Annotated in this window: 43 protein-coding genes and 2 pseudogenes; 12 read left to right on the top strand and 33 right to left on the bottom strand. The window is 71.6% G+C overall.

Going from position 1 to position 48053, the window contains the following annotated elements:
* Nucleotides 1-51: 51 nt before the first annotated feature.
* From ACFXAE_RS29930 to sigE, 5 genes are all read right to left on the bottom strand, one after another.
* Nucleotides 52-726 (bottom strand): hypothetical protein, encoded by a 675-nt coding sequence (locus tag ACFXAE_RS29930; RefSeq protein ID WP_384720604.1) that lies wholly within the window; start codon nt 724-726, stop codon nt 52-54.
* 225 nt (nt 727-951) lie between these two features.
* Nucleotides 952-1392 (bottom strand): sec-independent translocase, encoded by a 441-nt coding sequence (locus tag ACFXAE_RS29925; protein WP_384720601.1) that lies wholly within the window; start codon nt 1390-1392, stop codon nt 952-954.
* A 126-nt stretch (nt 1393-1518) separates the two neighbouring features.
* Nucleotides 1519-3468 carry a trypsin-like peptidase domain-containing protein gene (locus ACFXAE_RS29920; RefSeq protein ID WP_384720598.1) on the bottom strand — a complete coding sequence of 650 codons (1950 nt, stop codon included), beginning with the start codon at nt 3466-3468 and terminating at the stop codon, nt 1519-1521.
* A gap of 130 nt (nt 3469-3598) precedes the next feature.
* Nucleotides 3599-4555 carry an anti-sigma factor family protein gene (locus ACFXAE_RS29915; RefSeq protein ID WP_384720596.1) on the bottom strand — a complete coding sequence of 319 codons (957 nt, stop codon included), beginning with the start codon at nt 4553-4555 and terminating at the stop codon, nt 3599-3601.
* Nucleotides 4552-5211, bottom strand: coding sequence for an RNA polymerase sigma factor SigE (gene sigE, locus ACFXAE_RS29910; protein ID WP_384720593.1), 660 nt, complete (start codon nt 5209-5211; stop codon nt 4552-4554). The genes ACFXAE_RS29915 and sigE overlap by 4 nt, the downstream gene beginning before the upstream one ends.
* A gap of 276 nt (nt 5212-5487) precedes the next feature.
* Between sigE and ACFXAE_RS29905 the strand changes: the two genes are divergently transcribed.
* On the top strand, nt 5488-6186 hold the full coding sequence (locus ACFXAE_RS29905) for an O-methyltransferase (protein ID WP_384720610.1): 699 nt from the start codon (nt 5488-5490) through the stop codon (nt 6184-6186).
* Nucleotides 6187-6285: 99 nt separating this feature from the next.
* Here ACFXAE_RS29905 and ACFXAE_RS29900 read toward each other — a convergent pair whose 3' ends face one another.
* Nucleotides 6286-6453: a DUF3117 domain-containing protein gene (locus ACFXAE_RS29900; protein ID WP_003966491.1), complete on the bottom strand. Its 168-nt coding sequence runs from the start codon at nt 6451-6453 to the stop codon at nt 6286-6288.
* A 379-nt stretch (nt 6454-6832) separates the two neighbouring features.
* On the opposite strand from ACFXAE_RS29900, the gene ACFXAE_RS29895 reads away from it, so the two are divergent.
* Nucleotides 6833-7636: an enoyl-CoA hydratase/isomerase family protein gene (locus ACFXAE_RS29895; protein WP_384720590.1), complete on the top strand. Its 804-nt coding sequence runs from the start codon at nt 6833-6835 to the stop codon at nt 7634-7636.
* Between the two features lie 19 nt (nt 7637-7655).
* On the opposite strand, the gene ACFXAE_RS29890 is transcribed toward ACFXAE_RS29895, so the two are convergent.
* Both ACFXAE_RS29890 and ACFXAE_RS29885 read right to left on the bottom strand, forming a co-directional pair.
* Nucleotides 7656-8324 (bottom strand): DNA-3-methyladenine glycosylase I, encoded by a 669-nt coding sequence (locus tag ACFXAE_RS29890; protein WP_384720587.1) that lies wholly within the window; start codon nt 8322-8324, stop codon nt 7656-7658.
* Nucleotides 8325-8338: 14 nt separating this feature from the next.
* Nucleotides 8339-8701, bottom strand: coding sequence for a DivIVA domain-containing protein (locus ACFXAE_RS29885; RefSeq protein WP_384720584.1), 363 nt, complete (start codon nt 8699-8701; stop codon nt 8339-8341).
* A 135-nt stretch (nt 8702-8836) separates the two neighbouring features.
* On the opposite strand from ACFXAE_RS29885, the gene folP reads away from it, so the two are divergent.
* A complete protein-coding gene (folP, locus tag ACFXAE_RS29880; RefSeq protein ID WP_384720581.1) occupies nt 8837-9697 on the top strand; it encodes a dihydropteroate synthase in 861 nt (286 codons plus the stop codon).
* A 122-nt stretch (nt 9698-9819) separates the two neighbouring features.
* Here the strand turns inward: folP and ACFXAE_RS29875 are convergent, their stop codons facing one another.
* Both ACFXAE_RS29875 and dapE read right to left on the bottom strand, forming a co-directional pair.
* On the bottom strand, nt 9820-10578 hold the full coding sequence (locus tag ACFXAE_RS29875) for a TIGR00730 family Rossman fold protein (RefSeq protein ID WP_384720578.1): 759 nt from the start codon (nt 10576-10578) through the stop codon (nt 9820-9822).
* Between the two features lie 108 nt (nt 10579-10686).
* Entirely contained in the window at nt 10687-11766 is a 1080-nt protein-coding gene (gene dapE, locus ACFXAE_RS29870) for a succinyl-diaminopimelate desuccinylase (protein WP_384720576.1), read from the bottom strand.
* Between the two features lie 83 nt (nt 11767-11849).
* Here dapE and ACFXAE_RS29865 point away from each other — a divergent pair, with 83 nt between their 5' ends.
* Both ACFXAE_RS29865 and ACFXAE_RS29860 read left to right on the top strand, forming a co-directional pair.
* On the top strand, nt 11850-12839 hold the full coding sequence (locus ACFXAE_RS29865; protein ID WP_384720573.1) for a heavy metal transporter: 990 nt from the start codon (nt 11850-11852) through the stop codon (nt 12837-12839).
* Between the two features lie 162 nt (nt 12840-13001).
* A complete protein-coding gene (locus tag ACFXAE_RS29860) occupies nt 13002-13304 on the top strand; it encodes an ATP-binding protein (RefSeq protein WP_384720570.1) in 303 nt (100 codons plus the stop codon).
* Nucleotides 13305-13583: 279 nt separating this feature from the next.
* Here the strand turns inward: ACFXAE_RS29860 and ACFXAE_RS29855 are convergent, their stop codons facing one another.
* Entirely contained in the window at nt 13584-14681 is a 1098-nt protein-coding gene (locus ACFXAE_RS29855; RefSeq protein WP_384720567.1) for a bifunctional succinyldiaminopimelate transaminase/glutamate-prephenate aminotransferase, read from the bottom strand.
* 115 nt (nt 14682-14796) lie between these two features.
* Entirely contained in the window at nt 14797-15114 is a 318-nt protein-coding gene (fdxA, locus tag ACFXAE_RS29850; RefSeq protein ID WP_004926152.1) for a ferredoxin, read from the bottom strand.
* Between the two features lie 140 nt (nt 15115-15254).
* Here fdxA and ACFXAE_RS29845 point away from each other — a divergent pair, with 140 nt between their 5' ends.
* Nucleotides 15255-16373 (top strand): GNAT family N-acetyltransferase, encoded by a 1119-nt coding sequence (locus ACFXAE_RS29845; RefSeq protein ID WP_384720564.1) that lies wholly within the window; start codon nt 15255-15257, stop codon nt 16371-16373.
* Between the two features lie 17 nt (nt 16374-16390).
* The gene (locus ACFXAE_RS29840) at nt 16391-17251 is read left to right on the top strand and encodes a tetratricopeptide repeat protein (RefSeq protein ID WP_384720561.1); all 861 of its coding nucleotides are present in this window, start codon (nt 16391-16393) and stop codon (nt 17249-17251) included.
* Nucleotides 17252-17337: 86 nt separating this feature from the next.
* Here the strand turns inward: ACFXAE_RS29840 and ACFXAE_RS29835 are convergent, their stop codons facing one another.
* The 3 genes from ACFXAE_RS29835 to mshB form a co-directional block, all read right to left on the bottom strand.
* Nucleotides 17338-19605 carry a hypothetical protein gene (locus tag ACFXAE_RS29835; protein ID WP_384720558.1) on the bottom strand — a complete coding sequence of 756 codons (2268 nt, stop codon included), beginning with the start codon at nt 19603-19605 and terminating at the stop codon, nt 17338-17340.
* A gap of 194 nt (nt 19606-19799) precedes the next feature.
* Complete coding sequence (locus ACFXAE_RS29830; RefSeq protein WP_384720555.1) at nt 19800-20213, bottom strand: DUF6113 family protein; 414 nt, start codon at nt 20211-20213, stop codon at nt 19800-19802.
* Nucleotides 20210-21106, bottom strand: a complete 897-nt coding sequence (gene mshB, locus ACFXAE_RS29825; protein WP_384720552.1) for an N-acetyl-1-D-myo-inositol-2-amino-2-deoxy-alpha-D-glucopyranoside deacetylase — start codon at nt 21104-21106, stop codon at nt 20210-20212. The genes ACFXAE_RS29830 and mshB overlap by 4 nt, the downstream gene beginning before the upstream one ends.
* Nucleotides 21107-21419: 313 nt before the next feature.
* On the opposite strand from mshB, the gene ACFXAE_RS29820 reads away from it, so the two are divergent.
* Nucleotides 21420-22430 (top strand): intradiol ring-cleavage dioxygenase, encoded by a 1011-nt coding sequence (locus ACFXAE_RS29820; RefSeq protein ID WP_384720549.1) that lies wholly within the window; start codon nt 21420-21422, stop codon nt 22428-22430.
* A 31-nt stretch (nt 22431-22461) separates the two neighbouring features.
* Here the strand turns inward: ACFXAE_RS29820 and ACFXAE_RS29815 are convergent, their stop codons facing one another.
* From ACFXAE_RS29815 to ACFXAE_RS29800, 4 genes and pseudogenes are all read right to left on the bottom strand, one after another.
* Nucleotides 22462-22953: an SRPBCC family protein gene (locus tag ACFXAE_RS29815; RefSeq protein ID WP_384720546.1), complete on the bottom strand. Its 492-nt coding sequence runs from the start codon at nt 22951-22953 to the stop codon at nt 22462-22464.
* The gene (locus ACFXAE_RS29810; RefSeq protein WP_384720543.1) at nt 22950-23342 is read right to left on the bottom strand and encodes a metalloregulator ArsR/SmtB family transcription factor; all 393 of its coding nucleotides are present in this window, start codon (nt 23340-23342) and stop codon (nt 22950-22952) included. Before ACFXAE_RS29810 ends, ACFXAE_RS29815 begins: the two co-directional genes overlap by 4 nt.
* Before the next feature lie 148 nt (nt 23343-23490).
* Nucleotides 23491-24417: a helix-turn-helix domain-containing protein gene (locus ACFXAE_RS29805; protein ID WP_384720607.1), complete on the bottom strand. Its 927-nt coding sequence runs from the start codon at nt 24415-24417 to the stop codon at nt 23491-23493.
* A gap of 225 nt (nt 24418-24642) precedes the next feature.
* Nucleotides 24643-24828, bottom strand: a pseudogene (locus ACFXAE_RS29800) (ATP-binding protein); the annotation flags it as partial.
* On the opposite strand from ACFXAE_RS29800, the pseudogene ACFXAE_RS29795 reads away from it, so the two are divergent.
* A pseudogene (locus ACFXAE_RS29795) lies at nt 24824-24928 on the top strand (transcriptional regulator); the annotation flags it as partial. The pseudogenes ACFXAE_RS29800 and ACFXAE_RS29795 overlap by 5 nt on opposite strands.
* Complete coding sequence (locus tag ACFXAE_RS29790) at nt 24925-25197, top strand: DUF397 domain-containing protein (RefSeq protein WP_384720540.1); 273 nt, start codon at nt 24925-24927, stop codon at nt 25195-25197. The pseudogene ACFXAE_RS29795 and the gene ACFXAE_RS29790, both read left to right, overlap by 4 nt.
* A gap of 11 nt (nt 25198-25208) precedes the next feature.
* Here the strand turns inward: ACFXAE_RS29790 and ACFXAE_RS29785 are convergent, their stop codons facing one another.
* The 4 genes from ACFXAE_RS29785 to ACFXAE_RS29770 form a co-directional block, all read right to left on the bottom strand.
* Nucleotides 25209-25523, bottom strand: a complete 315-nt coding sequence (locus ACFXAE_RS29785; RefSeq protein ID WP_384720538.1) for a methyltransferase — start codon at nt 25521-25523, stop codon at nt 25209-25211.
* A gap of 138 nt (nt 25524-25661) precedes the next feature.
* Nucleotides 25662-27089: an amidase gene (locus ACFXAE_RS29780; protein WP_384720535.1), complete on the bottom strand. Its 1428-nt coding sequence runs from the start codon at nt 27087-27089 to the stop codon at nt 25662-25664.
* Nucleotides 27090-27242: 153 nt separating this feature from the next.
* Complete coding sequence (locus tag ACFXAE_RS29775) at nt 27243-30731, bottom strand: WD40 repeat domain-containing serine/threonine protein kinase (protein WP_384720532.1); 3489 nt, start codon at nt 30729-30731, stop codon at nt 27243-27245.
* 224 nt (nt 30732-30955) lie between these two features.
* A complete protein-coding gene (locus ACFXAE_RS29770; RefSeq protein WP_030145837.1) occupies nt 30956-31150 on the bottom strand; it encodes a hypothetical protein in 195 nt (64 codons plus the stop codon).
* 184 nt (nt 31151-31334) lie between these two features.
* Between ACFXAE_RS29770 and ACFXAE_RS29765 the strand changes: the two genes are divergently transcribed.
* A complete protein-coding gene (locus ACFXAE_RS29765; RefSeq protein ID WP_384720529.1) occupies nt 31335-33473 on the top strand; it encodes a prolyl oligopeptidase family serine peptidase in 2139 nt (712 codons plus the stop codon).
* Between the two features lie 100 nt (nt 33474-33573).
* Here the strand turns inward: ACFXAE_RS29765 and ACFXAE_RS29760 are convergent, their stop codons facing one another.
* The 10 genes from ACFXAE_RS29760 to ACFXAE_RS29715 form a co-directional block, all read right to left on the bottom strand.
* Nucleotides 33574-34623 carry an ABC transporter ATP-binding protein gene (locus ACFXAE_RS29760; RefSeq protein ID WP_384720526.1) on the bottom strand — a complete coding sequence of 350 codons (1050 nt, stop codon included), beginning with the start codon at nt 34621-34623 and terminating at the stop codon, nt 33574-33576.
* Complete coding sequence (locus ACFXAE_RS29755; RefSeq protein ID WP_384720523.1) at nt 34616-35590, bottom strand: ABC transporter ATP-binding protein; 975 nt, start codon at nt 35588-35590, stop codon at nt 34616-34618. Before ACFXAE_RS29755 ends, ACFXAE_RS29760 begins: the two co-directional genes overlap by 8 nt.
* 6 nt (nt 35591-35596) lie before the next feature.
* Nucleotides 35597-36577: an ABC transporter permease gene (locus ACFXAE_RS29750; RefSeq protein WP_384720520.1), complete on the bottom strand. Its 981-nt coding sequence runs from the start codon at nt 36575-36577 to the stop codon at nt 35597-35599.
* The gene (locus tag ACFXAE_RS29745; RefSeq protein ID WP_384720517.1) at nt 36570-37493 is read right to left on the bottom strand and encodes an ABC transporter permease; all 924 of its coding nucleotides are present in this window, start codon (nt 37491-37493) and stop codon (nt 36570-36572) included. Before ACFXAE_RS29745 ends, ACFXAE_RS29750 begins: the two co-directional genes overlap by 8 nt.
* 6 nt (nt 37494-37499) lie before the next feature.
* A complete protein-coding gene (locus ACFXAE_RS29740) occupies nt 37500-39128 on the bottom strand; it encodes an ABC transporter substrate-binding protein (RefSeq protein WP_384720514.1) in 1629 nt (542 codons plus the stop codon).
* Nucleotides 39129-39375: 247 nt separating this feature from the next.
* A complete protein-coding gene (locus ACFXAE_RS29735; protein WP_384720511.1) occupies nt 39376-40506 on the bottom strand; it encodes an ABC transporter ATP-binding protein in 1131 nt (376 codons plus the stop codon).
* A gap of 27 nt (nt 40507-40533) precedes the next feature.
* The gene (locus ACFXAE_RS29730) at nt 40534-41595 is read right to left on the bottom strand and encodes an ABC transporter ATP-binding protein (RefSeq protein ID WP_384720508.1); all 1062 of its coding nucleotides are present in this window, start codon (nt 41593-41595) and stop codon (nt 40534-40536) included.
* Nucleotides 41596-41605: 10 nt separating this feature from the next.
* Nucleotides 41606-42583 (bottom strand): ABC transporter permease, encoded by a 978-nt coding sequence (locus ACFXAE_RS29725; RefSeq protein WP_384720505.1) that lies wholly within the window; start codon nt 42581-42583, stop codon nt 41606-41608.
* Between the two features lie 113 nt (nt 42584-42696).
* Nucleotides 42697-44496: an ABC transporter substrate-binding protein gene (locus ACFXAE_RS29720; RefSeq protein WP_384720502.1), complete on the bottom strand. Its 1800-nt coding sequence runs from the start codon at nt 44494-44496 to the stop codon at nt 42697-42699.
* A 113-nt stretch (nt 44497-44609) separates the two neighbouring features.
* A complete protein-coding gene (locus ACFXAE_RS29715) occupies nt 44610-45650 on the bottom strand; it encodes an ABC transporter permease (protein WP_384720499.1) in 1041 nt (346 codons plus the stop codon).
* Between the two features lie 441 nt (nt 45651-46091).
* Between ACFXAE_RS29715 and typA the strand changes: the two genes are divergently transcribed.
* Nucleotides 46092-47999 carry a translational GTPase TypA gene (gene typA, locus ACFXAE_RS29710; protein ID WP_384720496.1) on the top strand — a complete coding sequence of 636 codons (1908 nt, stop codon included), beginning with the start codon at nt 46092-46094 and terminating at the stop codon, nt 47997-47999.
* Nucleotides 48000-48053 lie beyond the last annotated feature (54 nt).

Raw genomic sequence — 48053 nt, 5'->3', positions numbered from 1 at the left:
GCCGTCCGGTGCGGACGGCGCCCTCGCGCGTACCTGCTCGGGCGCCTCCGCTCAGGCGTCGTACGCGGCGATGTTCTTCACCACGGCGAAGCCGAGGCCGTACGCGCTCATGCCCCTGCCGTACGCGCCCACGTGCACGCCCTCCTGCGTGGAGCCCGCGAGCACCCAGCCGAACTCGGACTCCCGGTAGTGGAACGGCGTCGGCACCCCGTCCACGGGCAGGGACAGCGTCGACCAGTCCTCACCCTCCAGATCGTCCGCGAGGACCCAGGCGGTCTCCGTCTGCTGGTCCAGCCAGTCGTCGCGCAGGGAGTGGTCCATCTGGCCGGGCCAGGTGAAGGACAGCAGCCCCACTCCGGCGAGCCAGGCGGCGGAGGAGACCGAGGTGGCCTCCAGCAGACCGGTGCCGTCGGCGCTGCGGCGCACCGGGTTGGCGGCCACGGTCACCACGACCGCGAACCTCTCCTTGGTCTCCTGGTCGGTCCCGGCCGTGTACTCGCTGCGCACCGAGGGCTCGTCGCCGTGCCCGACCGATCCGTGCGCGACGGCTCCGTCGGCCGCCAGTCCGACCTGCATCAGCCAGCGCGGTCCCGTGAAGGCCTCGTCGAGCCCGTACCAGGGGAAGGGCGCACGCAGGTAGCCGTCGACCGTACGCCGGGCGGAGGGGACATGTTGTCCGTCCTCCGCGGCCGGCGCCTGCGCGACTGCCCGACTCGTCGTCTCCATTGCCCGGACGCCTCCTCGCTCTCGTCGGACCGGACGGCCCGCCCCCCTTCGGGCGTACTCGTCCGTTCCGCACAACAACTCGGCAGCATAGCCACCTTGACGCCACAGGCTGGGAAACCGCCCGGCGAGTGGGCCGCGCGGACGCCCTGATCAGGCCGCGCGCGGCCCGGGTGGGGTATGAAACGCGTCACGTACGCGGGGGCGTACGCCCCGGTGCCGGACGGCTCAGGTGGCGTCCGCGTCGAAGGGCGGGCGGTTGTCGGCCGCCGGTGTCTCGGGCTTCTTCGTCATGTCCACGCGGCCGCCGGAGGAGCCGGAGGAGGACGACGTGGAGGAGTCGGTGTCGCGGCCGTGGACGGCGTCCGTGACCTCGGCCATCTCCTTCTTCAGGTCGAAGCCGTTACGGATCTCCTTGAGCCCCAGGTCGTCGTTGTCCAGCTGCTTGCGGATGAACGTCTTGGGGTTGAGGTCCTCGAACTCGAATTCCTTGAACTCGGGGCCGAGCTCCTGCCGGATGTCCTGCTTGGCGCTCTCCGAGAAGTCACGGATCTTCCGGATCGTGCGCGTCACGTCCTGGATGACCTTGGGGAGCTTGTCCGGACCGAAGACGAGCACGGCGAGGACGATGAGCGTCACCAGCTCGAGCGGTCCTATGTCATTGAACACCTGAAGCTCCTCGCGATGCCTTCGGTCCTCGGTCCTCGGGGCGGCCTGCGGTCTTCCGTGGTCCGGGCCGGGTCCACGGTACCCGGCCGCCCCGTGCCTCCGGTACCGTCCCGGGGCTCATCCGCCTCAGTCGCCCTCCGAGGAACCGAGCGTCAGGGTGACCGTCCGTTCGGCGCCGTCCCGCTCCAGGGTGAGCTCGAGGCGGTCGCCGGGACGGTGGGCACGGGTCTTGACGATGAGTTCCTCGCCGGAGTGGACGCGCCGGCCGTCGACCTCGGTGATGACGTCGCCGGCCTTGATCCCGGCCCGGTCGCCGGGGCCGCCGGTGCTGACCGGAGGCCCGCCGTCACCGCTCTTGGCGGCGACGCGGGCGCCGTCGCCGCCGTACTGCATGTCGAGGGTGATGCCGATCACCGGGTGGGTGGCCTTCCCGGTGTTGATCAGTTCCTCGGCGACGCGCTTGCCCTGGTTGATGGGGATGGCGAAGCCGAGTCCTATGGAGCCGGCCTGGCCGGCGTCCGGGTCGGCACCGCTGCCGGCGGAGCGAATGGCCGAGTTGATGCCGATCACGCGGGCCTTGGCGTCGAGCAGGGGGCCGCCGGAGTTTCCGGGGTTGATCGGCGCGTCGGTCTGCAGGGCGTCGACGTACGACACGTCGCTGCCGTCGCCCTTCTCGCCGCCGGCGGTGATGGGCCGTTCCCTGGCGCTGATGATGCCGGAGGTGACGGTGCCGGCCAGGTCGAAGGGGGCGCCGATGGCGACGACGGGGTCGCCGACCCGCACGTTGTCGGAGTTGCCGAGCGGCAGGGGGGTGAGTCCACTGACGCCCTTCACCTTCACCACGGCGAGGTCGTAGCCGCTGTCCCGGCCCACGACGGTGGCTTCGGCGGTGTCGCCGCTGTGGAAGGTGACGGTGATCTCGCCGTCGTTCCCGGCGGGTCCGACGACGTGGTCGTTGGTGAGGATGTGGCCGCGCCCGTCGAGCACGAAGCCGGTGCCGGTGCCGGCCTCGCCGGCGCCGCTGACGTGCAGGGTGACGACGCTGGGGAGTGCCTGTGCGGCGATTCCGGCGACGCTGCCGGGGTCGCGTCCCGCCGCCTCCTTGCCGGCCTGCGGCAGCTCCACGCTGCCCATGCCGCCGTTGCGCTCCAGATACGTGCCGACGATCCCGCCGATGCCACCGGACACGAGCGCGAGCAGCAGGGCGGCCCCGAGGAGCGCCCGGCCGCGCCGCCGCTTCCGGTCGACCACGACGTGTCCGGCCTGCTGCAACGGAGCTGCCGCGGCAGCCACCGCCCAGGGGTCGTAACGGCCCCAGGGGTCGGCGGCCGGGGTGTCCTGGGCCGGGGGCGCCTGGGTGTCCGGGTGCGATTGCGCGGGGATGGCGGACGCCGTGGGAGCCCCGTGCGGCACCGCCTCCGTCACGGTGGGGGCACCGTGCGGCGCGGGGGTGGTGTGCGGCGCGGGGGTGGTGTGCGGCGCGGGGGTGGTGTGCGGCGCGGGGGTGGTGTGCGGCGCGGGGGTGGTGTGGGGTGCCGCGTCCGGGACCGCGGGAGGGGCCGCGAGCGCCATGCCGTGCGCGGGTGTCGTCGCCGGGTGCTGTACGGGCGGGGCGGGTGCCCAGGGGCCCGGTTCGCCGTACGGCGGGGTGCTGTAGGGGTCGGGGTCGTGCAGGGGCCTCTGCCGCCCGGGAGCGGGGGGTTCGAGAGCCACCGGCGGCGGGTCGGAGACCGCGGGTGCGGGGACGGCCGGGGGCGGAGACCCGACGGAGGTGGCGGACGCGCCGGGGGCCGAAGCGGCCGTGGACGCCGACCCGACGGGCTCGTCGGCAGGGGCACCGGATGCCGCGGGCTCCGCGGCTTCGGGGGCGGACGTGGAGGCGCCGGAGCCGGGCTCGACGGGTTGGTTCCCGAAGCCCTCGGACCGCAGGGGGCGGTCCAGTTCGTAGTCGCCCCGGTGGTCGTCGCCGGCGGTGGCCGGTTCGCGGTCCGGGCGGGCCAGCTCGAAGTCGCCGTCGTGTCCCTCGGGACGCGTGGTCGGCTCCTCCCCCGGTGGGCCCGGCTTGCCCTCGTTCATGCTCTCCCCACGGCTGGACACGGCACCGCGCGACGGCGGTGGCCGCGAAACTACTGGCTCGGCACCCGGCTGGGCCTGGGCGCGCCCCCTGGATTCAATCAGGTTCGCGCGCCCCTGCGCACTGGACGGTTCAGCGGGATGTCGGCGTGGGGACCGGTGTCGTGCCGGCGGTGACGAGGCCGGGGGCCTTGAGCCCGGTGGAGACGGCCCATGTGGTCAGGGTGAGCGGCGGGGTCGAGGTGAGCGGTCGTATCAGCGGGGACACGGTCGTCGCACCGCCCGTCATCGGCGTGCCCGGTGCGGGGTGGTGCTCCGTCGGCGTCGGGATCCCGGGCAGCAGCGGCGCGGAGACCGCGGTCGGGGCGACCGGGGTGGCCGCGGGCGCGCTCTGGCCCGTCATCTGGCCCAGCAGCGGTCCCACGCCGCGGCGCCGCTGGGACTCGGGCATCGCCGCGCCCGTGCCCTGCGTGCGCATCGGCGTGACGTTGCTGCCCTTGCCCGCACCGCGCGTCTCCGTGTCGGTGGGCGTGCTCGTGGTGACCCCGCCGAGCGCGATCGCGGCCAGCGACACCGCCCCGGCGGCGACGAACGCGAACCGCAGCCCGCGGGAGGACGGCCGGTCGGTCTCGTGGCGGCTGACGTCATGGAGGGCGAAGTCCCGGCCGCCCGCGACAGCCGGCAGCGCGGACTCGTGCCGCCGGACGGGCGCGTAGGTGAACTCGAAGCGCTCGCCCCGCCTGGTCCCGAAGACCCCGGGGCCTCCGCCGAACCGTCCCGGCGTACCGCCCGGCAGTCCTCCGCCGCCCAGCGGCGAGCCGCCGTCGCCGAGGTCGCCCCCGGCCGGGAGCCCCTGGAGGCGGGCCAGGAAGCTCTCGGAGGGCGGCGGGGGGGCCGCCTGGGCGAACACGTTCTTCAGACGGCGCTGCGCGTCCACCTCCACCCTGCACTTCGCGCAGGTGGCGACATGCGCCAGTACGCGCTCGCGCGCGTCATGACCGAGCTCTCCGTCCACCAGGGCGGAAAGTCGGTCTCCCAGGTGCTGCTCTGCGAGGTGTCCCTCGGAGGACTTCGGCTGTGAACCGCTCACGTGCTCGCGCCCCCTCCTCCCAGTGCGGGAACACGCGGCACGAAGGAGCGGCGCTCCGCGCGCGCCTCGGGCGAGCGGTGTGCGAGGGCCTTGCGCAGCTGGGAACGGCCGCGGTGGATCCGGGACCGGACGGTACCGAGCTTGACGCCCAGGGTGGCCGCGATCTCCTCGTACGACAGTCCCTCGATGTCGCACAGGACGACGGCGGCGCGGAACTCGGGGGCGAGGGTGTCGAGGGCCTGCTGGACGTCCGCGTCGAAGTGGGCGTCGTTGAACACCTGCTGCGGCGTGGGCTCCTTGCTGGGCAGCCGCTCGGCCGCGTCCTCGCCCAGCGCGTCGAAGCGGATGCGCTGCTTGCGGCGGACCATGTCCAGGAAGAGGTTGGTGGTGATGCGGTGCAGCCAGCCCTCGAAGGTGCCCGGCGTGTACGTCGACAGGGAACGGAAGACGCGGACGAAGACCTCCTGGGTGAGGTCCTCGGCGTCGTGCTGGTTGCCGGTGAGACGGTAGGCGAGCCGGTAGACCCGGCCGCTGTGCATGCTGACGATCTCCTCCCAGGTGGGCGGAGTCCACGCCTGCCCGTCCGCGTCGGTGGAGAAAGTCGCGGTCTGGGCCGGGGCGCCGGCGCGGTCGTGGTCAGCAGCGGTGTCGTTCACGGATTTCGGCCTGCCCGCCGATCCGAGGAAGCGCCGCAGCACTCCTCCGCGATCCATAGGCGCAGCCGCACCTCCCCTATCGGCTCTGGTGGTGTCCAGTGGAGCCCCTACCATAGCCACCTCGCCCGTTAGCTCCGGATAAGCGGTTTTACGAGAATTTGATCTGGGCTGCCACGCCTCGTACGGCTGCGTCAGCACTTGCTCGGCGTCCTCGTCCACTGCCTGCCCCCCGTCACGGCACACGCCACTTGCTCCTCCCTTTAAACGACCGGTCCCATCTGCGGGTTCCCGACGCCAACGGATACAGTCACGCCCAGGCATCCACGGGGACAGGAGAGGGTCATTACCGCCAACCGGCAGACGAGCTGGGCGTTCGCCGACGCCTATGTCGCCGAGGACGAGGCGCTGTACTGGGCCCGGGACCGGGCCCGTGACGCAGGGCTGCGCTCGGTGTCGCCCGGCACGGGCGCGGCGCTGCGGTTGCTCGCCGCCAGCGTGGACGCCAAGGCGGTCGCGGAGATCGGCACCGGCTGCGGGGTCTCCGGAATCCACCTGCTGCACGGGATGCGTCCGGACGGGGTGCTGACCACGGTCGATCAGGAGCCGGAGCACCAGCAGTCCGCCCGCCAGGCCTTCCGCGACGCCGGCTTCGCCGGGAACCGGGCCCGCTTCATCCCGGGCCGCGCGCTGGACGTCCTGCCCCGTCTCGCGGACTCCGGTTACGATCTGGTCTTCTGCGACGGCGACCGGCAGGAGTACCAGGACTATCTCGCCGAATCGTTGCGCCTGCTGCGCCCGGGAGGCCTGGTCGCCTTCGAAGGGGTCTTCGCGAACGGACGCACGGTGGACTCCGGACCGCAGCCCACGGAGGTGCTGCGGCTGCGGGAGCTGGTGCGGACCGTGCGCGAGAGCACGGAACTGGTGTCGTCGCTGCTGCCGGTGGGGGACGGGCTCCTCTGCGTCGTCAAGCGGTGACCGGCGGACCCGGCCCGCTCTCTCCGCCCGTACGCGAAACAGTCGCCCCGGCACCGCGTGCGGTGCCGGGGCGACTGAAAGGGTATGGTCGCTTGCGCGTCAGCCGACGACCTTCTTGAGGGCGTCGCCGAGCGCGTCGGCCTCGTCCGGGGTCAGCTCGACGACGAGCCGACCGCCGCCTTCGAGCGGAACGCGCATGACGATGCCCCGCCCCTCCTTGGTCACCTCGAGCGGGCCATCACCCGTCCGCGGCTTCATGGCCGCCATGCTCGTTCCCCTTCCTGAAACCCGGCTAAACCGTCTGAGCCGACGGCCCACTGAAGGGCACCTGCGGTCCTCGAAGCAGGACACACGCCACCGGCATCGAACACATTGCTTCCAGGCCATTATCCCGCATGGCGGGACCCGATGACCAACATCAGTCGGCATCGCTTGGGCAACGCACGCGAGCAAAACCACTCAATTCGGCGATGTGACTGCGATACTGCGCCGCCGCACACACATCCACCGATCGGAAACGGACGGGAATTGTTTGACGCAGGTCACACGTCGGCCGCCCGCCGCGGTCGGTGATCTCCGTCATGCTGTCCTGCAGACGGGGCGTACTCGCCGGTACGCCCCGAGCCGCCACACGGAGGGACACACCATGGCCGACACCGTGCTCTACGAGGTGAGCGACGGACTCGCGACGATCACGCTCAACCGCCCGGAGGCGATGAACGCGCTGAACCTCGCGGCGAAGGCCGCCCTCCGGGACGCGGTCCGGTCCGCCGCGGACGACGACGCCGTACGGGCCGTGCTGCTGACCGCGGCCGGGGACAGGGCGTTCTGCGTCGGGCAGGACCTCAAGGAGCACATCGGGCTGCTGATCGAGGACCGGGAGACCGGTTCGGGGCAGACGATGAGCACGGTGCGCGAGCACTACAACCCGATCGTGAAGGCGATCGCCGGGGCCGCGAAGCCGGTGGTCGCGGCGGTGAACGGGGTCGCGGCCGGCGCCGGCTTCGGCTTCGCGCTGGCCGCGGACTACCGGATCGTCGCGGACACCGCGGCGTTCAACACCTCGTTCGCCGGGGTCGCGCTGACCGCTGACTCCGGGATCTCCTGGACGCTGCCGCGCGTGATCGGCCCCGGGCGCGCCACCGACCTGCTGCTCTTCCCGCGCAGCGTCTCCGCGCAGGAGGCGTACGAGCTGGGCATCGCCAACCGGCTGGTCCCGGCGGCGGAGCTGCGCGCGGAGGCGGAGAAGGTGGCACGGGCGCTGGCCGAGGGTCCGACGGTGGCGTACGCGGCGCTGAAGGAGTCCGTGGCGTACGGGCTGAGCCACTCGCTGGAGGAGGCCCTGGAGAAGGAGGACGAGCTCCAGACCCGGGCCGGCTCCTCGGAGGACCACGCGATCGCGGTACGGGCGTTCGTGAACAAGGAGAAGCCTCGGTACCTGGGCCGGTGAGCTTCCGGTGAGCTCGGGGCTACAGCTGCGTCGAGGGCTGCGGCTTCGTTGTGGTTGATCGCGCAGTTCCCCGCGCCCCTGGAGGGGCGCTTCTCCTCACGCACGTCTCCAGGTGGTCGTCGACCAGGCCGCAGGCCTGCATCAGGGCGTACGCCGTGGTCGGGCCGACGAAGCGCAGGCCCCGTTTCTTCAGGGCCTTGGACAGGGCCGTCGACTCCGGGGTCACCGCGGGGACGTCGGCGAGGGTCTTCGGTGCCGGGCGGCCGGCCGGGTCGGGGGCGTGGGACCAGATCAGGGCGTCCAGGTCACCGGGCGCCCACCCGGCCAGCTCACGCGCGTTGGCGAGGGTCGCGTCGATCTTGGCGCGGTTGCGGATGATGCCCGCGTCGGCCAGCAGACGCTCGCGGTCGGTGTCGGTGAACTCCGCGACCGTGGCGATCTCGAAGCCGGCGAAGGCGGCGCGGAAGCCGGGGCGGCGGCGCAGGATGGTGATCCAGGACAGACCTGACTGGAACGCCTCCAGGCTGAGGCGCTCGAAGAGGGCGTCGTCGCCGTGGACCGGGCGGCCCCACTCCTCGTCGTGGTAGGTCACGTAGTCCGGGGCGGACAGGGCCCAGGGGCAGCGCGGGAGGCCGTCCGGGCCGGTGGGGGCGGCTGCTTCCTCGCTCACGGCTGCCTCATCACTCATGGCCGCTTCCCCGCTCACGGCTGCTCGTCCTCGCGGTGCGGGGCGGACTTGTCCATGGAGATGTGGGCCGCGGCGGCGCGGGCGCCGGCCAGCGCGGACTCCAGGTCGGCGATCCGGGCGTCACGCTCGGAGAGTTCCGCGCCGAGGCGGCCGAGGGCGTCGTCCACGTCGGCCATGCGGTAGCCGCGGGCGGCGAGCGGGAAGCGCAGGCCGTCCACGTCCGCGCGGTTGACCGGCCGGTCCGGCGGCAGGGTGTCCCGCAGCCGCTCGGGAGCCGCCTCGGGCAGCGGGCCGTTGTCGCCGCCGCCCACCACGGCGAGGGTCACCGCGGCGACCACTACGGCGAGCGCTACGACCAGGAACAGGAACATAACCATCGCCGGGGCCCCCACGGTCGGATGAGTCGGAGTCGGATGTGTGGCTCCGATCGTGCCATGCGAGTCTGACAGTCGGGACTGCCGGGCGGTGCCGCAGGCGGCCGGGACAGGACGTACGAGGAGAGGTCACAGGGGATGCTCAGGCTGGGCAGGCGGGAATTCGCACCGCACGAGCGGGTGATCATGGCGATCGTGAACCGGACCCCGGACTCCTTCTACGACCAGGGCGCGACGTTCCGCGACGAGCCGGCGCTCACGCGGGTGGAGCAGGCGGTGGCGGAGGGCGCCGCGATCATCGACATCGGCGGGGTGAAGGCCGGGCCGGGCGAGGAGGTCACGGCCGAGGAGGAGGTACGCCGGACGGTCGGTTTCGTCGCCGAGGTGCGGCGGCGCTTCCCGGACGTCGTGATCAGCGTGGACACCTGGCGGCACGAGGTCGGCGAGGCCGTGTGCGAGGCGGGCGCGGACGTGCTGAACGACGCGTGGGGCGGGGTCGACCCGCGGCTCGCGGAGGTCGCCGCGCGGTACGGCGCGGGGCTGGTGTGCACCCACGCGGGCGGAGCTCAGCCGCGGACGCGGCCGCACCGGGTGACGTACGACGACGTCATGGCCGACATTCTCGAGGTGACCGTGGGGCTGGCGGAGCGGGCGGTTTCCCTGGGCGTACCGAGGGAGTCGGTGATGATCGATCCCGGGCACGACTTCGGGAAGAACACGCGGCACAGTCTCGAGGCGACCCGGCGGTTGGGGGAGATGGTCGACACGGGGTGGCCGGTGCTCGTTTCGTTGTCCAACAAGGATTTTGTCGGCGAGACGTTGGACCGGCCCGTGAAGGAGCGGGTGGTGGGGACGTTGGCGACGACCGCCGTGTCCGCGTGGCTGGGGGCGCAGGTGTACCGGGTGCATGAGGTGGCCGAGACCCGGCAGGTGCTGAACATGGTGTCCGCCATTGCCGGGGAGCGGGCGCCGGCTGTGGCGCGGAGGGGGCTGGCGTAGGGTTTTTCGCCCCCGCCGCCCCTTCCCGTCCCGTCCTCCGGGGGCTCCGCCCCCGGGCCCCCGGCCTCTGCCCACCCGGCCGCCCGACTCGGTACGTCAAAAAGGCGCACCTCAGAAGACCTCTAGCGGCCCGCCTCCTTCGAGACCAGGGCCACCGCCTCGTCCACGTCGTCCGTGACGTGGAACAGCAGCAGGTCCTTCTCCGCCGCCTTGCCCTGGGCGATGACCGTGTGGCGGAGCCAGTCGACCAGGCCGCCCCAGTAGTCCGTGCCGAACAGGACGATGGGGAAACGGGTGACCTTCTGGGTCTGGACGAGGGTCAGGGCCTCGAAGAGCTCGTCCAGGGTGCCGAGGCCGCCGGGCAGGACCACGAAGCCCTGGGCGTACTTGACGAACATCATCTTGCGGACGAAGAAGTACCGGAAGTTCAGGCCGATGTCGACATAGGGGTTCAGCCCCTGCTCGAAGGGCAGTTCGATGCCCAGGCCGACCGAGACGCCCTTCGCGTCGCACGCGCCCTTGTTGGCCGCCTCCATGGCTCCCGGACCGCCGCCGGTGATCACCGCGAAGCCCGCCTCGACCAGGCCCCGGCCCAGCCGGACGCCCGCCTCGTACTCCGGTGTGTCCACCGGAGTACGTGCCGAGCCGAAGACGCTGATGGCGGGCGGGAGTTCGGCGAGCGTGCCGAAGCCCTCGATGAACTCCGACTGGATGCGCAGCACCCGCCAGGGGTCGGTATGGACCCAGTCCGTGGGCGCGCGTTCGTCCAGCAGTCGCTGGTCGGTGGTGCTCGACTGCACCTGGCCCCGCCGGCGGAGGACCGGCCCCAGGCGCTTCTCCTCCGGCGGCTGCTGCTTCCCCTCGGGGTTGCCGGTAGCCATGTGCGCTCCCTCCGTTTGCTGGTGGTACCACCTCAGCGTAGATCCACGCGGGTTACGTACGAGGGACCTGAGCATGTCCGGAACACAGCGGCGCAAACCCCGCTCGCGTCACGCCGTCAACCAGGACCGCAGCCGTTCCTCCCCTGCGAGGATCTTCGCGGTGTCCACGCGCTCGTCCCGCTTGTGCGCCAAGTGGGGGTTGCCGGGACCGTAGTTGACCGCCGGGATGCCCAGCGAAGAGAAGCGGGAGACGTCCGTCCAGCCGTACTTGGGCTGCGGGGTGCCGCCCACCGCCTCGATGAAGGCCGCCGCGGCCGGGTGGGACAGGCCGGGCAGCGCCGCGCCGCTGTGGTCGTCGACGACGAACTCGCTCACCCCGCAGTCCGCGAAGACCTCGCGGACATGGGCGAGGGCCTCCTCCTCGCTGCGGTCGGGGGCGTAGCGGAAGTTCACGGAGACGACGCACTCGTCGGGGATGACGTTGCCGGCCACTCCCCCGGAGATGCCGACCGCGTTCAGGCCCTCGCGGTACTCGAGGCCGTCGATCACCGGGTGGCGCGGTTCGTAGGCGGCCAGGCGGGCGAGGATCGGGGCGGCGGCGTGGATCGCGTTGGAGCCCATCCAGCTCCGCGCGGAGTGGGCGCGCTCACCGGTGGTCCTCAGCAGCACCCGCAGCGTGCCCTGGCAGCCGCCCTCCACCTGCCCGTCGGAGGGTTCGAGGAGCACCGCGAAGTCACCCTCCAGCCACTCGGGGTGCGCCTCGGCCACGTGCTTCAGGCCGTTGAGGTCGGCGGCGACCTCCTCGTTGTCGTAGAAGACGAAGGTCAGGTCGCGGTTGGGCGCGGGGACCGTGGCCGCGATGCGCAGCTGGACGGCCACGCCGGACTTCATGTCGCAAGTGCCGCAGCCCCAGAGCACGCCGTCGGCGTCGAGCCGGGAGGGGACGTTGTCCGCGATCGGGACCGTGTCGATGTGGCCGGCGAGGATCACCCGCTCCGGGCGCCCCAGCCGCGTACGGGCCACGACGTTGTTGCCGTACCGGTCGACCGTGAGGTGCGGCAGGGCGCGCAGCGCGTCCTCGATCGCGTCCGCGAGCGGCTTCTCGGTGCCGCTGACGGAGGGGAAGTCGACGAGCCGCGCGGTCAGGCGCGCGGCGTCCAGCGTGAGGTCAAGCGGGGTGTCGGCCATGCGGTCGACCCTAACCCGCCGAGTCGCAACCCACTGTTCACACCCGGCTCACATGGAACCGTACTCTCCAGTACCTTGTACGCGTGCCAGAGCCGTCCCTTCCTTCCAAGCGCACGCGTCGCGGCCGTTTCGCCCGCTGGAGCGCGGGCCTCGTGGTGCTGTCCGCGGTCGCCGGATACGTCGTGGTGCAGTACGACACCGGGGGCACCCGCGGTCCGGACTGCAAGGTCGTCTCCGGCAAGGGCGACGGTGCGACGTACGAGTTCACGCCCGAGCAGGCGGTGAACGCGGCGACGATCACCGCCGTGGGCACCGCGCGCGAGCTGCCCGAGCGGGCGGTGACGATCGCGCTGGCGACCGCGCTGCAGGAGTCGGCGCTGCGCAACATCGACCACGGCGACCGTGACTCGCTGGGCCTGTTCCAGCAGCGTCCCTCACAGGGCTGGGGCACGCCGGAGGAGATCATGGACCCGGTGTACGCGGCGGGGAAGTTCTACGAGCACCTGGAGGAGGTGCCGGGCTACACCCGGCTGCCGCTCACCGTCGCCGCGCAGCGGGTGCAGCGCAGCGGCTTCCCGCAGGCGTACGCCAAGCACGAGCCGGACGCCGCACTGCTGGCCGCGGCCCTCACCGGGCGCTCGGCGGCGACGCTGACCTGCGAGGGCCGTCCGGCGGCGACGCGGGCGGCAGGTGCGGACGCGGTGCGTACCGCGCTGGCCCGGGACTTCGGGCGGGACGCGCTGGAGCCGGCCGGTGCCGAGGTGGGGACGACGCCCTCGCCCTCGCCCTCGGTGAGCGCTCCGGCGGAGTCCGGCGACTCCGGTGACTCCGACGGGGGAACCGTGCGGCTTCCGGTCACGGCCGGGGAGGGCGCCGACGCCGGGGCACGTGGCTGGCAGCTGGCCCACTGGGCCGTGGCCAACGCCTCCGAGCTGCGCATAAAGCGGGTGTCGTACGCGGGGCGGGAGTGGACGGCCGGGCACACCGACAGCCAGTGGCGGCCGGCGGACGGCAAGAACGCGGAGGGCTCGGATGACGGCGCGGGGGTCGTGACCATCACGACCACGCCGTAGCGCGGCCCCGCGACCGCGCAGGCGTGCGGGGGGTCACCCGCAGGCGTCATGTACGGCCGATAATGCGACGCATTACCAACTCTTTGCGTTGCCCCGCCGCAACCTTCCCGGCGGTCGAACGGTAGTCACGGCGTCACCGTTCTCTCCCGTCGAAGGAGCACCATGTCCCTCCCCCTGACCCGTCGGATCGCCCGTGCCGCGCTGCTCGTCGCTGCGGGAGCGGCCGCCGGCGTCGGCGCGGCCGGTTCCGCCAGTGCGGCTCCGGAGCTGCCGGCCGCCCCTGACCTCGGCGGGCTGACCGCGCTGGACGGGGCCGCCGACGAGACCGTGGACGGCGTGGCGAAGGACGTCACGACGACCACGGGTGACGCCGACAAGGTGACGCCGGGCGCCGGTAAGACCGTGAAGAAGGCCGCCGGGTCCCTCACCAAGGGTGCGCCCGTGAAGGGGCTTCCGGTCGGCTGAGGGCCGGCCTGCGGCCGGCCTTTTTGTTACGGCGACGGGGTCTGGGGGTTCCCAGGCCCCGTCGTTCCGTGTGTCTGCGCCAGGGTGCGGTGAGCGTCTGCCGGGCGGTGGCCCGGTGTCGGTGGCTGTGCCCACCCGTTCCGCCCTGCGGAACGACTGCCCACAGCCAGGGCGGGGCGGGTGGGGCCCACAGCCAGGGCGGGTGGGGCGGGATGCCTACAGCCAGGGTGGGTGGCAGGCCCACAGCCGGGGCGGGCAGGCCGGGCCGGGCGGGGTGGCTCAGGGTGTCAGGCGGGTTACCGCTGCCTGGACGCGTTCGTCCGTCGCGGTGAGCGCCACGCGGACGAAGTTCTCGCCCGCCGGGCCGTAGAAGTCGCCGGGGGCGACCAGGATGCCCCGGTCGGCGAGGTGGGCGACCGTGGTCCAGCAGGACTCGTCCCTGGTGGCCCACAGGTAAAGGCTGGCCTCGCTGTGCTCGATGCGGAAGCCGTGACCCAGCAGGGCCTCGCGCAGGGCGGTACGGCGGGCCGCGTAGCGCTCCCGCTGGACGCGGACGTGCTCGTCGTCGCCCAGGGCCGCGACCACGGCCGCCTGGGTCGGCGCGGAGGTCATCATCCCGCCGTGCTTGCGGATCTGCAGCAGCGGACCGAGGACCGCCGGGTCACCGGCCAGGAACGCGGCGCGGTAACCGGCTAGGTTGGAACGCTTGGAGAGGGAGTGGACCGAGACGATGCCGTCGTACGACCCGCCGTTGACGTCGGGGTGCAGCACCGAGACCGGGTCGGCCTCCCAGCCCAGCTCGATGTAGCACTCGTCGGAGAGGACGAGGACGCCGTGCTCGCGGGCCCAGGCGACGATCCTCGTCAGCTCCTCCTTGGACAGCACCCGGCCCGTCGGGTTGGACGGGGAGTTCAGCCAGAGCAGCTTCAGGTTCGCCGGGTCCAGCTCGGTCGGGTCGTCGTAGGCGACGAATTCGGCTCGGGCGAGGCGGGCGCCGACCTCGTACGTCGGGTAGGCCAGGCGCGGGAAGGCGACCGTGTCGCCGGGGCCGAGTCCGAGCTGGGTGGGCAGCCAGGCGACCAGTTCCTTGGAGCCGACGACCGGCAGGACGTGGTGGTGGGTGACCCCGCGAGCGCCCAGTCGACGCTCCGCCCAGCGGGTGAGCGCGTCGCGCAGCTCCGGGGTGCCCCAGACCGTGGGATAGCCCGGGGAGTCCGCCGCGGCGATCAGGGCCTTCTGGATCGGCTCGGGCACCGGGTCGACGGGCGTGCCGACCGAGAGGTCGACGATGCCGTCGGGGTGCGCGGCGGCCGTCTTCTTGTAGGGCTCCAGCTTGTCCCAGGGGAAGGTGGGCAGCCGGTCGGAGACTGCGGACACGTACGGGCTCACTTTCTGGTCCGGCAAACGCCTCGGTCCCGTACGGCGATCGGGAGGATCGGGCCGTACGGGACCGGGGCGGCACGTCGTTGCGGGGCCGCTTCTCGCGGGACGGCTACGCCTGCGGCGGCAGCGCGGCGATGAACGGGTGGTCCCGCTCGATCAGGCCGAGCTTGCTGGCGCCGCCGGGCGAGCCGAGCTCGTCGAAGAACTCGACGTTCGCCTTGTAGTAGTCCTTCCACTCCTCGGGAGTGTCGTCCTCGTAGAAGATCGCCTCGACCGGGCAGACCGGCTCACAGGCACCACAGTCGACGCATTCGTCCGGGTGGATGTACAAGGACCGCTGGCCCTCGTAGATGCAGTCGACCGGGCACTCCTCGATGCACGCCTTGTCCTTCACGTCGACACAAGGCTGCGCGATGACGTAGGTCACGCTGTCGTTCCTCCTCCATAGGGCGCTGGCGGGCCTCCTCAGGCTCCGCCGCCTGGCGCGCGGGAGCGCGGCGTCGTCGATGCCCGCCCCTAGTATCTCCGTTCCTGGGCATGATCCGAACAGGAGGGGTGAACTGACCTGTGGAAATCTCTGCCGCCGGGCACCTGGAGGTCCGTATCACCACTGCTGACGTGGGGAAACGGGTCTCCGTACGGAGCTTGATCGAACACGGTCCTCCGGGTGAGAAGTTCACCGACACGGTCGGTGTTCTCACATCATGGGACAACGGTGTGCTGCGGATCACAAGGAAGAGCGGGGAAAGTGTCCGCATCGCGGAGTCCGCGCTGGTCGCGGGCAAGGTGGTGCCCTCCGCTCCGGCGCGTCGCCGGGGTCCCGCGGCCTCGTACGAGGAGCTGGCGCGGGTCTCCGCGCGGGCGTGGCGACCCGTGGAGAGCGAACGGCTCGGCGCGTGGGAGCTGCGGGCGGCGGTCGGGGAGGTGCCGCGCGAAGCCCGCCCGTGGGGGGCGGTGGCCGGGCGGCGGGTGGGCTTCACGCGGCGGGCCAACTCCGTCCTGCCGCTCGGCGACCCGGGCGTGCCGCTCGACGACGCGCTGACGGCCGTACGCCGCTGGTACGCCGCGCGCGGGCTGCCCGCGTACGTGCAGACCGCGACCGGCGCCGAGGGCACGCAGGAGTTGCTCTGCGCGGAGCTGGAGCGGCGGGGCTGGGTGCGGGAGGTGACCGCCGAGCTGTGGGTGGGCCCGTTGGCGCCGGTCGCCGACCTTGGCGGGGAGCCGTCCGGGGTCGTGCTGTCGCGGGAGGCCGACGAGGCGTGGCTGGCGCGCTATCGGCGCAAGGGCGTCGGCGAGGTGGCTCTGCGGGTGCTGGGAGGGGGGTCCCCCCGCTCGAGCGAAGCCGGGAGCGGGGGAGGGCCTTCGGTGTGGTTCGCCACGGTACCGGGCGCCGGCACGGACGCGCCGGCCGCCATCGGGCGGTGTGCCGTGGACGGGCGGTGGGCCGGCTTCGCGGCGGTCGAGGTGGACCCGGCGCGGCGGCGGCGGGGGCTGGCGACCGCCGTGATGGCCGCGCTGGCCCGGCGGGCGCTGGACGAGGGCGCCTCGGCCGCCTGGCTCCAGGTCGAGGACGACAACGCGGGAGCGCGGGCGCTGTACGACCGCATGGGCTTCGCCGCGCACCACGCGTACCACCACTACCGCGCGCCGGAATCGTCGGCTCCGGCAGGTGAGGGGGCGCCGTGAGCGGGCACGAACCGGGTATGCGCCCTCCGCACCCCCCGTCGCCCGAGCGCTCCACGGAACTGCGCCGGCGGTTCGCCGAGGAGGCCCGCTGCGAGCGGCCGGATCTGTCCACGCTGTGCCTGCTGGTCGGCGCGGAGGCGGACGGCACGCTGGACGAGGCGGGCATGGACGCCGTGGAGGTGGAGCTGGACCGGCTGGCCGGCGAACTCCCCTACCGGCCCGGTTCGCCGCGCGCGTGGGCGGTGGCGCTGCGGGAGCTGCTGGGCGAGAGGTACGGCTTCCACGGCGTTCCGGACGACTACCAGCGGCTGGAGTCGTCGCTGCTGCACGCGGTGCTGCGGCGGCGGCGCGGGCTGCCGATCCTGCTGTCGGTGGTGTGGACGGAGGTGGCCCGGCGGGCGGGGGCGCCGGTGTACGGGGTCGCGCTGCCGGGGCACTTCGTCGTCGGGTTCGGGGAGCCGGGGGCGGGGGCGGGGCAGGTGCTGGCCGATCCGTTCGACGGGGGGCGGGTGCTGAGCGGGGCCGACGCGGAGCTGCTGGTGGCGGGGGCGACGGGAGCGGCGCTGGACGCGTCGATGCTGACGCCCGCCGGGGTGCTGGACGTCGTCCTGCGCGTTCTGAACAACGTGCGGGCGTGGGCGGCGGCGCGGCCCGAGCACTCGGGTGTGGGGCTGTGGGCGGTGGAGCTGTCGCTGCTGCTTCCGTCGCACTCGGCGCGGCTGCGGTACGAGCGGGCGCGGTTGCTGGTGCAGCGGGGTGAGTTCTCGGCGGGAGCCGGGGAGCTGGAGGCGTACGCCGAGGTGGTCGCCGCGGTGGACGAGACGGCCGGGGAGCGGGTGCGGGAGGAGGCTCGTGCGGCCCGGGCGCTACTGAACTGAGTGCCTGTCCGCGCGGGCCGGGGGCGCGACGTACGACGAGAGGGCGCCCGGTGGGTGCCGGACCGCCCTCTCGTCATCGTGCTCGGTCAGCTGGGATTCGTCTCGATCACCGCTGTCCGGTCGGTCTTGCTGATCAGCGCCTGGCGGAGGGCGCCGTAGACGTCCTCGGGGGTCACGGCCGTCTTCTTGCCGTTGCCCCGGGTGATGAGCACACCGTCGAACGCCTGGCCGTACAGCTCCTCCAGGGCCTTCAGGTCGGGCTTGTCGACCAGCTTGCCGTTGACGGCCTGGACACCGAGGAACTTCCACAGCGAGTTCTCGGGGCTCATCGGGACCGAGTGCGCCGCGTCGGTCTGCACGGTGACGTTGGCCGACATCGCCGGCTCGGCGAACTCCTTCATCATCCGGTCGACCTCGGCCTTGGTGACCTTCGGCTGCTGGTCGGACGTCGGGACGCTCACCGCGGCGGACTTCCCGGTCTCGACCTGGGTGCGGTACGCCTCCGTCACCACGTCGGTCGCCTTGGCGACGTCGATGCCCTGGCCCCCCTTGGGGTACACCGGGACGGCCTTGCCGGACTCGAACGTGATCGAGCCCTCGGTCACCGAGCCGGAGCCGCCGGCGGCGTCCTTCAGGGCGGCCTGCAGCTTCTCCTCGTCGACGGGCATGACCGGCTCGACGACGCGCTCGTTGCCGATGAGGGAGCCGATGACGTTGACCGGGTTGTAGTCGCTGCCGGTGGCCTCGCCGACGGTGGCGTCGGTGTCGAACTGCAGACCCGCGTTGTCCGGCTCCAGCTCGACGGTCCTGCCGTCGACCGACAGCTTCAGCGGCTGGTTCAGCCGGTCGTCGAGCGCCGCGTCGAGCTTCTTGACGGCCTCGTCGCGGGTGCCGCCGCCGATGTCGACGCCGAGCACGGTGGTGCCCTTCGGGACGTCGGAGCGGTTCATCAGCAGTCCGGCGCCGTAGGCGACACCGGCGAGGAAGACCACGCAGCCGCAGAGCAGGGCGAGCTTGTTGCGCCCCTTCTTCTTCGCCGGCTTCGAGGAGCTCGCCGGGGGCGGGGAGACCGGCTCGGGCAGCTTCGGGGGCGTGTGCGGCCGCGGGCCGTCGGCCGGACCGCCGGGAGCGTTGAAGTCCGCGCCCGGCGGGACGACCGGGATGCCGCTGGTGACGGTGTGCCCGGAGACGTTGTCGTGGCGGGGGCCGTAGCCCGGGGTGCCGGGCTGGGCGGGCCGCTGCGGGGTGAGGATCGCGGTGTCGTCACTCAGACCGCCGCCGGGGGCGCCGGGGGCGCCCGGGCCGCTGTCCTGGCCGGCGGGGGCCGCCTGGGTGCCGGGGGGCGCGGGGGCGCCCTGCGCCGTCTGGGCGCCGGGGCGGACCGGAAGGGCGGGAACGCCCGGGGCGCCGGGAGCATCGGGACGTCGGCCCGCCTGGCGGGCGACCGGGCTCGAGCCGGTCGCCGGTCCGGTGGTCGGGCCCGCGGGACCCTGAGGGCCGCGCTGACCGGGCTGCCCGGGCCGGCCGGACTGACCGGACTGGGGAGCCTGCCCCGGCCGTCCGTCGCGGCCACCCGGAGCCTCGTCCGTGAAGAACGGCAGGTCGTCGCGGCGCGGCTCGTCACCGTGTCCCGTGCCCGGACGGGTGCCGGTGCCCGCCGGCCCGCCGGCCAGCGCTTCGGTCACGTCGAAGGAACCGGTGCCGCCACCGTGCCCGGGGGCCACGGGCCCGCCGGTCGCACCGGTCGCGCCGGTGGGTCCAAAACCCTGCGCGCCGCCGGGACGGGAACCGCCCGGTGTGCTCATGGAGCCGGCCACGCCGCCGGGACGTCCGGCGCCCGGCCGCGCGCCACCGGACGCACCGGCGGGAGCGGAAGGGGCCTGTGGGGCGCCGCCCGCGGCGGGACCCGAACCGCTCGGCGTGCCCGCGCCGTTGGCGGATCCGCCCTCCGGACCTCCCTTGCCCCCGCCCGACTTGCGGGGCGCGAACCAGTCGCTGGCCGGCTTGTCCCCGGCCGTCGGCCGGTCGGGCTGAGCGGGAGGCTCGGCCACGTCGGCGGACGGGGCCGGGGACGGCGCCGACGCCTCGGCGCCGGTGGTGCCCTTGCCCTCCGCGTCCGTGACGGGCTTGCGCACGACGACCGGCGGAATGGGCCGCGATCCGGGGATGTTGATGCGGATCCGCGTCGTCAGCGTGGTCTCGGTCTTGCGTTCCTCCGGCCGCGCGGCCGAACGGCCCGCGTCCGTGCCCTCGTCCGGAATCGCCGGAATCCCGTAGGGCGGCGTGCCCGACGGGTAGGCGGCTCCGCCGCGCCCGTCGGGCCCGGAGGACGGAGTGTCAGTTTCACGACTCAAGGCAGGTTCTCCCGGTTGGCTCCGCCGCCCGTCACGACCTCACGGTGGGAGTCCTCCCAGCTCGGGCGAAGCCGAGGGTTCGAGGGAGGCTCGGCGGCGCGCACCACCTTACTGGCCCTGTCCGGCCCGTATCCCAGTACCGCCGGGGAAACCCGCACCGGACCCGCACGCCCACGACGCGGCGAAGTGGTACGTCACTTGCCAAGTCGGACGGGAGGGCCGTTCGGTTGCCGTCCGGGGGCGAGGGTGGCACAGATCACAGCCATGGCGATGCCGCCGAGGAGGAAGAGGTAGGAGCCGCCGCCCGCGGCGAACAGGAAGTCGCCCTCCGGCCGGCTGGTGGTGAGCAGGATGACGACGAGCATCCAGCCACCGGCGGCCCAGGCGCCCCCGGCCCGGCTGCGGAGCGCACGGGTGGCCCCCAGGATCAGCCCGGCCTCACCGACGAGGGCGAGCAGCAGACCGCCGGGGAACCACGCGGGCTGCACCAGCGCCCCGGCCACACCGACCACGGCGCCGAGCAGGAACAGTCCCAGGCAGGCGGCGGCCCGTCCGGCGGAGGGCGGTCGCAGCGGCTGGGCGAGCCCGGAGGGCGGCCGGTCGCTCACGAGGCCTCCTCGATCCCGGCGAACAGGTCGGTCTCCCGCTTTTCCGGACGTTCGCCGCGTACCAATTCGTAGTACTCGGCGGTGAAGAGCGGCTGGGCGAGTTCGTTGGAGAGCACGAAGTACGGTTCGGCCACGGTGATCTGGGTGGCGTGCGCCCGCATCGCGGCGGCTTTGGCGGCGGCGTAGGCGGTGCCGTCGATCGTGGTGGTGACCTGTTCGTCGTCGACGACACCCGGTACGCCGTCGAGGGCGCCCGCCTTGTCGAACGGCAGGCCGGGCAGGTCGCCGTCGAGGCGGGCGAAGGACTCCTCGGCGACGGAGCGGGGCACCCGGTTCCAGTAGACCTTGGGGATGTCCCATCCTCCGTCGGCGGCGAGTTCGACGGCGCGCATGGCGACGCGGTGGGCCTGGATGTGGTCGGGGTGGCCGTAGCCGCCGTTGTCGTCGTAGGTGACGAGGACCTGGGGGCGGATGTCGAGGATCACCTCGGCGAGCAGCCCGGCGGCCTGGTCGACGTCGGCCCGCCAGAAGCAGCCGGGGTCGTCGTTGTCGGGCAGTCCCATCATCCCGGAGTCGCAGTACCGCCCGGCCCCGCCGAGCAGCCGGAAGTCCTCGACCCCGAGCGCCCGCATCGCGTCCTTCAGCTCCCCGAGCCGGTGCCCGCCGAGAGCGGCCCCGCTCAGGTGCCCCAGCTCGGGCGGAATGACCTCGCCCCGCTCACCGAGCGTGCAGGTGACCAGCGTCACATGGGCGCCCTCGGCGGCGTACCGGGCCATGGTCGCGCCGTTGTTGATGGATTCGTCGTCCGGGTGGGCGTGCACCAGCAGCAGACGCCGGGCGGAGCGAGATGGGGGTCCCCCCGGCCGAAGGCTGGGGGAGGGCAGTTCCGTCATGGGATCAGCCTATGAGGCCGCGGACTCGTCCCTGTAACGCGGAAGACCGTCCATGGGGTGGATGTCGTCGAATACGGCGCCGACGCCGGGTCCGGCACCGACCGGAAGGCCGACGCGGCTCCCCGGCCCCCGCCCTCTGACCTCACCGAGCGCGGTCGCCGGTCGGCCCGCCCTTCTCAGCCGGCTCACAGGCGGCACCGGGCGGGGGCATGGCTTCCGGCGTCAGGCTGACCCTCAGGCCGGCGACGACGCCCCGCGCACGGGGCCCGACGCGGACCTCACGGACCTGTCACCCTCTGACGGAAGGCGCCCGATGCGCAAGCCGAAAACCCATCAGCCGCCCAACGGCCCCGCCTACCAGGGACGCCTGCTTCCGAACCCCGAGGAAGAGGTCGTCGACCAGGGACTCGGCTTCGACCTGGGCACCCTCTCCCGCAGGCGGGCTCTGTCCTTCCTCGGAGGGATCGGCGGCATGGCGGCACTGGCGGCGTGCGGCTCGGGCTCCAGCAGCAGCACCACGGGCGATGCCACCGCCTCCGCGTCATCGTCGTCCGGCCTGACCGAGATCCCCGACGAGACCAACGGTCCCTACCCCGCGGACGGCACCAACGGGATCAACGTCCTGGACAAGGACGGAATCGTCCGGCAGGACATCCGCTCGAGCTTCGGCGACTCGACGACGACCGCCCCGGGCGTCCCCCTCACTTTCGAGTTCACGCTGCTGGACATCGTCGACGACGGCCGGCCGCTCGCCGGCGCGGCCGTCTACGCCTGGCAGTGCGACCGGGACGGCAACTACTCCCTGTACTCCAGCGGGATCGAGGACGAGAACTACCTGCGCGGCGTGCAGGTCGCCGACAGTGACGGCCGGGTCACGTTCGTCAGCGTCTTCCCCGCCTGCTACCCGGGCCGCTGGCCGCACGTGCACTTCGAGGTCTATCCCGACCTCGACTCCGTCACCGACTACGACAAGCGCCTGTCGACCTCCCAGATGGCCTTCCCGAAGAACATCTGCGACACCGTCTTCGCCACCGAGGGGTACGGGTCCTCCGTCGAGAACCTCTCGCAGCTGACCCTCAAGACCGACAACGTCTTCGGCGACGACGGCGGGGTCCACCAGCTCGCCACCACGAGCGGGTCGGTGAAGGCCGGCTACACGGCGAAGCTGACCGTTCCCATCGACACCGGCACCGAGCCCACCGGCGGCAACGCGCCCGGCGACGGCAGCGGAGGTGGTCAGCCGCCCAGCGGAGCGCCGACCGGCGGACCCCCGCCCGGCTCCGCCCCTTCGGGCAGCCCGGAATCACCGGCATCCGGCAACTGACCGGGAGCAGCCGACCGGACGTTGGGCCGTCTCAGGCCAGAGACTCGTAGTACGCCTTCTGCGCCGGGTAGTAGTCCTCGAAGTCGGGCCGGGGCCCGCCCCTGTGGGCGGCGGTGAGCATGTCCAGGTAGTACTCCCAGCCGGGGCCGGTCTCGCCGAGGGGTTCCGTGGAGGTGAGATGGTGGATCAGCCGGAGTTCGGTGGCGCCTCCTGTCTCGGCCAGCAGCAACTCCAGCGACCAGGAACCGGCCTCGTCCTCCATCGTGACGGCGAGACGGCGAGGCGGCTCGCAGGCCTCGATCCGGATCGGGCTCCAGGGTGCCGACTCCTCGAACGCCATCCGCACCTCGACGGTGCGGCCCGGTCCGGCCTCGCCGCGCCAGGGGCCGAACCAGCGGGCGGTGCGCTCCGGCTCGGTGACGCTCGCCCAGACGTCGTCGGCCGGGGCGGGGTAGGTGCGGGTGAGGACGAGGTCGTATCCGGACGGCGTGGGTACGAGCCGCCCGGTGGGTTCAAGGGTCATGCCGTGTCCTCCCTGGAGTGGGGCGCGGTGCGCGATGTGTCGTCGGGCTCGGCCCGTTTCCGGTCCCGGCGCGTCCGGTGCACCTCGGTCTCCAGCGCCGCGAGACGCCGCGACCAGTCGGGCTGCCGGGTGTCGAACAGGGCGAGCCATGCGGCGAGGTGGCCCAGCCGGGTGTGCACGAGCGAGTACCGGCGGTGGCGTCCTATCTGCTCGTCCCGGACCAGACCGGCCTCACGCAGCACGCGCAGATGACGGCTCACCGCAGGCCGGCTGATGGGAAACCGGGCTGCGATCTCGCCTGCTGTCAGCGGGGTGTGGCGCAGCATGAGCAGGACCTCCCGGCGTACAGGATCGGCAATGGCCTCGGCCACCTCGCTCACTTCGTCCACACCTGAAGCGTAACGCATGGGTTACGCGTTGGGGCAGGGCTTCGGCACCGGCCTCGGGACACGTGGCCCCGTCCGTCGAGGCGTCACGTACAAGCCGGGCCGCGATCTCTACGGTCACAGCTGCCCCGGATGCGCCCCGCCGCGCAGGTCAGAAGCCGAGCTCGGCACCCTTCTGAAGGTCGGTTCGGCAGGCGCGGCAGCGGCCTGGGCGGGGTGCGCGGAAGGCGTGGTCGCAGCCGTCGCAGTTCTGCAGGGGGTGCCGTACGGGCGGCGGCGAAGCGGCGGCCGGCGTACGGAACGGAGGCGGGGGCGGGAGCTGGCCCGCGAGGCGGTGGGCCAGGAAGGCGGCGGGTCGTCGTACGCCCTCGGGTGGCAGGTCGGTGGTCAGGGCCCGGCGTACGACGGCGGGGGTGACGTCCCGTTCCAGCCAGGCGGCGACGCCGGGGGCCAGGTGGGCCGTGTCGCAGGCGGAGAGAAGCAGCTGGGAGTCGTGGCGGTGGAGGTCCGCGAGGAGGTCGGTGGCGGCCTGGAGGAGCGCGGGGGCGGCGTACGCGGGGCTCGGCACGGCGGGGAGGGGCTTACGGGGTGCGCGCTTCTCACGCGGCCTGTGCGGCGTGCTCTCCTCGTGCGTCTCCTGCCTCCGCGGTTCCGCTGCCGTGCGGGAAGGAGCCTCAGCGGAATGGCGGGCCGCCGCCGGCTGGTTGCACGAGATCGTGCGGGTCACGATGCGGCCGGTGGAGGTGCGGACGCGTTCGCGGCGCAGGTAGCCGTGGGTCTCCAGCTCGCGCAGGGCGGCGGCGATGCGGGTGGCGCCTTCGGGGAAGCGGGCGGCGAGGGTCTTGATGTCGGCGGGGGCGCCCTTCGGCAGCGACTGGAGGTGCGTGCCGAGCCCGATGGCGAGCAGCGAGAGCTCGCGGTGCTGGGCGAGGTGGTTGCCGATCACCGTGAAGCGGGTGGTGTGGCGGGTGTTGTCGTGCCGGAGCCCGCCGGTGGTGCGGTGGACCCGGTTCGGGTGCTTGTTGCCCGCAGGGCGGGCCTGGGCGTGCGGGGGCACGCTAGGGTTCTGGGTAACCATCGGGAAGGTCCTGTCTTCCTCGGTGGCCAGGCCCTCGCAGTGGGATGCCAGTCCCGGCGGGGGCCGTCTCATGTCTGCGGTTGTGGTGGTGCGTTGCGCCGAGCGTCGGGCCTCGGAGGCCGCGAAATCCAGCCGGTTCGGCGATGTTCACCCGCCCGAGTGAGTGCGACCACGGGCGGGAGGGGTGGGGTTTGGTGGGGTGCTTTCCCCGGAGTTCTTTGTCTTTCAGTCGTCGACGGCACCGGAGCGCGAGGGTGCGGGTTCCGGTGGCGTGAAGCTCAGTTCGGCCCAGACGGTCTTGCGCGGGAAGCGTCCTTCCGCCCCCCAGCGGTCGGCCAGTGCCTCGACGAGCAGCAGGCCCCGGCCGGACTCGGCCATGGCGTCGGACGCCTGGGGCGCGGGCATCCGGCAACTCCGTATCGCCGAACTACGATATGGCACCATCCGCGCACAGGCTCTCCCACCTCGGGAGTCGCCGGCATTCATCGAGGAACTGCCGGGGGAAGCATGATCCGCAAGGTCTCCGACCACCACACTTCGGGCCTCGCGTGGTTCAAGAGCAGCTACAGCGACGGCAACGAAGGCGACTCGTGCGTCGAAGTGGCAGGGACCTGGTTCAAGAGCAGCTACAGCAGCGGCGCGGAGACTGACTCCTGCGTCGAGGTCGCCGCCGAGCCCGGCACCGTCCACGTCCGTGACTCGAAGGACGTCGAAGGCCCCCGGCTGGCCTTCGCCCCCGCCGCGTGGGCCGGGTTCGTGCCGTACGCGGTCGAGGGCTGACCCGGCGACTCCTACTCGACCTCGGCCTCCGGTACGTCCACGTCGCCGCCCAGGGAGCGGGCGATGGCGGTGAACTCGTTCGGGGCGGACGGGAGGTCGCGGACGATCTCCTCGGCGATCACCTCGGGCGGCAGGCCGCTGTCGGCGTCGTCGAGGGCGGGGTCCTTCATCCACGTGATGTCGAGGTTGACCTTGTCGCGGGCGATCAGGTCCTCCTGGCCGAGCTTCTTGAACGGCCCGTTCTCGTCCTCCGGCTCGATGCGGGAGGAACGTGGCTCGCCCGGCCGGGGACGCGGAACATTCCCCCTCTCTCCTCGCCGCGGCAACACGCGGTCGGGAGAAGCCTCACTCCGCTGAAAACGTGAGCAGCGGACAGAGCAATGTCAGTCAGACGCTCAAACGAGCAGACTGAAGACAGTGAGGGCTGAGATGCTCACGGTTTTCGTCAGCACCCCCGAACCCCGTCAGACGTCCTGGAGCCGCCGGAACGGCTGGTCCGCCTCCAGCTCGAACGCCAGCTCCAGCAGCTTCCGTTCCGCGCCCGGGCGGCCCGAGAACATGACGCCGACGGGGAGGCCGTCCGGTGTCGCGCTCGCGGCCGGTACGGAGATCGACGGGGTGCCGACGACGTTGTTGACCGGGGTGAACGCCACGTAGGCGAGGAGCCGTTCGATCAGTGTGACGTACGGGACGGTCGGGCTGAGGTGGCCGAGCGGTGGGGTGGTGTGGGCGAGGACCGGGGAGAGGATGACGTCGAGGCCCCGGAACCCCGCCGCGTACGCCTCCCGCGTGCGCTTCAGTCTGCGCAGGACGTCCGGCGTGGTCCTCCACCTGCCCACGTACATCTCGCGCAGTCCCCGGCTCAACCCGTCCATGCGGCGGCGGTCGAAGTCCGTGCCCATCGTCCTGCCGGTCACGCCGATCAGGAACGACAGCAGGCCCCAGTACGTCAGGAAGTCCTCGGTGAAGTGCGGGTCGATGGACAGTTCCACCGGTTCCACGGTGTGGCCGAGCCGCTCAAGACGCCGCGCCGTCTCCGTGACGGCCGCCCGGGTGTCGGCGTCGACCCGGACGCCGTTCGGGGAGTCCACCAGGAGCCCGATGCGCAGGCGGCGCTCCGAGGGCCCGTCGACGAGGCCGACGGGCGGAAGCTTCGGGTTGCGCCAGTGCCGCTCCGCTGCGGCGAGGAACGCGGCGCTGTCCCGCACCGAGCGGCTCACCACGCCGTCGGTGACGAGGTCGATGGGGAGCCGGCGGCCCTGCGCGTTCGCCACCATCCGGCCGCGGGTCGGCTTCAGTCCGACGAGTCCGCACGCGGCGGCGGGGATGCGGATCGAGCCGCCGCCGTCGTTGGCGTGCGCGATCGGCACCGCGCCGGCGGCGACGAGTGCCGCGCTGCCGCCCGACGAGCCGCCCGCCGAGTGCCCCGTGTGCCACGGGTTGCGGACGGGCTCGGCGCCCTCGTACTCCGTGGTGGGGCTGAACCCGAACTCGGGCAGCCGGGTCTTGCCGAGCACGGTGACACCGGTGCTCAGGAACTGGCGGGCGAACGGGGCGTGCCGCCGTGCGGCCCTGGGCGCGAACGCGGCGCTGCCGTGGCCGGTGGGCAGCCCCTGGTAGTCGGTGTTGTCCTTCACGAAGGTCGGCACCCCGGCGAAGGCACCGACGGCCCCGGAGCCGTACGCCGGCACGTCGAGGTGCACCTGGACCGCGTTGAGCCGGGACTCGACCGCCCTGACCCGGGCCGCCGCGTCCCGGGCGACCTCGGCGGCACCGACCTCGCCCCGGCGGATCGCCTGTGCGAGACCGACCGCGTCGTGGTCGCCGAGGGCGTCGTCCCGGAAGACGTGCACCCTGGTCCGCGCCTCGCTCTGTTCCTCGGAAGTCGTCACCGTCGGCTCCGCCCCTGCACGCGTGGATGAGTGTCCGCCATCATTCCCTACCAACAAGTAACATGCGAGGGGTCGGCGGGCACGATTCGGTGAGCACACGTCGGTGCACCCGGCCCGTACGGCCGTGGGCCGGTCCACCGGCTTCCGCGAGGATCACCCGCTCCGGCCGCCGTCGGCGGCCAGTTCCCAGTCGATCTCCCACACCCGTACGGTCCCGGCGGAGTCGCCGCAGACGACGTACCGGCCGTCGGGCACCGGCACCGCCGCCAGCGGGCTGTCCCCCTTCGTGTCGGGCAGGGGGGAGGAGCGCCCCGTGCGGACGTTCCACACCTCGATCCCTCCCCGGTTGTCGCACACCGCGAAGCGGCCGTCCGCGGTGAGGCGGGCGCCGGAGGAGGAGTAGCCGTCGAAGACCCCCAGGCAGGCGCCGGTCGTCGTGTCCCAGAGGCGCCGGGCGCGTTCGCGGTGGTCGCCGCCCGAGAGGGCGTGGCGGCCGTCCGGGCTGAGCCACACCGACCGCACGGCGCGGGTGTGGCCCGTCATGACGCGCAGGCACCGGCCGCTGTCGAGGTCCCACAGGCGGACGGCCTTGTCGTCGCCCCCGGTGACGGCGAGCCGGCCGTCACCGGCGGTCCACACGGCGTTGACCGAGAGTTCCGGGCCGTCGAACGCGCGCAGCGGCCGGTCGTCCTCGACGTCCCACAGCCGCAGCTTCCGGCCCGGGCCGCCGATGAGCGCGCGGCGGCCGTCGGGGAGCAGCCGGGCCGACGCGCCGTAGGCATCCCTGTCCAGCACCCGCAGGCACGTCCCGGAGGCCACGTCCCACAGGCGGGCGGTCCGGTCCCGGCCGAGGGACAGCAGGCGGCTCCCGTCGGGGCTGAGGCCGATCTCCTCCACCAGGTGCGTATGGCCCGTCAGCACGCCGACGCACCGCGCGGCGGTGAGGTCCCACAGCCTGATGGTGCGGTCGCTGCTCGCGGACGCGGCGAGTCGGCCGTCGTCGGAGACGTCGATCCGTGTGATGTACGCGGTGTGGCCGGTGAGTTCGTGGGCCGGCCAGGCCGTGCGCAGGCCCACGCGCGTGGTGCGGGCCTCCAGCCGCCGCCAGTGGGCGAGGAGACGCGGGGCACGCTCGTGGCCGGGGACCGAACGGGCGAGGGTGAGCCGGTCGAGTGCGCGCGCCGTGTCGCCGTCGGCCAGGGCACGTTCCGCCTCCGCGACGAGGGCGTCGACCCGCTCGCCGAGGCCCGACAGTTCGACCGGGGGACGGGGCCGGCTGAGGTGCGGCGGGGCGGTGTACCCGCCGGGCAACGCCCACCGCCGCAGCGTGTCGTCCTGTGCGGCGGACATCCCGTACCGGGCGTCGGGAGAGAACCGCACGGCGGTCACCGGACCGCGATGGCCCCTGAACGTGCGCAGGCACCGGCCCGTGTCCAGGTCCCAGTACCGCACCGCGTGGTCGTCCCAGCCGGACAGTACGGAACGGCCGTCCGCGCTCAGCGCCAGCGACCGGACGGCGCGCCGGGGCCCGCGGAGCGTACGCAGCAGGCGGCCCGAGTCCACGTCCCACAGGTGGATGGCGCCGGTGCCGTGCCCGCTCAGCGCGCGGCGGCCGTCCGCGCCGAAGCACACCGACCACACGAACGAGGAATCGCCGCCGTGCAGGAGGCGCACGGAGGCGTCGGTCAGGGAGACGAGCTGGAGTGTGCCACCGGTGCCGCCGGCCAGCGCCCAGCGGCCGTCCGGGGCGGCCTCGAGCGCGTGCACCGGCTCGTCGGCCCCGCCCGGCCGGTTGACGGAGCGCAGCGTGCCGCCGCTGAGGGTGACCCCGATGACCGTCCCCTGGTTCGTCCCGAACAACACCGCCCGGCCGGCCGGGGTCAGCCGCACCGGCGCCACCGTGAACCCGCCCTCCGCGGGCGGGGGGAAATCGGCCGCGTACAGGCACCGTCCGTCGGTCAGGTCCCAGAGCCGGACGTCCCGGTCCGGACCGACGGACACCGCGGTCCGCCCGTCGCGGCTCACGTCCACCGAGCCCACCGCCTTCTCGTGGGCCCGGACGACGCGCAGGCAGGCGCCGTCCGGTACGGACCACAGCCGTACGGTGCCGTCCCAGCTCCCGGTCAGCACGGTCCCCGCCCGTGGACCGAACCGGATCCGGATCTCCTTCGCGACGTGGTCCCGGTCGGTCATCCGCTCACGCGGATACGACTGCCAGGGCACCGGCGTCACCTCGACGCAGCGCGCGTCCACCACGCGTCCCGACCCGGCCGCCCGGAGCGCGTCGGCCGCGTCCGGGTCGTCGGGCCGCTGCTCCAGCAGCGCGCGGGCGGCGGGCATGTCGCCGCGTTCCAGGTGGACCTGGGCCAGCAGGCGGCCGGCGGCGGCGGCGGCGGGCACGGCGTTCGCGGTGTTCGCGGTGTTCGCGGTGTTCGCGGCGACGACGGCAGCGGCGGTCCAGGCGGCCTCCAGGGTGGCGACCAGGTGCTCGTCGGTGATCTCGCCCCGCCGCCAGCGCAGCAGACCGGCGTTGTAGTGGGCGGCCGGATGGTGCGGGTCGGCGGCCGTCGCCCGCTCGAACGCCTCCGCCGCCTCGGCCGGACGCCCGAGGTCGAGCAACGACAGGGCACGGTTGTTCAGTTCGTCGGCGCGCAGTTCGGCCGGGACGGGCGCGGGACGGGGATACGGGCGTCCGGTCAGCCTCTCGTACGACGCCACCAGACCGGCGGCCACCTCGGCCATCGAACCGGGCCGGTCGGCCGGATCAACCGACAGGCACCGGGCGAGCAACGCCGCGACGTCCTCGGGCACGGGCACCGCGTATCCGCCCGACACCCGCAGGCCGGCCAGGGTCTCACCGGCGACCGGACCCGCGAACCACGTGACGTCGCCGACGAACATCTCCAGGACGGACACGGCGAAGCTGTACAGGTCGCTGGGCGGTCCGACGCGATGCCCCCGGAACTGCTCGGGGGACGCGTAGGCGGGCGTCATACCGAGACGGGTGACGAGCACGCTCGCGGGGGACGCCCCGTCGGTCCCGGCCTCCCCCTCCGGCCGCGCCACGGGCGCACCCTGCCCGGCGTCCGTTCCGGTGCCCTGGCGGGCGGTCCGGCCGGCGGTCCGCCGGCCGCTGTGCCACGACCGCGCCAGCCCGAAGTCCGTCACCTTCGCGACACCGTCCCCGACGAGGACGTTCGCCGGCTTGACGTCCTGGTGCACCAGGCCCTTGCGGTGCGCGTGCTCCAGGCCTCGCGCGCACTGCACGGCCAGGTCGAGGACACGGGCCGACGCCTCGCGCGGCGTTCCCCCGTACAGGCTCCGGTCGGCGATCCGGTCCCGCAGGCTGCCGCCGGACACGTACTCGGCGAACACCCGCGGCACCCCGTCCAGCGTGCGGACGTAGTAACAGGCGCAGACGTTCGGATGCAGGCCGAGCGCCACCCACTCCTCGGCCTCGGTGACGAACCGCGCCCGCTTCTCCGCGTCCCGGTACACGTCCGCCCGCGGACTCTTCACGGCGAGATCGATGTCCCACCCGAGGTGCCGCACCCGGTGGACGAGCCCCATGGCCCCCTGTCCGTGCACCCGCGTGACCTCGTACCGCCCGTCCACCACGTCTCCGACGCGCCACTCCCCCACTGCCTCACCCTTCCCTCACGGCCCGCCCTCCGGGCTGCCGACGGCACGGCGTCCGGCCACGGCGGAGAGCGGGACGGAGCGGACACGCGTCCGCCCCCTCGGGCGTCGCCGGTCCGAAGCCCACGGAGTCCGATGCGGGGAGGCGGGAGGGGAGGACGGGCGGGACGTGGACTCCGGCTGGGTCCCGGGAGGTGCCTCGGGGCCCGGCCGGAAGACGGGGCGGCTCAGAAGTTGATGCTGCCGATCATCCCCGCGATGTTCGTCGTCAGCTCGCTGATGGTCGGGGCGATCGTCGACGAGGCGAGGTAGAAGCCGAGCAGCATGCACACCACTGCGTGCCCTGCTTTCAGGCCCGACTTCTTGACCAGCAAGAAGACGATGATCGCCAGCAGCACCACCGCCGAAATCGAGAGTGCCACGGCGGTTCACCTCCAAAGGTCCCAGGGCGCGGGGTAGGGGGACGTAGGAACATGGGGGCAGGTAAAGCGACACAGCAGCCAGCAGGTTCATACCCACTATGCGCTAAAGATCATAACTATCCGTACGTGCGCATCGGTCGGCGCACGGCCGCACAAGGGGGCGCATGGCCAATATGGTCATGGCATGACGACCGAGACCGACTCCTTCCCCCGACGGCACGCCCGTACCCTGCGCTTCACGCTCGGCGCGCCGCGTTCGTTCAGCGTGGCTCCCGACGGCTCGCGTGTCGTGTTCCTGCGCTCCGGTTCCGGTACGGACCGGGCCAATTCGCTGTGGGTCCTCGATACGGAAGGGGGCGGGGAGCGCGTGGCGGCCGACCCGCGCGCCCTCCTGGGCGGGGCCTTGGAGAACCTCTCCGCCGAGGAGCGGGCGCGGCGCGAACGGAGCCGCGAAGGCGGTGCCGGCATCGTCGGCTACGCCACCGACGCGGCCGTCGAGTTGGCGTCTTTCGCCTTGTCAGGGCGGCTTTTCACGGCCGAACTGCGGGCCGGGACGGCACGTGAACTGCCCGTACCGGGACCGGTGATCGACCCGCGTCCGTCGCCGGACGGGCGGTACGTCGCCTACGTCTCCCGGGGTGCGCTGCGTGTCGTGGAGGCCGAGGGGGCGGACGAACGGGCGCTGGCGACCCCGGAGTCGGAGGGCGTCACCTACGGTCTGGCCGAGTTCGTCGCGGCCGAGGAGATGGGCCGCTCACGGGGCTTCTGGTGGGCTCCGGAGTCGGACCGGCTGCTGGTGGCGCGCGTGGACGACACGCCGGTACGGCGCTGGTGGATCTCCGACCCGGCGCATCCGGAGCGGGAGCCGCAGCGGGTGGCGTATCCGGCGGCGGGCACCCCGAACGCGGACGTCCGGCTGTTCGTGACCGGCCTCGACGGGACGCGCACCGAGGTCTCCTGGGACCGTGCGCGCTACCCGTATCTGGCACATGTGCACTGGTCAGCGGCGGGTGCCCCGCTGCTGCTCGTCCAGGCGCGCGACCAGCGCGCCGCGCTGATCCTGGCCGTGGACCCGGACTCCGGGGCGACCCGGATGGTGCACGCCGACGAAGATCCGATTTGGCTGGAACTTTTCCCCGGGGTGCCGTGCTGGAGCCCTTCCGGGCAGCTGGTGCGGATCGCGGACGAGGGGGGCGCGCGACGACTCGCCGTCGGTGAACGACCGCTCACCGGAGCCCAGTTGCACATCCGCGCCGTACTGGACGTCTCCGCCGACGACGTGCTGGTCTCGGCGTCGGCGGGCACGGAGGCGGCCGTTCCGGAGATCGGCGAGGTGCACGTCTACCGGGTGAACGAACTCGGCGTGGAGCGCGTCTCGCAGGAGCCCGGTGTGCACTCGGCGGTACGCGCCGGGGGTGTGACCGTACTCGTCTCCGCGACTGCGGACCGGCCAGGTTCCCGGGTCCAGGTGCTGCGTGACGGGAAACCGACGGCGACTGTCCCCTCGTACGCCGAAGACCCTGGTATGTCCCCCCGCGTGACCCTGACCCAGGGGGGCGCACGCCGCATTCCGTGCGCCGTGCTTATGCCTCGGGACTACGCCGGTGACACCCCCCTGCCGGTGCTCATGGACCCCTATGGCGGCCCGCACGGGCAGCGGGTGCTCGCCGCCCACAACCCGCATCTGACCTCGCAGTGGTTCGCCGACCAGGGGTTCGCGGTGATCGTCGCGGACGGGCGCGGGACGCCGGGCCGCTCGCCCGCCTGGGAGAAGTCCGTCCGGGACGACATCGCCGCCGTCGTCGTCCAGGACCAGGTGGACGCGCTCCAGGCGCTCGCCGCCGACTTCCCGCTCGACCTGGACCGGGTCGCCGTCCGGGGCTGGTCCTTCGGCGGTTACCTGGCGGCCCTCGCCGCCCTGCGCCGCCCCGACGTCTTCCACGCGGCGGTGGTGGGCGCCCCGGTCACCGACCTGCGCCTGTACGACACCCACTACCAGGAGCGCTACGTCGGCCACCCGGACGAGCAGCCGGAGGTCTACCGCCGCAACTCGGTGATCGACGACGCGGGCCTGGTCGACGCCGCCGGACCGCACCGCCCGATGATGATCATCCACGGCCTCGCGGACGACAACGTGGTGGTCGCCCACTCCCTGCGCCTCTCCTCCGCGCTGCTGGCGGCCGGCCGCCCGCACGAGGTGCTGCCCCTGTCCGGTGTCACCCACATGACGCCGCAGGAGGAGGTCGCCGAGAACCTGCTCCGCCTCCAGCTCGGCTTCCTCAAGCGGTCACTGGGCCTCACGAACGGGGACGAACCGCGTTAACGCACAGGCAACTTCACCGAAGCGGTACCGATATACGGACACGGCACGCTGATCGGCGTACGGCCGTGCGGGTGCCGTGAGCGGGCCGGGGTGCGCCATGTCACCCCGGCCCGTTGCCGTGTCTCTCCACCGGTACCAGCACCTTCTCTTCCGCGAAGTGACAGGCCGAGGCGTGCGCCGCCGGCCCCCCTGCCGCGCCGGACCAGGAGGGCACCGCGAGCTCCGGCACCTCCAGCGCGCAGCGCTCCCGCGCCTTCCAGCAGCGGGTGCGGAAGCGGCAGCCGGAGGGGACGTCCGCCGGGGACGGGACGTCGCCGCTGAGGATGATCCGCTCGCGGTGTTCCCGGGCCTCCGGGTCCGGTACGGGCACGGCGGAGAGCAGGGCCTGGGTGTACGGGTGCGTGGGGTGCTCGTAGATCTCGGTGTCCGTGCCGGTCTCCACGATCCGCCCCAGGTACATCACCCCGACCCGGTCGGAGATGTGCCGGACGATCGACAGGTCGTGCGCGATGAACACGTACGCCAGGCCGAACTCGGACTGCAGCCGGTCCATCAGGTTGACGACCTGGGACTGCACCGACACGTCCAGCGCGGAGACCGGTTCGTCGGCGACGATCACCTCGGGGCGCAACGCCAGCCCCCGTGCGATGCCGATGCGCTGGCGCTGGCCGCCGGAGAACTGGTGCGGATAGCGGTTGACGTACTCCGGGTCGAGGCCGACGACGTCCAGCAGCTCCTGGACCCGTCGGCGCCGGTCGCCCTTGGGGGCCGCCTCGGGGTGGATCTCGTACGGCTCCCCGACGATGTCGCCCACCGTCATACGGGGGTTGAGGGAGGTGTACGGGTCCTGGAACACCATCTGGACGTTGCGGCGTACGGCCTTGAGCGCCCGGCCCGACAGCCTGGTGATGTCCTCGCCCTTGTAACGGATCGAACCGGCCGTCGGACGTTCGAGGCTGACCAGCATCTTCGCGACCGTGGACTTGCCGCAGCCGGACTCGCCGACGATGCCCAGCGTCTCGCCCCGGCCGAGCGCGAAGTCCACTCCGTCGACCGCCCGCACGGCGCCGACCTGCTTGCGGAACACGACGCCCCGCGTCAGCGGGTAGTGCTTGACCAGGCCGCGGACCTCCAGGACCGGCTCAGTCATTCAGGCACTCCCTCCAGAAGTGGCAGGCGCTCCCCCGCGTCGCCGAGACCTCGTACGGCGGTGGCTCGTCGGTGCGGCAGACGTCACGGGCCCGCGGACAGCGGGGGTGGAAGGCGCAGCCCGGCGGGATGTGCGTGAGGTTGGGCGGCAGGCCCTTGATGGCGTGGAGCTCCCGGCCCTTGAGGTCCAGGCGGGGGACGGAGTCCAGCAGGCCCCTCGTGTACGGGTGCGCCGGGGCCTTGTAGAGGTCGTGCACCGGCGCCGACTCGACGATCCGGCCCGCGTACATCACGGCGATGCGGTCGGCGACGTCGGCGACCACGCCCAGGTCGTGGGTGATGAGGATCAGGCCCATGCGCAGCTCGCGCCGGAGTTCCGCGAGCAGGTCCATGACCTGGGCCTGGACGGTGACGTCGAGGGCGGTGGTCGGTTCGTCGGCGATGACCAGGGCGGGTTCCAGGGCCAGCGCCATCGCGATCATGACGCGCTGGCGCATGCCGCCGGAGAACTGGTGCGGGTACTGCCCGGCCCGCTCCCGGGCGGCGGGGATGCGCACCCGGTCCATCAGCTCGACGGCCCTGGCCCGCGCGTCCTTGCGCGACATGCCCCGGTGCACGGTGAACATCTCGGCGAGCTGGTCGCCGACGGAGAGCACGGGGTTCAGCGACGACAGCGCGTCCTGGAAGATCATCGCCATCTCGGCGCCCCGGACCCTGCGCCGCTCGTCCTCCTTCAGCCTCAGCAGGTCCCGCCCCCGGAAGACGACCTCGCCGCCGGTGATCCGGCCGGGCGGGGTGTCGAGGATGCCCATGACCGCCTGCGCGGTCACCGACTTGCCGGAGCCGGACTCGCCGAGCACGGCCAGCGTCTCGCCCGCCTCCACGCCGTAGCTGACGCCGTCGACGGCCTTCGCGACCCCGTCCCGGGTGTGGAACTCCACGTGCAGATCCCGCACTTCGAGCAGCACGGCGGCTCACCTCAGCTTCGGGTCGAGGGCGTCGCGCACCGCGTCGCCGAGCATGATGAACGCCAGGACGGTGATCGCGAGGGCCCCGGAGGGCCACAGCAGCGCGTGCGGGGCGTTGCGGACGTACGGGGAGGCGGCGGAGATGTCGATGCCCCAGGAGACGCTGGGCGGCTTCAGGCCGACGCCGAGGTAGGACAGGGTGGCCTCCAGCGCGATGTACGTGCCGAGCGCGATGGTCGCGACGACGATGACGGGCGCGACGGCGTTGGGCGCGATGTGCCGGAGCATCAGGCGCGCGTGGGAGGCGCCGAGGGCCCGCGCGGCCTGGACGTAGTCGTTCTGCCGGGCGGTGAGGACGGCGCCGCGGGCGATGCGGAAGATCTGCGGCCAGCCGAGCAGCACGATGAAGCCGATGACGGGCCAGACGGTGTTGCTGGTGACGACGGAGAGCAGCACCAGCCCGCCGAGGACGACCGGGATGGCGAAGAAGACGTCGGTGATCCGGGACAGGACCGCGTCCCGGGCGCCGCCGAAGAACCCGGCGAGGGCGCCCAGGACACCGCCCAGGACGGTGACGCCGAGGGTGGCGAGGACGCCGACGGCGACGGACGTACGGGCGCCGTGGACGGTCCGGGTGTAGACGTCGCAGCCCTGGCCGTCGAAGCCGAAGGGATGGCCCGCCCGGGCGCCCTCCTGGGCCTTGGACAGGTCGCACGCGAGGGGGCTGCCGGAGGCGATCGCCGACGGCCACAGGGAGATGAGGAGGAGGAAGAGGATGACCACCCCGGAGACGAGGAAGACGGGGTTGCGGCGCAGGTCGCGCCAGGCGTCGGACCACAGGGAGCGGGGCCGGTCCCGCGGTCGGGGGCCGTCCGGGCCCTTTGGCCGCTTCTCCGGGATCCCGGCCTCCTCGACGCCCAGGTCGATGGTGCCGCCCCCTCCGGCTCCCGCGATGACGGGCTCGGGTTCGTAGTGCTGCTCAGGCATAGCGGATCCTCGGGTCCAGTACGGCGTAGAGGAGGTCGACGACGAGGTTGGCGACCAGGAACACCAGCACGAGCACGGTGACGAAGCCGACGACGGTCTGGGTGTTCTGCCGCAGGACGCCCTGGTAGAGCTGGTAGCCGACGCCGTGGATGTTGAAGATCCGCTCGGTGACGATCGCGCCGCCCATGAGGAAGCCGATGTCGGCGCCGATGAAGGTGACCACGGGGATGAGGGAGTTGCGCAGCAGGTGCCGCACGACCACCCGGCGGTGGGGCAGGCCCTTGGCGACGGCGGTGCGGACGTAGTCGGAGCGCCGGTTCTCGGCGATGGAGGTACGGGTCAGCCTGGTGATGTACGCCAGCGAGACCGAGGCCAGCACCAGGCCGGGCAGGAGCAGCTCGCCGAAGGGCGCCTCGGCGGGGACCGAGGGACGGATCCAGCCCCACTTCACGCCGAGCAGCAGTTGGAGCAGCAGGCCGGTGACGAAGGTGGGCACGGAGATGACGACGAGGGTGAGCAGCAGGACGCCGGTGTCGACGGGGCGGCCCCGGCGCAGTCCGGTGACCACGCCGAGGGTGATGCCGACGACGATCTCGAAGAGGATCGCGATCAGGGTGAGGCGGATGGTGACGGGGAACGCCGTCGACATCAGCTCGGTGACCTCCTGGCCGTTGAAGGCCGTGCCGAAGTCGCCGGTGAAGACGTTCCCCATGTAGGTCAGGTACTGCTGCCAGACCGGCTTGTCGAGGCCGAACTCCCGTTTCAGCCGGGCGGCCGTCGCCGGGTCGCAGCGCCGTTCGCCGCACAGGCCCGCGATGGGGTCGCCCATCACGTTGACCATGAGGAAGATCAGCAGGGTGGCTCCGGCGAACACCGGGATCATCTGGAGCAGCCGCCGGAGGACATGGCGTCCCATGGCCGGTCAGCTCACCTTGATCTGGTCGTACACGGGGACGCTGAAGGGGTTGAGCTTGACGTCGGACAGCCGTTCGGACCAGCCGGCGCTGCCGTTCTGGTACCAGAGCGGGATGGCCGCCATGTGGTCGCGGACGACCTCCTCGGCCTGCTGGAACAGGCTGATGGCCTTGGCGGGGTCGGTCTCCCGGTTGGCCCGGTCGACGAGGTCGTCGAACTCCTTGTCGGACCACTTGCCGTCGTTGGAGGAGGCGCCCGTGTAGTAGAGCGGCTGGAGGAAGTTCTGGATGAGCGGGTAGTCCATCTGCCAGCCGGCGCGGAACGGGCCGCTCATCTCACGGTCGGTGATCCGGCCGCGGAAGTCCGCGAAGGTGCCGACGGGTTCGGCGGTGCAGGCCCGCTCGTCGTCCAGGGCGTTGTTGATGGAGTTGCAGACGGCGTTGACCCATTCGCGGTGGGAGCCGGTGTCCGCGTTGAAGGTGATCGTCACCTTGCCGCCGGGCAGCCCGCCGCCCTCCCGGATCAGCTTCCTGGCCTCGGCGGGCCTGTACGCGCAGGCCTCCCCGCACAGGCCCTCCCGGAAGCCGCCGTCCTCGCCGAGGACGGGCGAGGTCCAGTCGGTGGCGGGGGTGCGGGTCCGATGGAAGATCGTGTCGGTGATCTGCTTGCGGTCGATCGCCATGGACAGGCCCCTGCGGACCTTCTCCGAACCGGGCTTGCTCCAGACGTCGTCGTAGTGGGGGAAGGCGAGGGTCTGGATGATGCCGGCGGGGGTGTTGAGGTAGCGGTCGCCGAGGTCGTTCCTGACGTTCTTCAGCTGGGCGGCGGGGACGTCGTCGACCAGGTCGAGGTTGCCGGCCATCAGGTCGGTGTAGGCGGTGTTGTTGTCGGTGTAGACCTTGAGGTCGACGCCGCCGTTGCGCGCCTTGTCGGGACCGGGGTAGTCGGCCCACGTGCGCAGGGCCATCTGTGCCCCGCGGATGTACGAGTCGACCAGGTACGGGCCGTTGCCGACGGGCTTCTTCACCCAGGCGTCGTGGTCGTCGAAGAAGGCGCGGGGCAGTGGGGCGAAGGCGTTGTAGCCGAGGGTGTCGGGGAAGGTCGAGAACTTCTGGGTGAGCCTGACGGTGAAGGTGCGGTCGTCGACCACCTTCAGCCCGGAGAGGGTGCCGGCGCTCTGCTTGCCGCCGTCCTCGGGGTGGACCTCGTCGTAGCCCTCGATGTAGCCGAAGAAGTACGCGTTGCGCTGGTTGTTCTTCAGGCTCGCGCCGTAGTTCCAGGCGTCGACGAAGGACCGGGCGGTGACCTTCTCGCCGTTGCTGAAGGTCCAGCCGTCCTTGACGGTGATCCTGAAGTTCCGCGAGTCGGAGGTCTCGATCCTCTCGGCGAGCATGTCCTTCGCCTCACCGGTGACCGGGTCGTAGCGCTTCAGCCCCCGGAAGATCATGTCGAGGACCTTGCCGCCCTGGACCTCGTTGGTGTTGGCCGGCTCCAGCGGGTTCTGCGGGTCGCCCCAGGAGGCGCTCAGTACGGCACCGGCGTCACCGCTGCCGCTGCCCTGGCCCCCGCAGGCGGTCGCGGCGAGGGCGGCCGCCACCGCACAGACGGCCCATCGGGCGTGCGTGGCTCCGCGCATGGGTGCCTCCTCGTACATGGACTGAGTACGTGCGCCGATCCTTCACGCCAATATCGACGCAAAGGGTGCATCACGCACATGTACGGCACCTGTACGAGGGTGACTCCAGCCGTATGTACGTATGAGACGCCCGAAGAGGGCGGCCAAAAGGGCACGGGTGCGGGAGTCCTGCGCTCCCGCACCCGTGCCCCGAGTGCCTTCGGGGTCCGACGTCAGGCCTTGGCCACGTCGCCCTTCTCCAGCGGCGTCAGACCTTGGACGCGCCGCCCGCCTCCAGGGCCCTCAGCCCCGGGTCCATCACCACGTCCTCGGCGCGGGCCTCGGTTGTGGGCTCCTCCGGGAAGTGGCAGGCCGTCAGGTGTCCCGGCTTGCTGCCGTCGATCCGGACCAGCGGCGGCTCCTGCGTCGCGCACTTGTCCTGCGCCTTCCAGCAGCGGGTGCGGAACCGGCAGCCGGACGGCGGGGAGATCGGCGAGGGCACGTCGCCCTCGAGACGGATGCGCTCCCGCTTCTCCGCGTCGATGTCGGCGTTCGGGACCGCGGACAGCAGCGCGTGCGTATACGGGTGACGGGGCCGGTTGTAGATCGAGTCGCGGTCCGCGATCTCCACGATCTTGCCGAGGTACATCACCGCGACGCGCTGCGAGAAGTGCCGCACGATCGCCAGGTCGTGGGCGATGAAGACGAAGGCGATCCCCATCTCCCGCTGCACCTCCTGCAGCAGGTTCACCACCTGGGCCTGGATCGACACGTCGAGGGCCGAGACCGGCTCGTCGGCGACGATCAGCTTCGGCTCCAGCGCGATGGCACGCGCGACACCGATGCGCTGGCGCTGGCCGCCGGAGAACTCGTGCGGGAAGCGGTTGTAGTGCTCCGGGTTGAGACCGACGATCTCCAGGAGCTCCCGGACCCGCTTCTCGCGGCCGCCCGGCGGGTTGATCCCGTTGATCTCCATCGGGCCCGCGATGATCGTGCCCACGGTCTGCCGCGGGTTCAGCGAGGCGTACGGGTCCTGGAAGATCATCTGGATCTCGGACCTGATCGGCGCCAGCTCCCTGCGGCCGGCCCGGCTGATGTCCTTCCCCTTGTACTCGATGCTGCCCGTGGTCGGCTCGTACAGCCGGGTCAGCAGCCGGCCGGTCGTCGACTTGCCGCAGCCGGACTCGCCGACGAGGCCGAGGCTCTCCCCGGGGAAGACCTCGAAGTCGACGCCGTCGACGGCCTTGACCGCGCCGACGGTGCGCCGGATCGGGAAGCCGCCCTTGATCGGGAAGTGCTTCGTCAGACCACTGACCTTCAGCAGCGGTGCGCTGTCACCGTCCCGCTGCTGCGGGTCCGTGTCGGCGACCGCTGTGGTCGTCTTGCTGTTGTCGCTCATGGTGATGCCCCAGTCGCCGGTTTCCGCTCAGCCCAGCCGGGGCTGAATCGTCTCGATGAAGACCTGCTGCCGCTGCTCCACCGTCAAGTGGCAGGCGGCTCCGCGCCCCGGGCCGAGCAGCGGGCGCTCGCCCGAGCAACGCTCCCCCGAGACCTTGTCGGTGAAGCCGCACCGCGGGTGGAACGGGCAGCCCGAGGGCGGGTTGAGCAGGGAGGGCGGCGATCCCGGGATCGGCATCAGCGGCTCGTCCACGTCGGCGGAGAGCCGCGGCATCGATCCCAGCAGGCCCCACGTGTACGGGTGCTGAGGCGACTTGAGCACCTCGCGCACCGAGCCGCGCTCCACGGCACGGCCGGCGTACATCACCAGGATGTCGTCGGCCATGTTGGCGACCACACCGAGGTCGTGGGTGATCATGATGATCGCGGAGCCGAACTCCTGCTGCAGGTCCTTGAGCAGGTCGAGGATCTGCGCCTGCACCGTCACGTCGAGCGCCGTGGTCGGCTCGTCGGCGATGAGCAGGTCCGGGTCGCAGGAGAGCGCCATGGCGATCATGGCCCGCTGCCGCATACCGCCGGAGAACTGGTGCGGGTAGTCGTCGACCCGCTTCTGCGGGTGCGGGATGCCGACCTTCTGGAGCAGGTCGACGGCGCGCACCCGGGCGTCCCTCTTGGAGGCGCCGGTGTGCTTCATGAACGGCTCACCGATCTGGCGGCCGATCGTGTAGTACGGCGACAGCGCGGTCAGCGCGTCCTGGAAGATCATCGCCATCTTCTTGCCGCGCAGCGTCTCCAGCTGCTTCTCGGCGGCCGTGGTCAGCTCCTGGCCGTCCAGCGTGATCGACCCGTCGATGGCGGTCTTCTTGCGGTTGTGCAGGCCGAGGACGGCCAGGTTGGTCACCGACTTGCCGGAGCCGGACTCGCCCACGATGCCGAGGGTCTTACCGCGCTCCAGGTCGAAGGAGAGGCCGTCCACCGCCTTGACGATGCCGTCGTCGGTGGAGAAGTGGACCTTGAGGTCGCGCACCGAGAGGAAGGCTTCCCCCGCGGCGGCGGCCGCGGCCTCTTCGGGCTTGGTCTGAGTGGTCACGGTGATTCTCCTAGGACAGACGCACGCGCGGGTCGATGACGGCGTACAGGGCGTCCACGATCAGGTTGAAGAAGATGATGAGCGCGGCGCTGACCAGCATGACGCCCATCAGCATCGGCAGGTCCTTGTCGATGACGGAGTCCAGCGCGAGCCGGCCGAGCCCGGCCAGACCGAACGTCAGCTCCGTCACCATGCCGCCCGACAGCAGCGAGGACAGGTCGATGCCGAGGATGGTGATGATGGGGATGAGGGAGCCGCGCCAGGCGTAGCGGAAGAAGACGAAGTTGCCCGACATGCCCTTGGCGCGGGCCGCCTTGACGTGCTCCTCCTGGAGCTGCTCGATCATCGACGACCGGCTCATACGAGTGTAGTTGGCGGTGAAGATGGTTGCCATGACGACCCAGGGGATCAGCAGGCCCATGAACCAGCCGCCGAGGTCCTCGGAGAAGGGCACGTACTTCGGCTTGTCGAGCCATCCGGTGCTGTAGACCAGGCCGAGCAGCACCAGCGGGCCGAGGAAGTAGATCTGCATCGAGCTGACGACCAGCGAGCCGGAGCTGAAGGTCTTGTCCACCCAGGTGCCGCGGTACTTGGCGGCGAGCATGCCGGCGCCGAGACCGACGATCAGGAAGACCAGCAGGCTGCCGACGGTCAGCGAGAGCGTCAGCGGGAAACGGTCGAGGATGGTGTCCCAGACGTTCTGGTTGTTGGCGAAGGAGACACCGAAGCAGGGGGCGTCGCAGTGGCCGACGGCGAAGTCACGGCCGGCGAAGATGCCGATCAGGAAGTTCCAGTACTGGACGGTGACCGGCTGGTCGAGGCCGAGGTTCTTGTGGATGATCTCCAGCGCGTCCGGAGTGCAGTTCTTGCCACAGGCCAGCAGCGCCGGGTCCTGCGGGATCGCGAAGAACATGAAGAAGGTGAACGCACTGATCAACACCAGGATCAGCGCCGCGCCGAATGTCCGGCGAATGAGGAAGGGAAGCATGGCAGGAAGCTGCTCTCAAGACGGCGGCAATTCGGAGGGGAAGTCTGGAGACGTCCGGGACCCGGTGGTGGGCGCTCCGCCGCGCGCCCACCACCGGGATCCCGGGCCGGCGGTTACTTCTTGAGGAAGACCCGGGTGACGTCCACGTAGCTCGAGTCGGAGCTGTAGCGGATGCCGCCGACGTTCGAACCGAAGATCTGGAAGACCTTGGTGTAGTAGATCGGGGCGGCCGGGTTGACTTCCTTGGCGATGTACTCGCTCAGCTCGGTCCACGCCTTGGTGGCCTCAGCCGTGTCGGTGACCTTCAGGATGCGCTGGATCTCCGAGTTGACGTGGTCGTCGTTGATGTGCGAGTAGTTCGACGAACCGTCCTGGATCTGCGTGCCGTCGTAGAGCGGCGGGACGACCGTGGAGGCGGACGGCCAGTCCTGGCCCCAGCCGGTCATGTACAGGTCGTAGCCGTTCTTGACCTTGCCGACCTGCTCGTACCAGGTGGCGCTGTCGATCTCCTTCTTCTGGATGTCGAGACCGATCTTCTCCAGAGCGTCGGTGATCAGGACGGCCTGCTGCTGACGGACCGGCGTGTTGGCGTAGGCGTAGACGAGGCTCTTGCCCTCGAAGCCGCCTTCCTTGATCAGCTTCTTGGCGGCCTCGATGTCGCCGTTGGGCTTCTTCGAGCGGTTGAACGGGTCGAAGGACTCGTTGTAACCCGGAGTCGTGGGCGAGGTCAGCGAGTTGGCGACCTCACCGCCGTAGGCACCGCCGTCGGCCTTGAAGACCGAGGTGGAGGGCATCGCCAGGGTGATGGCGTCACGGAGCTTCTTGTCCTTGACGCGGTCCATGTTGAAGTTCAGCTGCCACACGTAGGGCGCGTAGCCCTGGATCGTGCGCTTCATGGCCGCCTTGTTGCTCACCACCTTCTGCAGCTGGGTGGTGGCGACCTGGCCCGTGAACATCATCGCGTTCTTGGCCTCGCCCTGGTCGGCCAGGAGCGTCTTGGTCTGGTCCTCGTCGTCGTGGTTCATCGAGATGTCGAAACCGTCGACGTACTGGTGACGCACGGAGTCGGACTTCGCGTCCCACTCGGTGTTCTTGACCAGCTTCATGGACTTGCCGGGCTTGAAGTCGGCGATCTTGTACGGACCCGTGGCGACCGGGTCGGAGTCGTACTTCTCCTTGGTGTCCGTCTCCTCCGGGACGACGCTGTAACCGGGCATGGTCAGCATCTGCGCGAGGTCGGGCTGCGCGTCCTTGAAGTGGAAGACGACCGTCTTGTCGTCCGGCGTCTCCAGGACGTCCTTCGGCAGGTGCTTGCCCTTGAAGGGACCCTCGTACGCGTCGCGGTAGGTGGTGCCGGCGCCGGACAGCCACTGCTGCAGGTAGGTCGGGCCGTCGGTGATGAACGAGGAGTACAGGCGCTCGATCGTGTGGCGGATGTCCGCCGAGTTGATCGGGTTGCCGTTCTCGTCCTTCAGGTCGTCCTTCAGGGTGTAGGTCCAGGTCTTGCCGCCGTCCGAGACCTTGCCCGCGTCGGTGGCGAGGTCGCCCACGACGGTCAGGTTGCCCTGGTCGTCCTCGGAGTACTGGGTCAGACCGCGGTAGATGAGGCGGCTGAGCAGCTTGCCGTCCGAGACGTAGATCTGCCCCGGGTCCAGGTGGGAGAAGTCGTCCTCCTGGTAGACGGCCATGGTGCCGCCCGGCTGGGCGCCCGGAATCTCGGGGGCCGGACCGGTCGACGCCTTCACGTCACCGATCTGCACCGGCTTCGACTGCGACTTGGCGTCCTCTTTTTTCTTGCTGTTGTCCTTGGCCGAGGAGTCGCTGCCGCCGCCACCGCAGGCGGTGAGGGTCAGGGCGCCGGCGGCGACCGCGACAATCGCGGCCGTGGCGGCACGGTTACGGAAGATGCTCATGGGGACGGATCCACCTGCCTGTAGTAGTGGGCACTGCTGGTACATGGCCGGAGCCGGGCCGTAGGGCACCGGGGACCGGCCGGGCGAGAGTGTGGGGGGATTCCCCTGTGGGCTCAGCGCCCCGTCTTGGGATCGAAGGCGTCTCGCACCGAGTCACCGAGGAGGTTGAAGGCCACGACGAAGATCACCATGGCTACTCCGGGGAAGAGCATGTAGTACGGGTCCTGCTCCACGGTGTTGGCACCGATGGCGAACATCCGCCCCCAGTCCGGCGTGGGCTCGACGTACCCCACGCCGACGAAGGAGAGGAACGCGATGCTGAGGATGGTGGCGGGCAGCATGAGCGTCGCCTGCACCAGCGTCGGCGTGACGATGTTGGGCAGCAGCTCCTTGCGGATGATGCGCCAGGGCGAGGCTCCGGAGATCCGCGCCGCTTCGATGAACTCCCGGTCGCGCAGGGAGAGCGCGGCGCCCCGGACGATCCGCGCCATGCTCATCCAGCCCAGGAAGGACAGGACGATGATGATCGCGGAGGTGCGCACGTAGGTGGGCGTCTCCTTGTCCGGGGCGACGAACACCGTGGTGATGACCGGCATCGCGGCGACGAAGAACAGCTGGCTGGGCAGGGCCATGAAGAAGTCGGTGATCCGGCCGAGCCAGTAGTCGATCTTCCCGCCGAAGTAGCCGCCGGCCAGGCCGATCAGCACGCCGATCACCGTCATCAGGAGCGTCGCGACCAGCGCCGTGGCGAGTGAGGTCCGGATGCCGTACAGCAGCTGCGTGAACACGTCACGGCCCAGACCCGGTTCGACGCCGAACCAGAACTCCCCGTCCATGCCGCCGAAGGGCTTCGCCGGCATGGTGAACATGTCGAGAAGTTCAGGGTTCTCCTGCCCGTAGAGGGTGTACGGATCCTTGCCGTACACCTTCGAGATCAGCGGGGCGCACGCGGCGGCCACGAAGAAGAAAATCACCACACACGCGGAGACGACTCCGGTACGGTCGCGCTTGAAGCGCTGCCACATCAACTGGCCGGGGGAACGACCCTCGGGCTGCTTGACGCCCTCGGCGACCGTTTTTTCGGTGGTCGCCGCGAGCTCAGGGTCCAAGACAGCCGCGGACCCGGAGTCCTCGGCCTTGATTGGACTGGTCATCGTGTTCGTCCCCCGGGGGGTTGGAGAGTTGAGCGCAGCACAGATACCGGCAGGTTCTGTGGTTTGGGGGAACTTTCGCCAAGACAGTCAACGCGCGTCAAGGGCGGAAGGCATAGGGATCTCCCTACCGTTCATATTTTGAGCGAAAATTGCAAAGATTGACACCTACGCGCGCTTGACACCCCTGAAGAGAAACCGGCAATCCGGACAATTAGGTACACCTTTTTGTTTACATGTCCGAAACGCGTTCGCGCGCATACCGATATGCGAACAGTTCTTCGCGACCCTCGTGAGTCACAGGGGGTTCACGGGCTCGCGAGGGCGGACCGCGCGGCGGCCCCGTACCATGGGGTGAGGCCGAGGCATGTTCAGCCCGGCAGGGCCCGCACACCACAGACGCTCGTGCGGGGCATTCCTCAGCATCCCGGGAGTACGCCTTATATGGCCACGCGCCACGACATCCGCAACGTCGCCATCGTCGCCCACGTCGACCACGGCAAGACCACCATCGTCGACGGCATGCTCAAGCAGGCCGGCGCCTTCGCCGCGCACCAGCTCGACCAGGTCGACGACCGCATGATGGACTCGAACGACCTGGAGCGTGAGAAGGGCATCACGATCCTCGCCAAGAACACGGCGGTGAAGTACCACCCCAAGGACGGCGGGGAGCCCATCACGATCAACATCATCGACACCCCCGGCCACGCCGACTTCGGCGGCGAGGTCGAGCGCGGCCTGTCGATGGTCGACGGTGTGGTGCTGCTGGTGGACGCCTCCGAGGGCCCGCTGCCGCAGACCCGCTTCGTGCTGCGCAAGGCGCTCCAGCAGCGGCTGCCGATCATCCTCTGCATCAACAAGACGGACCGTCCGGACGCCCGGATCGACGAGGTCGTCAACGAGACCTACGACCTCTTCCTCGACCTGGACGCCGACGAGGAGCAGATCGAGTTCCCGATCGTCTACGCCTGCGGCCGGGACGGCGTCGCCTCGCTGACCAAGCCGGAGGACGGCACGGTCCCGGCCGACTCCGACTCGCTGGAGCCGTTCTTCTCCACGATCCTGCAGCACATCCCGGCCCCGACCTACGACGAGGGCGCCCCGCTCCAGGCCCACGTCACCAACCTGGACGCCGACAACTTCCTCGGCCGTATCGCCCTGCTCCGCGTCCACCAGGGCGAGCTGAAGAAGGGGCAGACGGTCGCCTGGATGAAGCGCGACGGGTCCGTCGCCAACGTGCGCATCTCCGAGCTGATGATGACCGAGGCGCTCACCCGCAAGCCCGCCGAGAAGGCCGGCCCCGGTGACATCTGCGCCGTCGCCGGCATTCCGGAGATCATGATCGGCGAGACCCTCGCGGACACCGAGAACCCCGTCCCGCTGCCGCTGATCACGGTGGACGAGCCGGCGATCTCCATGACCATCGGCACCAACACCTCCCCGCTGGTCGGCCGCGGCGCCACCGGCAAGGGCGCGGACAACAAGGCGGTCGTCAAGGACCGCAAGGTCACCGCCCGCCAGGTCAAGGACCGCCTGGACCGCGAGCTGATCGGCAACGTCTCGCTCCGCGTCCTGGACACCGAGCGTCCCGACGCCTGGGAGGTGCAGGGCCGCGGCGAGCTGGCGCTGGCCATCCTGGTCGAGCAGATGCGCCGCGAGGGCTTCGAGCTGACCATCGGCAAGCCGCAGGTCGTCACCAAGGAGGTCGACGGCAAGACGTACGAGCCCGTCGAGCGCATGACGATCGACGTGCCCGAGGAGCACATGGGCGCGGTCACGCAGCTCATGGGCGTGCGCAAGGGCCGGATGGACAACATGTCCAACCACGGCTCGGGCTGGGTCCGCATGGAGTTCGTGGTCCCCTCCCGTGGCCTGATCGGTTTCCGGACGGAGTTCCTGACCCAGACCCGCGGCACCGGTATCGCCCACTCCATCCACGAGGGCCACGAGCCCTGGTTCGGCACCCTGACGACCCGCAACAACGGCTCGCTGGTCGCCGACCGCTCCGGTGCCGTCACCGCGTTCGCGATGACCAACCTCCAGGAGCGCGGCGTGCTCTTCACGGACCCGGGCACCGAGGTGTACGAGGGCATGATCGTCGGCGAGAACTCCCGTGCCGACGACATGGACGTCAACATCACCAAGGAGAAGAAGCTCACCAACATGCGGTCGTCCTCGGCCGACTCGTTCGAGGCGATCGTCCCGCCGCGCAAGCTGTCGCTGGAGCAGTCCCTGGAGTTCTGCCGCGACGACGAGTGCGTGGAGGTCACCCCGGAGGCGGTCCGCATCCGCAAGGTGAACCTGGACGCCCGCGAGCGCGCCCGCGCCGCGAGCCGCGCCAAGCACGGCTGACACGGACGCGTGAGCGGCACCCCCCCGGCGGGGGGGTGCCGCTCACGCGTGTGC

The organism is Streptomyces sp. NPDC059454 (assembly GCF_042749965.1).
Classification (GTDB): domain Bacteria; phylum Actinomycetota; class Actinomycetes; order Streptomycetales; family Streptomycetaceae; genus Streptomyces.
The sequence above is the reverse complement of the archived record's forward strand: the minus strand, read 5'-3'. Positions and strand labels throughout refer to the sequence as shown.

What these genes read in the sequence shown, in the direction of transcription:
- ACFXAE_RS29860 (WP_384720570.1), top strand. Translation starts at nt 13,002, where the DNA reads ATGTCCCTCCCCCTGACCCGTCGGATCGCCCGTGCCGCGCTGCTCGTC.
- dapE (WP_384720576.1), bottom strand. Translation starts at nt 11,766, where the DNA reads ATGGCCGACACCCCGCTTGACCTCACGCTGGACGCCGCGCGCCTGACC.
- ACFXAE_RS29790 (WP_384720540.1), top strand. Translation starts at nt 24,925, where the DNA reads ATGATCCGCAAGGTCTCCGACCACCACACTTCGGGCCTCGCGTGGTTC.
- folP (WP_384720581.1), top strand. Translation starts at nt 8,837, where the DNA reads ATGCTCAGGCTGGGCAGGCGGGAATTCGCACCGCACGAGCGGGTGATC.
- ACFXAE_RS29920 (WP_384720598.1), bottom strand. Translation starts at nt 3,468, where the DNA reads ATGAACGAGGGCAAGCCGGGCCCACCGGGGGAGGAGCCGACCACGCGT.
- mshB (WP_384720552.1), bottom strand. Translation starts at nt 21,106, where the DNA reads ATGACGGAACTGCCCTCCCCCAGCCTTCGGCCGGGGGGACCCCCATCT.
- ACFXAE_RS29765 (WP_384720529.1), top strand. Translation starts at nt 31,335, where the DNA reads ATGACGACCGAGACCGACTCCTTCCCCCGACGGCACGCCCGTACCCTG.
- ACFXAE_RS29840 (WP_384720561.1), top strand. Translation starts at nt 16,391, where the DNA reads ATGCGCCCTCCGCACCCCCCGTCGCCCGAGCGCTCCACGGAACTGCGC.
- typA (WP_384720496.1), top strand. Translation starts at nt 46,092, where the DNA reads ATGGCCACGCGCCACGACATCCGCAACGTCGCCATCGTCGCCCACGTC.
- ACFXAE_RS29895 (WP_384720590.1), top strand. Translation starts at nt 6,833, where the DNA reads ATGGCCGACACCGTGCTCTACGAGGTGAGCGACGGACTCGCGACGATC.
- ACFXAE_RS29735 (WP_384720511.1), bottom strand. Translation starts at nt 40,506, where the DNA reads ATGAGCGACAACAGCAAGACGACCACAGCGGTCGCCGACACGGACCCG.
- ACFXAE_RS29930 (WP_384720604.1), bottom strand. Translation starts at nt 726, where the DNA reads ATGGAGACGACGAGTCGGGCAGTCGCGCAGGCGCCGGCCGCGGAGGAC.
- ACFXAE_RS29750 (WP_384720520.1), bottom strand. Translation starts at nt 36,577, where the DNA reads ATGCCTGAGCAGCACTACGAACCCGAGCCCGTCATCGCGGGAGCCGGA.
- ACFXAE_RS29805 (WP_384720607.1), bottom strand. Translation starts at nt 24,417, where the DNA reads ATGGTTACCCAGAACCCTAGCGTGCCCCCGCACGCCCAGGCCCGCCCT.
- ACFXAE_RS29745 (WP_384720517.1), bottom strand. Translation starts at nt 37,493, where the DNA reads ATGGGACGCCATGTCCTCCGGCGGCTGCTCCAGATGATCCCGGTGTTC.
- ACFXAE_RS29740 (WP_384720514.1), bottom strand. Translation starts at nt 39,128, where the DNA reads ATGCGCGGAGCCACGCACGCCCGATGGGCCGTCTGTGCGGTGGCGGCC.
- ACFXAE_RS29760 (WP_384720526.1), bottom strand. Translation starts at nt 34,623, where the DNA reads ATGACTGAGCCGGTCCTGGAGGTCCGCGGCCTGGTCAAGCACTACCCG.
- ACFXAE_RS29725 (WP_384720505.1), bottom strand. Translation starts at nt 42,583, where the DNA reads ATGCTTCCCTTCCTCATTCGCCGGACATTCGGCGCGGCGCTGATCCTG.
- ACFXAE_RS29885 (WP_384720584.1), bottom strand. Translation starts at nt 8,701, where the DNA reads ATGGTTATGTTCCTGTTCCTGGTCGTAGCGCTCGCCGTAGTGGTCGCC.
- ACFXAE_RS29715 (WP_384720499.1), bottom strand. Translation starts at nt 45,650, where the DNA reads ATGACCAGTCCAATCAAGGCCGAGGACTCCGGGTCCGCGGCTGTCTTG.
- ACFXAE_RS29720 (WP_384720502.1), bottom strand. Translation starts at nt 44,496, where the DNA reads ATGAGCATCTTCCGTAACCGTGCCGCCACGGCCGCGATTGTCGCGGTC.
- ACFXAE_RS29890 (WP_384720587.1), bottom strand. Translation starts at nt 8,324, where the DNA reads ATGAGTGATGAGGCAGCCGTGAGCGAGGAAGCAGCCGCCCCCACCGGC.
- ACFXAE_RS29875 (WP_384720578.1), bottom strand. Translation starts at nt 10,578, where the DNA reads ATGGCTACCGGCAACCCCGAGGGGAAGCAGCAGCCGCCGGAGGAGAAG.
- ACFXAE_RS29815 (WP_384720546.1), bottom strand. Translation starts at nt 22,953, where the DNA reads ATGACCCTTGAACCCACCGGGCGGCTCGTACCCACGCCGTCCGGATAC.
- ACFXAE_RS29900 (WP_003966491.1), bottom strand. Translation starts at nt 6,453, where the DNA reads ATGGCGGCCATGAAGCCGCGGACGGGTGATGGCCCGCTCGAGGTGACC.
- ACFXAE_RS29820 (WP_384720549.1), top strand. Translation starts at nt 21,420, where the DNA reads ATGCGCAAGCCGAAAACCCATCAGCCGCCCAACGGCCCCGCCTACCAG.